This window comes from Vibrio sp. 970, from assembly GCF_033339075.1.
In genome coordinates this window covers 1-48,912 of record NZ_JAWOTW010000025.1, presented here as the reverse complement: position 1 = coordinate 48,912, position 48,912 = coordinate 1, and the positions used below count along the sequence as shown (strand labels likewise).

The 48,912-nt window shown below is 45.9% G+C and carries 46 protein-coding genes; 12 read left to right on the top strand and 34 right to left on the bottom strand.

Annotation, left to right across the window (positions count from 1 at the left end; genetic code table 11):
• Positions 1-231: 231 nt before the first annotated feature.
• The 8 genes from fusA to fkpA form a co-directional block, all read right to left on the bottom strand.
• Entirely contained in the window at positions 232-2,331 is a 2,100-nt protein-coding gene (fusA, locus tag R7Q11_RS23190; RefSeq protein ID WP_005382794.1) for an elongation factor G, read from the bottom strand.
• A 75-nt stretch (positions 2,332-2,406) separates the two neighbouring features.
• Positions 2,407-2,877: a 30S ribosomal protein S7 gene (rpsG, locus tag R7Q11_RS23185; RefSeq protein ID WP_005382796.1), complete on the bottom strand. Its 471-nt coding sequence runs from the start codon at positions 2,875-2,877 to the stop codon at positions 2,407-2,409.
• A gap of 101 nt (positions 2,878-2,978) precedes the next feature.
• Complete coding sequence (gene rpsL / locus R7Q11_RS23180) at positions 2,979-3,353, bottom strand: 30S ribosomal protein S12 (RefSeq protein ID WP_004399892.1); 375 nt, start codon at positions 3,351-3,353, stop codon at positions 2,979-2,981.
• A gap of 177 nt (positions 3,354-3,530) precedes the next feature.
• Complete coding sequence (gene tusB, locus R7Q11_RS23175; RefSeq protein WP_225466750.1) at positions 3,531-3,806, bottom strand: sulfurtransferase complex subunit TusB; 276 nt, start codon at positions 3,804-3,806, stop codon at positions 3,531-3,533.
• A gap of 7 nt (positions 3,807-3,813) precedes the next feature.
• Entirely contained in the window at positions 3,814-4,170 is a 357-nt protein-coding gene (gene tusC / locus R7Q11_RS23170) for a sulfurtransferase complex subunit TusC (protein WP_064354366.1), read from the bottom strand.
• Complete coding sequence (gene tusD / locus R7Q11_RS23165; RefSeq protein ID WP_017633744.1) at positions 4,167-4,562, bottom strand: sulfurtransferase complex subunit TusD; 396 nt, start codon at positions 4,560-4,562, stop codon at positions 4,167-4,169. Before tusD ends, tusC begins: the two co-directional genes overlap by 4 nt.
• Positions 4,559-5,281: a transcriptional regulator gene (locus tag R7Q11_RS23160; RefSeq protein WP_005382804.1), complete on the bottom strand. Its 723-nt coding sequence runs from the start codon at positions 5,279-5,281 to the stop codon at positions 4,559-4,561. Before R7Q11_RS23160 ends, tusD begins: the two co-directional genes overlap by 4 nt.
• A gap of 143 nt (positions 5,282-5,424) precedes the next feature.
• Positions 5,425-6,207, bottom strand: coding sequence for an FKBP-type peptidyl-prolyl cis-trans isomerase (gene fkpA / locus R7Q11_RS23155; protein ID WP_017821751.1), 783 nt, complete (start codon positions 6,205-6,207; stop codon positions 5,425-5,427).
• Positions 6,208-6,335: 128 nt separating this feature from the next.
• Here fkpA and R7Q11_RS23150 point away from each other — a divergent pair, with 128 nt between their 5' ends.
• Together R7Q11_RS23150 and R7Q11_RS23145 are read left to right on the top strand one after the other, a co-directional pair.
• On the top strand, positions 6,336-7,322 hold the full coding sequence (locus R7Q11_RS23150) for a WD40 repeat domain-containing protein (protein WP_225466749.1): 987 nt from the start codon (positions 6,336-6,338) through the stop codon (positions 7,320-7,322).
• Positions 7,319-7,546: a SlyX family protein gene (locus tag R7Q11_RS23145; protein ID WP_005381455.1), complete on the top strand. Its 228-nt coding sequence runs from the start codon at positions 7,319-7,321 to the stop codon at positions 7,544-7,546. Before R7Q11_RS23150 ends, R7Q11_RS23145 begins: the two co-directional genes overlap by 4 nt.
• Positions 7,547-7,629: 83 nt before the next feature.
• Here R7Q11_RS23145 and R7Q11_RS23140 read toward each other — a convergent pair whose 3' ends face one another.
• The 5 genes from R7Q11_RS23140 to kefG all read right to left on the bottom strand — a co-directional run bounded on the left by R7Q11_RS23140 (position 7,630) and on the right by kefG (position 11,955).
• A complete protein-coding gene (locus R7Q11_RS23140; protein WP_031812779.1) occupies positions 7,630-8,571 on the bottom strand; it encodes an isoaspartyl peptidase/L-asparaginase family protein in 942 nt (313 codons plus the stop codon).
• Between the two features lie 132 nt (positions 8,572-8,703).
• Positions 8,704-9,255: a peptidylprolyl isomerase gene (slyD, locus tag R7Q11_RS23135; protein WP_005381451.1), complete on the bottom strand. Its 552-nt coding sequence runs from the start codon at positions 9,253-9,255 to the stop codon at positions 8,704-8,706.
• 92 nt (positions 9,256-9,347) lie between these two features.
• Entirely contained in the window at positions 9,348-9,548 is a 201-nt protein-coding gene (locus R7Q11_RS23130; protein ID WP_005381449.1) for a YheV family putative zinc ribbon protein, read from the bottom strand.
• Positions 9,549-9,581: 33 nt separating this feature from the next.
• Positions 9,582-11,378: a glutathione-regulated potassium-efflux system protein KefB gene (gene kefB / locus R7Q11_RS23125; RefSeq protein ID WP_005382809.1), complete on the bottom strand. Its 1,797-nt coding sequence runs from the start codon at positions 11,376-11,378 to the stop codon at positions 9,582-9,584.
• Positions 11,362-11,955 carry a glutathione-regulated potassium-efflux system ancillary protein KefG gene (gene kefG / locus R7Q11_RS23120; RefSeq protein ID WP_017821749.1) on the bottom strand — a complete coding sequence of 198 codons (594 nt, stop codon included), beginning with the start codon at positions 11,953-11,955 and terminating at the stop codon, positions 11,362-11,364. The genes kefB and kefG overlap by 17 nt, the downstream gene beginning before the upstream one ends.
• A 209-nt stretch (positions 11,956-12,164) precedes the next feature.
• Between kefG and R7Q11_RS23115 the strand changes: the two genes are divergently transcribed.
• The 6 genes from R7Q11_RS23115 to crp all read left to right on the top strand — a co-directional run bounded on the left by R7Q11_RS23115 (position 12,165) and on the right by crp (position 17,778).
• Positions 12,165-14,084, top strand: coding sequence for an ABC transporter ATP-binding protein (locus tag R7Q11_RS23115; RefSeq protein ID WP_053307381.1), 1,920 nt, complete (start codon positions 12,165-12,167; stop codon positions 14,082-14,084).
• Positions 14,081-14,569, top strand: a complete 489-nt coding sequence (locus tag R7Q11_RS23110) for a TIGR02444 family protein (RefSeq protein ID WP_033907158.1) — start codon at positions 14,081-14,083, stop codon at positions 14,567-14,569. The genes R7Q11_RS23115 and R7Q11_RS23110 overlap by 4 nt, the downstream gene beginning before the upstream one ends.
• 87 nt (positions 14,570-14,656) lie before the next feature.
• Complete coding sequence (locus R7Q11_RS23105; protein ID WP_033907159.1) at positions 14,657-15,664, top strand: hydrolase; 1,008 nt, start codon at positions 14,657-14,659, stop codon at positions 15,662-15,664.
• Between the two features lie 33 nt (positions 15,665-15,697).
• Positions 15,698-15,910 (top strand): YheU family protein, encoded by a 213-nt coding sequence (locus tag R7Q11_RS23100; protein WP_005382815.1) that lies wholly within the window; start codon positions 15,698-15,700, stop codon positions 15,908-15,910.
• Positions 15,911-16,035: 125 nt separating this feature from the next.
• Positions 16,036-16,905 carry a phosphoribulokinase gene (locus R7Q11_RS23095; protein WP_005381434.1) on the top strand — a complete coding sequence of 290 codons (870 nt, stop codon included), beginning with the start codon at positions 16,036-16,038 and terminating at the stop codon, positions 16,903-16,905.
• A 240-nt stretch (positions 16,906-17,145) separates the two neighbouring features.
• Positions 17,146-17,778 carry a cAMP-activated global transcriptional regulator CRP gene (gene crp, locus R7Q11_RS23090; RefSeq protein ID WP_005381432.1) on the top strand — a complete coding sequence of 211 codons (633 nt, stop codon included), beginning with the start codon at positions 17,146-17,148 and terminating at the stop codon, positions 17,776-17,778.
• 136 nt (positions 17,779-17,914) lie between these two features.
• Here the strand turns inward: crp and R7Q11_RS23085 are convergent, their stop codons facing one another.
• From R7Q11_RS23085 to R7Q11_RS23060, 6 genes are all read right to left on the bottom strand, one after another.
• Positions 17,915-18,706, bottom strand: a complete 792-nt coding sequence (locus R7Q11_RS23085; RefSeq protein WP_225466748.1) for a DUF1338 domain-containing protein — start codon at positions 18,704-18,706, stop codon at positions 17,915-17,917.
• 248 nt (positions 18,707-18,954) lie between these two features.
• Complete coding sequence (gene astD / locus R7Q11_RS23080) at positions 18,955-20,412, bottom strand: succinylglutamate-semialdehyde dehydrogenase (protein WP_225466747.1); 1,458 nt, start codon at positions 20,410-20,412, stop codon at positions 18,955-18,957.
• Positions 20,413-20,440: 28 nt separating this feature from the next.
• Positions 20,441-21,460, bottom strand: a complete 1,020-nt coding sequence (astA, locus tag R7Q11_RS23075; RefSeq protein WP_005381422.1) for an arginine N-succinyltransferase — start codon at positions 21,458-21,460, stop codon at positions 20,441-20,443.
• 109 nt (positions 21,461-21,569) lie between these two features.
• Positions 21,570-22,781 carry an aspartate aminotransferase family protein gene (locus tag R7Q11_RS23070; RefSeq protein ID WP_005381420.1) on the bottom strand — a complete coding sequence of 404 codons (1,212 nt, stop codon included), beginning with the start codon at positions 22,779-22,781 and terminating at the stop codon, positions 21,570-21,572.
• A gap of 361 nt (positions 22,782-23,142) precedes the next feature.
• Positions 23,143-23,730 (bottom strand): aminodeoxychorismate/anthranilate synthase component II, encoded by a 588-nt coding sequence (locus R7Q11_RS23065; protein WP_033907164.1) that lies wholly within the window; start codon positions 23,728-23,730, stop codon positions 23,143-23,145.
• Between the two features lie 189 nt (positions 23,731-23,919).
• On the bottom strand, positions 23,920-26,874 hold the full coding sequence (locus R7Q11_RS23060; RefSeq protein ID WP_225466746.1) for an ExeM/NucH family extracellular endonuclease: 2,955 nt from the start codon (positions 26,872-26,874) through the stop codon (positions 23,920-23,922).
• A gap of 544 nt (positions 26,875-27,418) precedes the next feature.
• Here R7Q11_RS23060 and R7Q11_RS23055 point away from each other — a divergent pair.
• Entirely contained in the window at positions 27,419-27,793 is a 375-nt protein-coding gene (locus R7Q11_RS23055; RefSeq protein WP_042523632.1) for a hypothetical protein, read from the top strand.
• Positions 27,794-27,850: 57 nt separating this feature from the next.
• Here R7Q11_RS23055 and trpS read toward each other — a convergent pair whose 3' ends face one another.
• The 5 genes from trpS to nsrR form a co-directional block, all read right to left on the bottom strand.
• A complete protein-coding gene (trpS, locus tag R7Q11_RS23050) occupies positions 27,851-28,867 on the bottom strand; it encodes a tryptophan--tRNA ligase (protein WP_042523630.1) in 1,017 nt (338 codons plus the stop codon).
• 116 nt (positions 28,868-28,983) lie between these two features.
• Positions 28,984-29,670, bottom strand: coding sequence for a phosphoglycolate phosphatase (locus tag R7Q11_RS23045; RefSeq protein WP_005382834.1), 687 nt, complete (start codon positions 29,668-29,670; stop codon positions 28,984-28,986).
• Between the two features lie 122 nt (positions 29,671-29,792).
• Positions 29,793-30,536, bottom strand: a complete 744-nt coding sequence (rlmB, locus tag R7Q11_RS23040) for a 23S rRNA (guanosine(2251)-2'-O)-methyltransferase RlmB (protein WP_017633733.1) — start codon at positions 30,534-30,536, stop codon at positions 29,793-29,795.
• Between the two features lie 67 nt (positions 30,537-30,603).
• Positions 30,604-33,111, bottom strand: a complete 2,508-nt coding sequence (gene rnr / locus R7Q11_RS23035; protein ID WP_017821742.1) for a ribonuclease R — start codon at positions 33,109-33,111, stop codon at positions 30,604-30,606.
• A gap of 115 nt (positions 33,112-33,226) precedes the next feature.
• Entirely contained in the window at positions 33,227-33,652 is a 426-nt protein-coding gene (gene nsrR, locus R7Q11_RS23030; RefSeq protein WP_005381392.1) for a nitric oxide-sensing transcriptional repressor NsrR, read from the bottom strand.
• Positions 33,653-33,809: 157 nt separating this feature from the next.
• Here nsrR and hmpA point away from each other — a divergent pair, with 157 nt between their 5' ends.
• On the top strand, positions 33,810-34,994 hold the full coding sequence (gene hmpA / locus R7Q11_RS23025; RefSeq protein WP_065274928.1) for an NO-inducible flavohemoprotein: 1,185 nt from the start codon (positions 33,810-33,812) through the stop codon (positions 34,992-34,994).
• Positions 34,995-35,074: 80 nt separating this feature from the next.
• On the opposite strand, the gene motX is transcribed toward hmpA, so the two are convergent.
• On the bottom strand, positions 35,075-35,710 hold the full coding sequence (gene motX, locus R7Q11_RS23020; protein WP_005381388.1) for a flagellar protein MotX: 636 nt from the start codon (positions 35,708-35,710) through the stop codon (positions 35,075-35,077).
• A 216-nt stretch (positions 35,711-35,926) separates the two neighbouring features.
• Positions 35,927-37,243, bottom strand: coding sequence for an adenylosuccinate synthase (locus tag R7Q11_RS23015; RefSeq protein ID WP_005387946.1), 1,317 nt, complete (start codon positions 37,241-37,243; stop codon positions 35,927-35,929).
• A 172-nt stretch (positions 37,244-37,415) separates the two neighbouring features.
• On the opposite strand from R7Q11_RS23015, the gene R7Q11_RS23010 reads away from it, so the two are divergent.
• Entirely contained in the window at positions 37,416-37,601 is a 186-nt protein-coding gene (locus R7Q11_RS23010; protein ID WP_213969934.1) for a DUF2065 domain-containing protein, read from the top strand.
• Between the two features lie 63 nt (positions 37,602-37,664).
• On the opposite strand, the gene hflC is transcribed toward R7Q11_RS23010, so the two are convergent.
• From hflC to tsaE, 8 genes are all read right to left on the bottom strand, one after another.
• A complete protein-coding gene (hflC, locus tag R7Q11_RS23005) occupies positions 37,665-38,645 on the bottom strand; it encodes a protease modulator HflC (RefSeq protein ID WP_005381382.1) in 981 nt (326 codons plus the stop codon).
• Positions 38,646-38,647: 2 nt separating this feature from the next.
• Positions 38,648-39,853 (bottom strand): FtsH protease activity modulator HflK, encoded by a 1,206-nt coding sequence (hflK, locus tag R7Q11_RS23000; protein ID WP_017633728.1) that lies wholly within the window; start codon positions 39,851-39,853, stop codon positions 38,648-38,650.
• A 45-nt stretch (positions 39,854-39,898) separates the two neighbouring features.
• Positions 39,899-41,188 carry a ribosome rescue GTPase HflX gene (gene hflX / locus R7Q11_RS22995; RefSeq protein WP_005381380.1) on the bottom strand — a complete coding sequence of 430 codons (1,290 nt, stop codon included), beginning with the start codon at positions 41,186-41,188 and terminating at the stop codon, positions 39,899-39,901.
• A 38-nt stretch (positions 41,189-41,226) separates the two neighbouring features.
• Positions 41,227-41,490, bottom strand: coding sequence for an RNA chaperone Hfq (hfq, locus tag R7Q11_RS22990; protein ID WP_005381379.1), 264 nt, complete (start codon positions 41,488-41,490; stop codon positions 41,227-41,229).
• Positions 41,491-41,684: 194 nt separating this feature from the next.
• Positions 41,685-42,617: a tRNA (adenosine(37)-N6)-dimethylallyltransferase MiaA gene (gene miaA, locus R7Q11_RS22985; RefSeq protein WP_005381378.1), complete on the bottom strand. Its 933-nt coding sequence runs from the start codon at positions 42,615-42,617 to the stop codon at positions 41,685-41,687.
• A complete protein-coding gene (gene mutL / locus R7Q11_RS22980; RefSeq protein WP_017633727.1) occupies positions 42,614-44,626 on the bottom strand; it encodes a DNA mismatch repair endonuclease MutL in 2,013 nt (670 codons plus the stop codon). The genes miaA and mutL overlap by 4 nt, the downstream gene beginning before the upstream one ends.
• Positions 44,627-44,644: 18 nt before the next feature.
• Positions 44,645-46,354, bottom strand: coding sequence for an N-acetylmuramoyl-L-alanine amidase (locus R7Q11_RS22975; protein WP_005381374.1), 1,710 nt, complete (start codon positions 46,352-46,354; stop codon positions 44,645-44,647).
• The gene (gene tsaE / locus R7Q11_RS22970) at positions 46,348-46,812 is read right to left on the bottom strand and encodes a tRNA (adenosine(37)-N6)-threonylcarbamoyltransferase complex ATPase subunit type 1 TsaE (RefSeq protein ID WP_005381372.1); all 465 of its coding nucleotides are present in this window, start codon (positions 46,810-46,812) and stop codon (positions 46,348-46,350) included. The genes R7Q11_RS22975 and tsaE overlap by 7 nt, the downstream gene beginning before the upstream one ends.
• 276 nt (positions 46,813-47,088) lie before the next feature.
• Here tsaE and queG point away from each other — a divergent pair, with 276 nt between their 5' ends.
• The gene (queG, locus tag R7Q11_RS22965) at positions 47,089-48,216 is read left to right on the top strand and encodes a tRNA epoxyqueuosine(34) reductase QueG (protein WP_225466745.1); all 1,128 of its coding nucleotides are present in this window, start codon (positions 47,089-47,091) and stop codon (positions 48,214-48,216) included.
• Positions 48,217-48,912 lie beyond the last annotated feature (696 nt).

The window sequence follows — 48,912 nt, the reverse complement described above, 5'->3', positions numbered from 1 at the left end:
TGTTTTACCGTGGTCAACGTGGCCGATAGTACCAACGTTAACGTGCGGTTTCGTACGTTCAAATTTTTCTTTAGACACGATCGTGTTCCTTCCTAGTTATGATTCGTCGTGATCATTATTGATCGACGACGCGCCAGAAATTGTTATTTTATGCGCCAACGCCCGTTAGCGCAATATTTGGACGCCCTGATCTCGCAAAAAGTCGTAAACTTTTTGCAGTTCAATCGTCAATTAGTAACCACGCTCTGCAATAATTTTATCTGCGAAGTTTTTCGGCACTTCAGCGTACTCGTGAAACTCCATAGAGTAAGACGCACGGCCTTGAGTTGCAGAACGTAGATCAGTTGCGTAACCGAACATTTCGGATAGTGGTACTTGAGCACGGATGATCTTAAGACCAGCCACACCTTCGTCCATGCCTTCAATGATACCGCGACGACGGTTTAGGTCACCAACAACGTCACCCATCCAGTCTTCCGGAGTGGTTACTTCGACATTCATCATAGGTTCTAGAATCACAGGTTGTGCTTCTAGTGCACCTTTCTTGAATGCCATCGAGCCAGCGATCTTAAACGCCATCTCGCTTGAGTCTACATCGTGGTAAGAACCATCAAATAGTGTAGCTTTAATATCTAGTACAGGGTAACCCGCTAGAACACCACTATTCATTTGCTCTTCGATACCTTTCGATACCGAGCTGATGTATTCCTTAGGAATCACACCGCCCACGATTTCGTCTACGAATACGAAACCTTCACCAGGCTCAGAAGGCTCAAGTTTGACCCAAACATGACCGTATTGACCACGACCACCTGATTGACGAACAAACTTACCTTCAACTTCCGCTTTACCACGAATGGTTTCACGGTAAGCAACCTGAGGTTTACCAACGTTACAATCAACGCTGAATTCACGCTTCATACGATCAACGATAATGTCTAGGTGAAGTTCACCCATACCTGAGATCAGAGTCTGACCTGATTCGTCGTCCGTTTCCACGCGGAATGATGGATCTTCCGCTGCTAGTTTACCTAGCGCGATAGCCATTTTCTCTTGGTCTGCCTTAGAACGAGGCTCTACAGCAATCTGAATAACTGGTTCAGGGAACTCCATGCGTTCTAGAATCACTTTGTGGTTCTGATCACACAGTGTGTCACCTGTTGTTACGTCTTTCAGACCGATAGCAGCTGCAATATCACCAGCGCGAACTTCTTTCACTTCTTCACGCTTATTCGCATGCATCTGAACGATACGACCGAAACGCTCTTTCTTCTCTTTTACTGAGTTGTAAACAGCGTCACCCGAGTTTACAACACCGGAGTAAACACGCATGAAAGTTAACGTGCCCACGAATGGGTCAGTCGCAATCTTAAACGCTAGCGCAGAGAAAGGTTCGTTGTCGTCAGCATGACGCTCAACTTCATTTTCTCTTTCGTCGACACCTTTAATTGCAGGTACGTCAACTGGCGATGGCAAGAACTCAACTACTGCATCCAGTACCGCTTGAACACCTTTGTTCTTAAACGCACTACCACAAGTAGCCAGTACGATTTCGTTATTTAGTGTGCGAGTACGTAGAGCTTGTTTGAGCTCAGCTTCAGTCAATTCACCTTCTTCAAGGTACTTGTCCATCAGCTCTTCGCTAGCTTCAGCAGCGGATTCAACCATGTGGTTGCGCCACTCTTCAGCAAGTTCAATCATGTCAGCTGGGATGTCTTCGTAAGTAAACGAAGTGCCTTGATCGGCATCATTCCAGTTGATCATTTTCATCTTGATAAGGTCGATGACACCTCTGAACTCATCTTCCGCACCAACGTTCAGCTGGATTGGAACAGGAGTCGCACCAAGACGATTCTTAATTTGGTTCACAACGCGTAGGAAGTCTGCGCCCGCACGGTCCATCTTGTTTACAAATACCAAACGTGGAACGTGGTATTTGTCTGCTTGACGCCATACAGTTTCAGACTGAGGTTCAACACCAGATGAGCCACAGAACACAACCACAGCACCATCAAGTACACGAAGAGAACGCTCTACTTCGATAGTAAAGTCAACGTGTCCAGGGGTATCAATGATGTTTACGCGATGCTCAGGGAACTGTGCTTCCATACCACGCCAGAATGTAGTAGTCGCAGCGGATGTGATAGTGATACCACGCTCCTGCTCCTGCTCCATCCAGTCCATGGTTGCTGCACCATCGTGAACTTCGCCGATTTTGTGAGAAAGGCCAGTGTAGAACAGAATACGCTCAGTTGTGGTTGTTTTTCCTGCATCTACGTGAGCACAGATACCGATATTACGGTAGAGCTCAATAGGAGTTTTACGAGCCACGATTGTATCCTCTTACTAAGGTGTACCTTAGAGTATAGAAAAGTGCTGCGAGAGAACCTCGCAGCACAGAAGGTATTACCAACGGTAATGAGCGAACGCTTTGTTTGCGTCAGCCATGCGGTGAACGTCTTCACGTTTCTTAACCGCAGTACCTTTGTTCTCAGACGCGTCTAGCATTTCAGCAGCTAGGCGTTGAGCCATAGATTTTTCACCACGCTTGCGCGCAGCTTCAACCAACCAACGCATAGCAAGTGCGTTACGGCGAACCGGACGTACTTCTACAGGTACTTGGTAAGTTGAACCACCAACACGGCGAGATTTAACCTCTACCGCTGGGCGAACGTTTTCAAGAGCTTCTTCAAAAATAGCTAAGTGGTCTTTACCAGACTTTTCAGCCATAGCATCTAGTGCAGTGTAAACGATTTTCTCTGCAGTAGATTTTTTACCGTCAACCATTAGGATGTTAACGAATTTTGCCAGCAATTCAGATTTGAATTTTGGATCTGGAAGGATCTTACGCTGACCAATGACGCGACGACGTGGCATGGATTTATCTCCGTTGTCTTCTTCAGGTTTTATCCAAAACTTTTCAGTTTTTTCAAAAAATTAAAAATAATTTAGTGTTTGGCCTTACTTAACGGAATCCATTAAGACTTAGGACGCTTCACACCGTACTTAGAACGACCTTGTTTACGGTCATTTACGCCAGCACAGTCTAGTGCGCCGCGAACAGTGTGGTAACGCACACCTGGAAGGTCTTTAACACGACCACCACGGATTAGAACAACTGAGTGCTCTTGAAGGTTGTGACCTTCACCGCCGATGTACGATGTAACTTCGAAGCCGTTTGTCAGACGTACACGACAAACTTTACGAAGTGCTGAGTTAGGTTTTTTAGGTGTAGTAGTGTAAACACGAGTACATACACCACGTTTTTGTGGGCACGCTTCTAGTGCAGGCACGTTGCTTTTAACAACTTGCTTTGCACGTGGCTTACGTACCAACTGGTTAATAGTTGCCATTAACTAGCTCCTGATTTACTTGAAAGTAAGCTTTGTGAAAAATCTATCCCCAACTGCCAATGCAGTTAGGGACGCAAAATTCTATGCAGCAGTGAGAGGTGTGTCAAGAAATATACGGATCTTTTTTGTTCAATTAGAACAATTCATCCGTAAAGCTTTGTCGACAGCAAATCTTGTTCAATCCCAAGTTAGGGATTTATCCTGTTTTGCTGTTAGTTCAACGAAGCCTGAATAATTCACAATCGTCAGCGATGGACTAATACGACTTGCAATACCGCGAGCTTGCGCATCGCTCTCCAACACAAATACGCTGCGGTTTTTTAGATGGGAAAATGCTTTATGTTGCGAGTTAGCAGCGTACACTGCATCTTCTATAAGTAAGATGTCATCCTGTTCACTGCATAAGGGCATGGCGTCTTCTAGAGCAGAGACTGTTTTTATGATGTGTAACATAACTTCCTCAAAAAGACAGTAGCTTGCCAGCGTGTTGTAACTTATCTTTGAGCTGTTCTGAGCTTAACGCTTGGGCTTCAAGGACTAAATCCGCTTGCGCCAAACCTCGCTGGGTTAACGACTCTGAACACACAAAGACTTGTTCGATGTCGTATAAATCGAAAAGCTTTAACATCGGCGCGTAATCTTTACTCAAAATATTGTTGGGGTCTTGTCCGAGTAGAAGCTGGTATACCCCGTCACCCATGAAAATGACGCTGATATCTTCACAGTAAGCCGACGCGGCTAACAGTGCATCCACACCTTCACGACCAGCTGCACTGCCATGTGGCGCACTACGAAATAGATAAGTTAACTGACTCAAAACTGTACCACTCTGTCTTGGGTTAACATCGCTTCAGCTAGGCTACCTAAGCCTGCTTGTTCAAAACCATCGGCTAGATTGTTCTGAACCAAACCATGTTGATTCGCTTCTTCTTCACTTACAATCCCGCGACGCAAAGCGGCCGCGACACAAGTTTCTAGGCGAACACCATGCTCTTTAGCCAAAGACTGCCACGCCTTATTGAGATCAAATTCATCGTTGGCTGGCACACTCAAAGCAGTACCATTAGTCACACCATCTTGATAAAAGAAGACGCTCACTAGCTGATGGCCTTGCTCTATCAACGCTTTGGCGAACTGATAAGCACTGCGCGCTGACTGGCTGCCATAAACGGGACCATTCACCACTAACGTGTAAGTCAGTTTACTCACCTTTCATCATCCTCGGTTTTACGTTGACGAATGTACAAGTAAACGGTGTGTTTTGAAATATTAAGGCGATCCGCAACACGGTTGATGGCATCTTTAATATCGAAGATACCTTTGTCGTACAACTCCATCACGATCTGGCGATTTTTGGTGTTGTTAGACACGGATTTATCCGCATTGATCTCTTCGATGGTGCGTTCAACAGTTTGGTCCACCAGCTCTTCTACGTCACTAGCAAAGTTGACCGAGGAAGCCGCTTCTTTCGCTTCTTGCGTCGGCATGAAAGACTGAAGAACTTGCGAGAAAGGCGCATCCAAGTTGACGTTGATACACAACAAACCAATCACGCGATTTTCGCCATTACGAATGGCGACAGTAATCGACTTCATCAACACGCCACCTTTTGCACGGGTAAAGTACGAACGTGAGAAGTTGCGCTCCGAGCCTTCGATGTCTTTTAGCATCTTAAGCGCTAAATCAGTGATTGGTGAGCCGACTTGGCGCCCCGTATTTTCACCGTTAGCGATTTTAATTGCAGAGGTATTTAAGTCTTCTAGAGAGTGAAGAACGATTTCACAAAATGGACCTATCAGGCTGGCGATACCATCCACGACCGCCTCATAAGATCTTAAAATGATTTTGTCGTGCTCGGTAAACGGCATCACGTTAACGGATTCCATTTCGAGCAACATCTCCGCGTTTATTGTTTCTGTAGTTGTCATAAGCCTTCGAGCGAAAAATCAACAAATTGGTGTAAGTTTATCAGAAAATTTGAAAAGCAACCTAGCAAACTCACCAACTAGTGACCTAGAACAAAAAAGGCCCGTTAAACGGACCTTTTTCAATAACTTATCGCAGCTTATTGTTATTGCTCTGCGTTGTCGTTCTCAACTTTTAGCAGCTCAACTTCAAATACTAGCGTTGAGTTAGCAGGAATGCTTGGTGTGTCTTGGTCACCGTATGCTAGCTCTGGCGGGATAACGAATTTGAATTTAGAACCCACAGGCATTAGCTGAACACCCTCTGTCCAACCTGGGATTACACGGTTAAGTGGGAACGTTGCAGGTTCACCACGATCGTATGAGCTGTCGAACTGAGTACCGTCGATCAGAGTACCTTTGTAGTGTACTTGAACCGTATCAGTGTCTTTTGGCTTCTCACCTTCAGCTGGTGTCATTACTTGGTATAGAAGACCTGTATCTGTCTTCACTACGCCTTCTTGCTTCTCAAACTCAGCACGGAAATCATCGCCAGCTTTTTTCGCTTCAGCTGCTTTCTCAGCCGCTTGTGCTTGCATCTTTTCTGCAACACGCTTGTCTAGAGATTCTAGTGCTGCACGTGTTTCTTCTTCATTCAATTCAGCATTGCCTTTGAAGACGTCTTCGATACCTTTTAGTACCAAATCTTTGTTAAGATTAATGCCGATTTCGCTTGGCTTGTCGATGCTTGTGCTTAGGTAGTTAGCAAATGAAACACCGATTGCGTATGCCGCTTTGTCGTCGTCGGTTTTAAAGTGAACCGCTTTACCGGTTTCTGCTTGAACTTGTTCTGCTTGAGGTGCGGTTTCTGTTTTAGTTTCTTCTTTCTGACAACCTACCGCTAGCATAACTGTTGCAGCAAGTAGCGACACTTTTAAAACTGATTTCATTAAATTCTCCCAATAATGGCTCTGCCATTGGTTGTTGTGCACAAATCTTCTATGAGACTAGTGAAGACAATCGTTATACCAATATACTAGCTATATGTCTTAAGACACAAACCGGATTATTAGATGTGATGCAAAGAATTTTTCATTTATTCCTATATTTAATTGTCATCACCACGTTAAATGGTTGCTTTTTCGCCGAGCGTGAAGTGCAGCGTTGGCCGATAGAACCTCAAGGTGCGACGAGCTTCGCACTTAGCAGAGATGGACGGTTTGCTCTGCTCTATTCTCAACAACGTCATTTGATGTTGTGGGACCTAGAGCAAAATGAACAACTAGCCAACCTGGGTGAACTCGATGCCGATGCCAATGTGGTTTCCCATATCCGCATATCTGACAATGGTCGCTACGCAATTACAGCAAGCCAAATGAACTTCGCAGTTTGGGACCTAGGCTGGACGCAATCCGAAGGCCTTTGGTCTATTTCTGATGCGCTCATTCGCGACGTTGATATCACCAGTAATGGTGAACAAGTTCTGCTTGGGTTATCCAACGGTAAAGCAATTTATGTCAACTTAGTCACCGGGCGTCGCATGGAGTTCCTTGCGCATCGTGAAAAAGTCAATTCCGTGGCCATTTCTCCTAATGGGCGCTTCGCCCTAACCGGAGGTAATGACTATAAAGCGTATCTGTGGGATACCGAAACCGGACAAGTACTACGAACCTTCGAACATGAACAACGAATTGTTCGCGTGGCCCTGCAAAGAGATGGAAAATTAGCAATGACATCTGATGGCGGAAACCAAGCGATTGTTTGGAATTTAAAAACTGGACAAGAAGTCACACAGTTGAGCAGTTGGTCACGCCAATTAATTTTCTCTACCGCACGATTTTCTGACGACGGGACTCAACTAGTCACAGGAAGCCCTTCTGGCCGTGTGTCGATATGGGATACTCAAACCGGAAAACGAATGAGTGGATTTGAAGTGGAGTCCAAAAAAGACACTCGCCCTCCCCGTGCGGTCGTGTATGATGCAGCCTTTGATTCAAAACAACGCGTAATTACTGCTACTTCAGCAGGTATTGCCCAAGCTTGGCAGTTAGAGAACGGATCATGACAGAAAAAATCATTCAGCAATTGGAAGCACGCATTAATGACTTAGAATGTCAGCTTGCGTTCCAAGAACAGACTATTGAAGATCTGAACGGAGCTTTATCGCAGCAACAACTGCAAATTACCAAGATGCTCGATCAGATGAAATATGTGGTAGGTAAAGTAAAAAATATGGACTCGTCGAATTTAGCCGATCCGTCAGAAGAAACCCCACCACCGCATTATTAAAATGCAGGCTCAAATAGCATAAAGCCCAGAACATGTTCTGGGCTTTGTTGTATTAATTACTTAAGAAGGTACTCAAGAGGAAGCTATTCGTCGGCGTAGATTTTAACGCTCAGCTCGCCTTGCGTATTAATGCCTGCTCGGTACATGCCAGAACTGTTCATCGCAAAGTGCATCTCACCTTTAGCATCAATGGCAATCAAACCGCCCTCTCCGCCCATCTGTTTGAGATCACCTTGGATAATGTGTTCACAAGCCGTATGAATATCTTCTTGTAAGTAACGCATACGTGCTGCAACGTCTTCCGCAACACGTTTACGAATAAAGAACTCGCCGACACCCGTAGTGGAAACTGCCACGACGCCATTTTCGGCCACCGTACCACAACCAATAAGAGCCGAATCTCCGACTCGGTTGTATTTCTTATTCGTCACGCCACCCGTACTGGTGGCAGCGGCTAAGTTGCCTTGTTGATCTAACGCTACCGCACCAACCGTACCGTGCTTACGGTCATCTGGGTAACGAGATTCCGACAAAGCAAACAGTCCTTTCTCACGCATAGACAGCAACTGCTCATAACGGCGATCAGTAAAGAAGTAATCTTGCTCGGTATACTCATGGCCTTGCTCAAAAGCAAACTTCTCTGCGCCCTCACCCACCAACAGCACATGATTGCTGTTTCGCATCACGTCACGAGCGAGCTCAATTGGGTTTCTGATATGACGAACCCCAGCGACCGCGCCTGCTGCAAGGTTTCGCCCATCCATCACAGAAGCGTCCATTTCAACCATTTCGTTGTTGGTCAGCACTGAGCCTTTACCCGCATTAAAGTTAGGAGAGTCTTCCAATACTTTCACTGCCGCTACGACGGCATCTAAGGCTTCACCGCCCGTGTCTAGAATTTGATGTCCCGCTTTTACCGCAGCTTCTAAATCCGCCAAGATGGATTGTTGCAGCTCATCGCTCATCTGTTCACGCAAGATGGTGCCTGCACCGCCATGAATGGCAATCGAGAAAGGTTTCGTCATCGCTTTGTCCAACTGTTATTCCTTGTATGGTTGGCACTACACCTTAGATAAACAAAAAGCGCAAGTTGAAAACTCAACTTGCGCTTTTCAAAACTTTGCTAGATAAAGATTATCTAGTGAAGGAGCTTATGATTAGTGAGAACCACAGCTACCACCGCCACAGCAGCCGCCTTCTTCTTCGTGATCGTGGTCATGATCGTGACCACCACAACAGCCACCACCTTGATGGATGTGACCGTGTTCGATCTCTTCTGCTGTTGCTTCACGTGTAGACATAACTTCTACTTCGAAAGTTAGTGTTTGACCAGCTAACATATGGTTACCGTCAACGACCACTTCGTTGCCGTCAACTTCTGTTACTTCAACAGGGATTGGACCTTGGTCAGTGTCAGCTAGGAAGCGCATGCCCACTTCGATTTGCTCAACGCCTTGGAACACGTCCGCAGGAACGCGCTGTACTAGCGCATCGTTGTGCTCACCGTAAGCTTCTTCAGGAGCTACCGTTACTGAGAACTTGTCGCCAGCCACTTTACCTTCAAGTTCTTTTTCAAGACCTGTGATTAGGTTGTTGTGACCGTGAAGGTAATCTAGAGGTGCTTCTGCTGTTGATTGATCAACAACGACACCGTCTTCCATCATTACTTTGTATGCAAGGCTTGCAACAACGTTCTTTTCAATTTTCATACTAACTCCAGGGAGATTAATTGACTTAACCTGAATGGGGTTAAGTACTGAGATATCTGGGTGTATTATGGGGATCAATTATCGAAGTTCAATTACTCCGGCTTAAAAATTCCGATCATTTCCTGATCTGAGTGTTTATTTTTCTCTACAGATTGTGGTTTACGCTGCTCTGTAAACTCACACTCGACACACTCAACTAATTCGATGTTATTTTCAATCCACCAGCGCAGGGTATCTTGCTGGCTGCAATTTGGGCAGCTAGCGCCGGCAATAAAACGTTTCTTGATTTTCACGCTATTTCCTTAGCTTGAGTCTTGGCTCAAGTACTACTTCCAATGATTAGGTGACTGATGGTCGCTCTCCATTTCACGACCAAATATTTCTTCTAGCTCTTTGCGGGCCTCTTTCGCTCTTTGAGCTAATTTCTTATCTTCATTGTGTTGAGGCAATAAGTCTTTAAGCATAGCATTATCTAACTTGCGAAAATGTGCTTCTGCCCGCTTTGCTTGATAAGGATGCATACCCAGTTCTACGAGCGCTTGGCGACCGAGATCTAGCGCCCCTAAAAATGTTTCACGAGAGTAATTCTCTACACCATGACTCATTAACTGGTAAGCCTCGACACGACTTCTTGCTCGGGCTAACAACTTAAGTTTCGGGAAGTGCACGCGACAAATGTCCACGATGGCCATCACCTCATCAGGTGAATCAGTACAAATAACCAATGCTTCCGCTTTATCAGCGCCAGCAGCCCTCAATAGGTCAATTTGTGTCGCATCGCCATAAAACACTTTGTAACCATACTTACGTAATAGGTGGATTTGGCTGGCATCACTTTCTAATACTGTCACTTTGATTTTATTGGCATACATTAAACGTCCGACGATCTGACCGAAACGTCCAAAGCCTGCAATGATAACGCGTGGTCGGCGATCCACGACTTTCGTGGTCATGCCCTCTTCTTCTTGATTCAGGGTATGAGCAAACCACTTCTTTTGTCCCATCAGCAAAAGAGGAGTCGTCACCATGGATAGACTGACCACCACCAACAGAAACGCCACTTGCTCTTTGGACAAAATGCCCTCTTGGCTCGCCGCGGTAAATATGACAAAGGCAAACTCACCGCCTTGGCTCAAAATTGCAGCCATACGGCTTCTCGCTTTGGCTCCGACACGGGCAGCTCTCGCCAATGCATACAAAACCAAACCCTTAACCACGACCAAAGCCACCACCGCACCGAGAATCTCTAAAGGATGTAATGCCAATAACCCCAAGTTTACCGCCATGCCCACCGCAATAAAGAATAACCCCAACAACAGACCTTTAAATGGCTCGATAGCGATTTCCAACTCATGGCGATACTCACTCTCTGCCAGCAAAACGCCTGCTAAAAAAGTCCCCAATGCCATCGAAAGGCCGAGCTTTTGCATCACGACCGAAATGCCAAGCACGACTAAAAGTGCAGCAACGGTAAAGAGCTCACGAACGCCGCTCATCACGACAAAACGAAATAGCGGACGTAGTAAAAAGTGACCTCCAATCAACAGTGCTACCACACTGCCTAAAATAGTGAAGACATCCAACCAACTTCCACCACTATGCCCGCCTGCTAGCAAGGGCAACATCGCCAGCATCGGGATCACTGCAATATCTTGAAAGAGCAGCACCGCAAAACCAGATTGCCCCGTTTCGGTACCATTAAGCCCTTGCTCTTCAATGACTTTAAGCGCAATCGCCGTCGAGGACAGCGCCAACCCCATCCCGATCACCAAACTCACTTGCATGCTTACGCCAAACATACTGACGACACTACCAATCACGGCGGTCGTGACCACAACCTGCGCACCGCCTAAACCTAAAATCGGCCCTCGCATCTGCCACAATTTTTTAGGGTTTAATTCCAGCCCTATCAAAAACAGTAACAACACAACCCCAAGCTCGGCAAAATGCAAAATGGCATCAACGTCGCTAATTAAGCCAAGCCCCCATGGGCCAATCAACACACCAGCGAGTAAATAACCTAAAACCGAGCCAAGCCCAAGGCGCTGAGCAATCGGCACCGCAATAACCGCAGCCGAAAGAAAGACCACACTGCTTTGAAGAAACTCACTGGTGATCGCCATACTGACCTCCTCGCTCTGCCGCTTGCCAGTTTTCAAGTGGGTTACTCAACCATCCACGGTATAACTCGGCATGTTCGTAGCGTTCAATATCCGAAACATTTCTTGACCAATACAACACCAGAGGTTCAATCCAGTGCATTTGGCATAGGGCTGCCGTCAGTTCAAACGGTTGCAAGATTTGCTCAAGTGGGTATTTGTTGTACCCCTTCGCGCTGAAGGCTTCTTCTTTACCACCTGTTGTAATGACACTACGCCAGTATTTTCCTTCTAGCGCCGCACCTCCGCCAAACGCAAAGCCTTTACCTAACACTCGGTCTAGCCACTCTTTTAATAGGGCTGGACATGAATACATATAAAGTGGGTGGTGAAATACAATCACATCGTGAGCGAGCAACAACTCATGTTCGTAATTCACATCAATAAAGAAATCAGGGTAAACACCGTAAAGATCGTGCACAGTGACGTGATCAAGCGACTGAGCTTTTTTTATCATCACTTGATTGGCAATCGAGTTATGTGGCTCTGGATGAGCATAAATGACCAGAACTTTTGGGAGAATAGACGGTGCAACAGCCAAATGGTCGTCCTTGTGGTTATTTTTATCCGTTATCAAATTGTTATACTTTTTTGTACAGCATAATGCAATTAAAGCGAATCAATCGACTTTTCCGGTCAATACCCCTACTATTCACCGCTAGATATATACCCAAGTGGCTTTAAAAACGATTGAAACCACTTCGCTATGTAACCAAGCAACGCGCACTGCGCAAAGTGAATGAAAACTTTATGATTACCTTCTCTGATATTCAGTTACTGCGTGGCGGTAAACCTCTTTTAGACCAAGCTTCTGCGACTATTCACCCTGGCGATAAAGTCGGTCTTGTGGGCAAAAACGGCTGCGGTAAATCAACGCTGTTTGCCCTACTGAAAGATGAACTGTCAATTGATGCTGGCTCATTTAGCCAACCTCAACATTGGGAGTTGGCCTGGGTCGCACAGGAAACGCCTGCGCTAGAGCGCACTGCACTGGAATACGTCATTGATGGTGATCGCGAGTACCGAGCACTCGAAAAGCAGTTGGCTGAAGCAGAAACACAAGACAACGGAACCCTAGTTGCCGAGATACACGGTAAAATTGAAACCATTGGTGGTTACAGCATTCGCGCTCGCGCGGCAGAACTGCTCGATGGTTTAGGGTTCAGCCAAGAGCAAATGAGTTGGAGTTTGACCCAATTCTCGGGTGGTTGGCGTATGCGTCTTAACTTGGCTCAAGCGCTATTGTGTCGTTCTGATCTACTGCTACTCGACGAACCAACCAACCACTTGGATTTGGATGCGGTAATGTGGTTAGAGCGTTGGCTACAAAACTACCCTGGCACGCTGATTCTGATCTCGCACGACCGAGACTTCCTTGATCCAATTGTTGGTCGCATCATTCACATCGAGAATCAGCAGCTGAACGAATACACGGGTAACTACTCGTCATTCGAAAACCAACGTGCGCAAAAAATGGTGTTACAACAAGCGATGTTTGAAAAGCAACAGAAGCAGATGTCGCACATGCAAAGCTACATCGACCGCTTCCGTTACAAAGCATCAAAAGCACGCCAAGCCCAAAGCCGTATCAAAGCTTTGGAGCGCATGGAAAAAGTACTGCCAGCTCAATTCGATAACCCATTTAGCTTTCAATTCCGTGAGCCAGCTGCGCTGCCAAACCCAATCATGATGATGGATGAAGTATCTGCAGGTTACGGTGACAACCTCATCTTAGAGAAGATCCGCTTGAACTTGGTTCCTGGCAGTCGTATTGGTTTACTCGGCCGTAATGGTGCGGGTAAATCGACCTTAATCAAGCTGCTCTCTGGTGAACTTAACGCGCAAGGTGGTGACCTAACTTACTCACAAGGCGTGAAAATTGGTTACTTCGCTCAGCACCAGTTAGAAACGCTTCATCCTGAAGAAACGCCGCTGCAACACATGATGCAAATCGCACCCGATCAAACCGAACAGCAGCTACGTGATTACCTAGGTAGCTTTGGCTTCCAAGGTGACAAAGCACTAGAAAAAGTTGCGCCGTTTTCTGGTGGCGAAAAAGCCCGTTTGGTATTGGCTTTAATTGTGTGGCAAAAGCCAAACCTGTTGCTACTTGATGAACCGACCAACCACTTAGACTTGGACATGCGCCAAGCATTGACGATGGCACTGCAAACATTCGAAGGTGCGATGGTGATTGTTTCGCACGACCGCTATTTACTGCGCGCTACGACCGATGACTTGTATTTAGTGCATGATAGACAAGTTGCTCCGTTCGACGGTGACTTAAATGACTATTACAAGTGGTTAACCGAACAACAAAGAGCGGAACGCAAAGAAGCACAAGCCGCACAGCCAGCCAAAGATAGCGCCAACAGCGCGGCAGCGAAAAAAGAGCAAAAACGTCGCGATGCAGAGTTTCGAAAACAGACAGCGCCAATTCGCAAAACGCTGACACAACTAGAAAATAAAATGGATAAGTTAGGTGCTGCACTGGCCGAAGCTGAAGAACAATTGGCGGACAACTCACTGTATGCGGCCGAAAATAAAGCTAAACTTAACCAAGTGCTGGCACTTCAAGCTTCTAGTAAGGCTGAGCTCGAAGAAATTGAAATGGAATGGATGTCTGCTCAAGAAACGTTGGAGCAGATGGAGCTAGAGTTTAATCAATGAGTAATCAACACGCTGAATACACACTCACCCTAGAACACCTTTGGCAGTTTAGTCTGCAGTTTTATGGTGTGCGAGAAGTGAAAGAGGCGTGCTTATCATTGCAAAACAACTACCACGGTAACGTGAACCTACTCCTGCTGCTCAGATGGCTCGATGAGCAGCAACTCATTTTCCAAGAAAAAGACTGGCCCTTGGTGCAAGACTGTCTAGGTAGAAGCGAAACTTTACTTCACTCCTTTCGCGACCTTCGTCGCCACCTTAAGTCTCAAGTCAATGACGCTTTGTATCGTGAGACCTTGCAGTTTGAGCTGCAACTAGAAAAGCAGCAACAAGCGGATTTGGTGGACTGCATTAACTCACTTGCACTACTCAAAAATGATGGTGACCCACTGACGTTGAGATACTGTCGTCAACTCGGTGGGGAGCATTTGCAGCAAGCCTTTGCTATTCCGGTGCCAAACATTCAACCACCAAAACGCCCATAAATCTGTAGAATACCTATAATCTTTATAAAGGATTATATTAATAAGTTCTTCAACGGACACCGAAGGACCGCATAAGAGCAGTTAGGTATGACACAATTTTTCGCAGCCGCCGGGATCAAAAACCCGCATCTCCAAACGCTTTTGCCGCGTTTTATTCGCAAAAAAGCGTTATTTACGCCGATTTGGCAAACCCTCGATACATCCGATGGCGACTTTCTCGATCTCGCGTGGAGCGAGGACCCAACCCAAGAGCCTGCACAAAAAAAGCCGATTTTTGTTTTATTTCATGGATTAGAGGGGTGCTTCTATAGCCCTTATGCCAATGGGTTAATGAATGCATTTGCTCAATCTGGATGGCTGTCGGTGATGATGCATTTTCGTGGCTGCAGCGGTAAACCAAACAAAAAAGCACGAGCTTACCACTCGGGTGAAGTGACGGATGCTCGTTACTTCCTAGAGCACCTTGAACAACGTTTTCCTGATAATCCCAAAGTTGCAGTTGGTATTTCTCTTGGCGGTAACATGTTGGCGAATTATTTAGCCCAATATAAAGACCACCCTATTTTGAATGCAGCGACTATTATCTCAGCGCCTTTAGACCTAGCGGCGTGTGCAAACCGTATAGAACAAGGCTTTTCAAAAGTGTATCGCCGTTATCTGCTTTCTTCACTGAAACGTAACGCGTTACAAAAGCATCATCTACTGCATGGCGAGCTTGCGCTGTCCTACAACTCAATAAAACGTGTCACACGATTGTATGAATTCGATGATTTGATTACGGCACCATTGCATGGCTTCAAAGACGCACAAGATTATTACGACCAATGCTCTGGCTTAAGTAAACTACAGCAAATCACGCTACCCACACTGATCATCCATGCCAAAGACGATCCGTTCATGACCGACGATGTGATCCCGAAGTTTGTTCTGCCAGATAACATTGATTACCGTCTCTTTGAACACGGTGGCCATGTTGGCTTCCTGACAGGAACGGCGTTAAAACCTAAGTTTTGGTTGGAGGAAGCGCTGCCCGCGTATTACGAAAGTATCGCCGCAGATTACCTTTCTGCTGTATCCAAGCAACGAACGCAGTAAACTAGCCGCTCATCATAAAAGTTAGAGGTATTTATGATCATTCCATGGCAAGACATTGCGCCGGAAACATTGGAAAACTTAATTCGTGAATTCGTCTTACGCGAAGGAACGGATTACGGAACCGTCGAGGTTTCTTTGCAAGACAAAATTGATCAAGTTAAAGCTCAATTGGAAAAAGGTGAAGCGGTTATCGTGTTCTCTGAGCTACACGAAACCGTCGATATTCAACATAAAACAAAATTTTAGACCCTTCACATTTTACCGTATCCCACTCGATGACAAGGTATTGTTACGTGCTATAGTGGGATATCGACCGTGCAGTAGTAACTCTACTGCACATTACAGGTAAGTAATTTTCGACAAGGTTTGTCATGTCAGCTAAACACCCAATTATTGCGGTTACTGGTTCGTCCGGTGCCGGCACGACCACTACATCTGAAGCCTTCCGTAAAATGTTCAATATGATGAACGTTAAACCCGCATGGGTTGAAGGCGATAGCTTCCATCGCTTTACTCGCCCAGAAATGGACATCGAAATTCGCAAAGCCCGCGAGCAAGGTCGACACATTAGCTACTTTGGCCCACAAGCTAATGACTTCCCGGGACTAGAAGAGTTTTTCCGTAAGTTCGGGCATGATGGCACTGGCAGCGTGCGCCGTTATCTGCACACGTTTGACGAAGCGGTTCCCTACAATCAAATGCCAGGCACGTTTACACCGTGGCAAGACTTACCCGAAAACAGCGACGTGCTGTTTTATGAAGGGTTACATGGTGGCGTGGTGGATGGTGATGTTAATGTTGCTCAACATGTGGATTTCTTAATTGGCATGGTGCCGATTGTGAACTTAGAGTGGATACAAAAATTCGTACGCGACACTCGCGATCGCGGCCATTCGCGTGAAGCGGTAATGGACTCAATCGTGCGATCCATGGACGATTACCTCAACTATATCACTCCTCAGTTTTCTCGTACTCACATCAACTTCCAGCGCGTACCGACCGTTGATACTTCCAACCCACTTAATGCAAAAGGCATCCCTAGTTTGGATGAGAGTTTTGTGGTGATTCGCCTACGCGGTATCAAGAATGTCGACTTCCCATATCTGCTGGCCATGATTGATGGCTCATTCATGTCACGCCACAACACGATTGTCGTACCCGGCGGTAAGATGAGCTTTGCAATGGAGCTCATAGTTCGGCCTATCCTACAACAGCTCATCGAAACAGGGAAAATTGGCTAAAAACCTGCCTGCGAAGATGTTTACTTTTCATACCGTGATCATGTGCACAGTTTTGCTTACAAAATCTCAATCATGGCACGATTAAAATCAAGAAATCGTTTTCGAAAAAGGATACTATTTCTTACCGAAACACAAGAGAGCTTGCAGCATATAAAAAGTGCTCTTATTCTAGTAGGCCTAATTCAGGCTTAGCTAAAATATGGATAGCGCAAGCGTACCCTGCAGAGGAAGTGAGATATTATGGTTCTAGGTAAACCTCAAACCGACCCAACATTAGAGTGGTTTCTTTCACACTGTCATATTCATAAGTACCCTTCAAAGAGCACGCTAATTCACGCGGGCGAAAAGGCAGAAACTTTGTACTACATCGTTAAAGGTTCTGTTGCGGTTCTTATCAAAGACGAAGAAGGTAAGGAGATGATCCTTTCTTACCTAAACCAAGGAGACTTTATTGGTGAACTTGGTCTATTCGAGGAAGACCAAGAGCGCACAGCTTGGGTTCGTGCTAAATCTCCTTGTGAAGTTGCTGAAATTTCTTTCAAGAAGTTCCGTCAGCTTATCCAAGTAAACCCAGACATCCTAATGCGTCTTTCTGCGCAGATGGCTCGTCGTCTTCAAGTAACTAGCCAAAAAGTGGGTGACCTGGCGTTCCTAGACGTAACTGGTCGTATCGCTCAGACGCTTCTGAACCTTGCAAAACAACCAGACGCAATGACTCACCCAGACGGCATGCAAATCAAGATCACTCGTCAAGAAATCGGTCAAATTGTTGGCTGTTCTCGTGAGACAGTAGGTCGTATTTTGAAGATGCTAGAAGAGCAGAACCTAATCTCTGCTCACGGTAAAACCATCGTGGTTTACGGTACTCGTTAATCTCAAACTAGAGTGACACGAACAAAATTATAAAAGCCACCAATGGCAACATTGGTGGCTTTTTATTTGCTCATGACCAAATGAGATAGGGTGCAGCGAACACTAATGAGTAAGCTTAACAGGTTAACCCTAAAACTTAGCCATTCGTACTTTCAAAGATTTTGTCAGCTGAAGCGGCCACGAAACCTGGGTACAAATCACCATTTTCCATCGGATAGCGCTTAGCAAATTCATAAAACCCGCCAGGGATAATTTCAGTGCCTTCGCTAAAACGAACCGCTACTTTATCAGCCATGGTCGATGACTGCTCTAGCAACACCTCAGGAGTGCCCTTCACTTCACCACCATTTTCATTAATGGTAAACCCAGCGGTACGCAGATGATCGTTTACCTGCTTCACTTCTTCATATTCATTGAGTTGGTTAACGCTCACCGTGAAGTGGTTTGCTCCGTAACCATGCGCCGCAAGCCAAGATGCGTACTCACTTTCTTTAGCCAACGTTTGGTAATCAGCAAAGCTTAAATCCCACAAGCGTCCACCATGTAAGAATGCGCTATCGTTCAGCTTGTCAGCATCGACTTGTGCCACCAAATTTTTCACAATCTCTTGTAGCTCAGGCGAGCACTCTTCAACTTTTAGCTCACTAATAAATACTTTAGGTTGCTTCGGATCTGGGTGCTCATAGTGCTTAGCAACCAGCTTTTTGCTTTCGAAAATGTAATCACCACACGCCTTGTAACCAATAGCTACAAATGGCTTAGCTAGAGTTTCAATACCAAGAGGCGCGATATTGAAGGTACGTAAAGCTATATGATCATTCATCAGAGGCTCATCTTCTTGAAGCAGCTGATGCACTTTAGCAGCCGAAGGGCAAAGACGTTGAATGTAATCTTGCCATAGCGATTCAAATAACACATCGGGCGTCATAACGACTCCTTGTTACGAGATGTAGAGTTTAAAGGTAAGCGGAAGTTGGCTGCTCGTTCACAACAAAAGTTGTCCAGAATAATGAACGAGCAACCATCAACCTGTGACGGTAAATGCCAGTCAGTCAACACGCTTTTCCGAGTCTTTGCTCACTTTTCGTGTTCTGCCAACGATCACTACAACCCATACCTAAATGATGCGCCGGCAAGGTGAGCCGCAATGCATAGTTGCGACTCTATTATTAAAACTTATAGCGCTACACCTGGACTCAATGTTGCAGGCAAGACAGTCTCTTGACCTTCCATTGATGCCATTGGGTACGCACAGTAATCTGCTGCGTAGTAAGCGCTTGGGCGCAAGTTACCCGACGCCCCCGGACCACCAAATGGCGCATCACCGCTTGCCCCAGTAAGCTGGCGGTTACGGTTCACGATTCCTGCACGAATGTGGTCAACGAAGTATTCCCATTCTTGGTCGTCGGTTGAAACCAAACCAGCAGATAAGCCAAAGCGCGTATCGTTTGCTAGCGCCACGGCTTTGTCTAATCCTTCGTAGCGCACCACTTGCAGAAGTGGGCCGAAGTACTCTTCATCTGGTAACTCAGCAATGTTCGTTACATCAATGATGCCTGGAGAAACAAACGCCGCCTCTCCTGCTTTCGCTTCAATCAAGCTTTCACCGCCAAGAGACTGTAGATTAGCTTGTGCATCAAGAATAAACTTGGCTGCCGCGACCGAAATTTGCGGTCCCATAAATGGCGCAGGTTCTGCAAATGGTTGGTCTACGCGAATATTGCGTGTCGCTTCAACGAGTTTGGTGATAAGCGCATCGCCTTTTTCACCCAATGGCACATACAAACGACGAGCACACGTACAACGCTGCCCAGCACTGATAAACGCTGACTGGATGATGGTGTAAACCGTGGCATCCAAATCACCATATTTATCAGAGATCACCATCGGGTTATTACCACCCATTTCTAGTGCGAGCATCTTGCCCGGTTGACCCGCAAATTGACGGTGTAATACATGCCCCGTATTTGCGCTACCCGTAAACAGTACGCCATCGATGCCTTTTGCGTCAGCTAGGGCGATACCAGTTTCTTTCGCGCCTTGAACAAGGTTAATCACGCCTTTCGGCAGACCGGCTTCTTCCCATAACTTCATTGCCAATTCACCCGTCCATGGCGTTTGCTCAGACGGTTTGAAGACTACCGTGTTACCAGCCAGTAGCGCAGGCACAATGTGACCATTTGGTAGGTGGCCTGGGAAGTTGTAAGGACCAAACACCGCCATCACGCCCAATGGGCGGTGGCGCAATACGATTTGGTTGCCTGCTGCTTCACGGCTCGCCTCACCAGTACGGTCATGATAAGCGCGAATCGAAATGGCAATTTTACCTGCCATGGCTGCTGCTTCAGTGCGCGTTTCCCAAATCGGCTTACCAGTTTCTTTGGCAATCACTTCGGCGATGTTTTCGCTGTTCTCTTTTACTTTCTCCGCAAAAGCCAACACGATTGCCTCACGCTCTGAAAATGGACGCTTTTTCCAGTCAATAAACGCTTCACGCGCTGCAGATACCGCCTGGTTCACCTGCTCTGCCGTTGCACCTTTGCCTTGCCAGATCACTTCTTGGTTGTACGGCGACAGAGACGTAAATGCTTCACCCTGACCTTGTACCCATTCACCTGCAATCCAATGTGTCATTGTTTCTATCCTTAAATTCTGTCGTCTGTTACTGCGGAAGAAGGCGAACGAAATCCCCTTCTTCAACCGAAAGTGCATCCGCAACGTCTGGTGCAATCATCACGCTTTGTGTTTCTGCGTCATACGCCGCTTTAGTGACTGTCGCACGGAAGTTCTCGAAAGATGAATTACACATCAAGAAGTCTTGTGTGCTGGAATGTTCAGAGATTTTGACTTGCGCACGGAATGAATGACGTACCGACTCAATATTACGCAGATCACACTCAACCGTTGGGCCACCATCGAAGATGTCGACGTAGCCTCGGTTGGTAAAACCTTCACGCTCAAGCAGCTTCAGCGCTGGACGCGTGTTGTCATGTACTTGACCAATCACGGCTTGCGCTTCTGGGCTGAGCAGGTTGATGTAAATAGGCAGTTTCGGCATCAAGTCGGCGATAAAGCCTTTCTTGCCGATACCTGTCAGGTAATCTGCAAGCGTGAAATCGATAGAGAAGAAATGCTCTTGAAGCCATTGCCAGAATGGTGAATTACCCTCGTCGTCTGAAACGCCACGCATCTCCGCAAAGATCGTTTCAGAGAAGCGCTCTGGGTGCTCTGCCATCATTAGGAAACGACACTTCGACATTAGACGACCATTCAGACCTTGGCGGAATTTCTCACGCAAGAACAAGGTACAAATTTCGCTGTTACCCGTGTAGTTATTACCAAAAGTAAGCAGTTTAACGACGTTGTTAACGCCAAGCTTTGGCGACGAGTGCACGACTTTACTAATGTGATATGAGTAAAATGGGACATCCCAGCCGATAGATGCTTCGATTCCGGTGGTACCCGCAACCTCACCCGTTTCAGAGTCAAAGCCAACCATCAGGTAGCCTTCATCGCCTGGTTCTGCCACATCTGGCTTACCAAAGCTGTACTCTGAATGTTTGATTCGATTGGTTAACAGTTCTTCGTTAACCGGTAGAGATGTAAATCCGTGACCAGACTCCACCGCACAAGTGTGCAGTGCGTCGTAATCCGACATCGCGATAGGGCGAACTACTAGCATCAATACTCCCTCCAGATGCAAGAAGATCCTAACTATATTGTAGGAACAATTCCCCCATCAGAGATCCTTGACGGGGGTGTCTGCGTTGACGTTTAAACTGATATCGCGCTTAAACTAAAGTCGCGATCGCTTTATCCAGTTTCGCCAAGCCTTCTTCAATTTCTTGTTGTGTGATAACGAGTGATGGTGTGAAACGTACGACATTGGCACCCGCAACCAATACCATGAGACCTTGTTTACCTGCAGCAACCAGCACGTCACGCGCACGGCCTTGCCATTCTTCATTTAGTGCAGCGCCAAGTAATAGGCCTTGACCGCGCACTTCTGAGAAGATGTTGTACTTCGCGTTGATCTTCTCTAGACCTTCACGGAACATTGCTTCGCGTTCTAGCACACCAGCCAACACCTCTGGCTTAGTAACTTCATTTACAACCGCTTCTGCAACCGCACACGCTAGTGGGTTACCGCCATATGTAGAACCGTGAGTGCCCACTTTCATGTGCTCTGCCAATTTTGCTGTCGTTAGCATTGCACCGATCGGGAAACCGCCACCAAGTGATTTCGCAGTACTTAGAATATCTGGCGTGATACCTAAACCTTGGTAAGCGTAGAAGTTACCTGTTCGGCCATTACCAGTTTGCACTTCATCGAAGATCAGTAAGGCGTTGTGTTTGTCACACAGCTCGCGAACCGCTTGAGCGAACTCAGGCGTTGGTGGCACGATGCCGCCTTCACCTTGTAGTGGCTCCATCATGACCGCACAAGTACGATCAGACATGTGTGCTTGTAAAGCTTCGATATCGTTGTAAGGAAGGTGTGTCACGTCGCCTGGCTTAGGACCGAAGCCGTCAGAGTATGCAGCTTGGCCACCAACCGTTACGGTAAAGAATGTACGACCGTGGAAACCTTGTTTGAATGCAATGATTTCAGACTTCTCAGTGCCATGAACGTCTGCTGCATAACGACGTGCCAGCTTCAAAGCGGCTTCGTTTGCTTCTGCGCCAGAGTTAGCAAAGAACACACGCTCAGCAAAACTCACTTCTGTTAGCTTTTTCGCCAGACGAAGGGCTGGTTCGTTCGTCATAACGTTACTTAAGTGCCAAAGCTTGTTAGCTTGCTCTGTTAGTGCGTTTACCATTACTGGATGACAATGGCCAAGACAGCTCACTGCAATACCACCAGCAAAGTCGATGTATTCATTACCTTCCTGATCCCAAACACGTGAACCTTCACCTTTAACAGGGATCATTTCCATCGGGTTATAGCAAGGTACCATTACCTCATCGAATAAACCGCGCTCTACTTTAATTTCCGTTGTCATTGCACATTCCTTCTTGATACCGCATGCGTAGCAGATAAGCGAATTTAACCGGCTCTCTTTGCCAGCAAATAATGTTTTGCATTTAAGCTATTGCGGCATTGTATTTACATTTAATTAACCATTTCAATAGTGATTTATTCTTTTCGTTCTCGAAAGCAACTTCCATTAATCACTGCTTATGACTATTTATGCATCAAGAAAGTAAAATAGAGAAGTGATTTTTTATAAATGTTATGTAATACAGGGGATAGAAGGTTTAAAAAGACATGAATAGACAAAGAGACTCGAGAGAACCGCATAGTTTTGCAATCCGCTCACCTCAGCAAAAAGATGAATGATTTGTTAAGAAAAGTGATCGCGATCAGATCGCTTTGCGCGCTAAAAAGTTCGCAAGCAACTCGTGACCTTGCTCAGTTTTGATTGATTCTGGGTGGAACTGCACCGCATCAATTGGCAAGGTTTTATGTTGGTAACCCATTATTTCATCCATGCTTCCGTCAGGCAGTTCTGTCCATGCAGTCAGTTCAAACACGTCGGGTAAAGTACCGTTTTTCACCACAAGAGAGTGATAACGAGTTACCGTGAGTGGGTTATTCAGATTTTTAAACACACTACGACCGTTATGACGAATCGGTGAGGTCTTACCGTGCATCACTTGTCGTGCACGTACCACTTCGCCCCCAAACACTTGCGCTATCGCTTGATGGCCAAGGCAAACACCCAATATTGGAAGCTTACCAGCGAAGTGTTCTATCGCTTTCAGTGAAATACCTGCTTCGTTCGGCGTACATGGCCCTGGCGAGATCACCAAATGAGTTGGGTTGATCGCCTCAATGCCTTGGATATCGATTTCATCGTTACGCACCACCTTTACGTCTGCACCAAGCTCGCAGAAGTATTGGTAAAGGTTGTAGGTAAAAGAGTCGTAGTTATCGATGATCAACAACATAAAGGGTCGGTTGCTCCAATCCGTTTTGGCAATGCTTACGTAGTGAATCGCCACGTTCGTGACAATCAAGGGCGGTATTTTGCTATACCAAGCAAGAAAGGCAAGTTTTTGCTGAATAAAAAGGCCAGCATAGGCTGGCCTTTGGTCTTTACAGCTATTTAGGAACTGTTTGTCAGAAAGTAAATTCGCTTAGCGGCGACGACGGAATAAGCCGAGACCTAGCAGCGCAAATAGCGCGCCAAAACCAAACGAACCACCATCTGAATCCTTCGACCCTTCTGTTCCAGTTTCAGTTTGCGTCATTGAAACATCACGAACAGAGCTAAACTTCACGATATTACCTGTCGAGTCAGTCACTTTCTCTTCTAACTGATAATTACCTTGCTCTGGCGTTTGTTCAAACTCAATATTCACACTACGCGCATCAATATCAGCTTGAACTAAGGTTTGGCTAGCCGAGTAAGCTTTCGTATCGCTACTTGCCGCAGCCGCTTGTGTGGATGGCGTTAAGTTCACCGTAACAATATCACCTACAACCGCCGTTGGTGGTAAACGGACATCGACGGCTAAGTTGTCACCTGCTTTCGGTAAATCGATGTCATCATCTGGTAAATCAATCGCGATGATCACTGGATCGTGGTCAGAGGCAGAGAACGCATCTTTGTACTTCGGCATATCACCTGTGTACTTGCTGCTGTATTCGAACAAGTTACTCTCTAGTGAGTTGATGTGCCAATCTTCAATTGCTACCACTTTTTGCGCTAGGCTACTGCTTGCCAATGCGTGGTCCAAATTACCCAGCTCGCCCGAATAGATGTAAGAAAACGTATCAGTGCCGTGCAGCAACGTATTTAAGTTGTGCAGACCGTAACCTTTTTCAATTTTGGTCTTCTCTACTTGAAGTTCACCATCACCAATGGTTGTGTAAGCAGCAGTATAAATGTCACGGCCGTATTTCTCTTTCGAGTAATCAGTCAGTGTCAGAAGTGGGTCTTCCATGCCATACGCATTGAGGTCGCCCATGAGCAATACATCGCCTTTCACCTCTTTCAACGCTTCACCCACTGCGTGCGCAGCAGAAACGCGGAAGTTGTTACAGTTGCCTTGCAGATCCGCTGGCTCAGAATCTTCTACACCAGCAATCCACTCTTCAATACACTCAGAGCCTTTCGACTTAAAGTGGTTTACGACAATAGACAAATCTTCACCCGTCTCTTTCACCGTAAAGGTCTGAAGTAGACTGTGTCGTTGGTACTTATCGTAAGCAGGGTTACTTTCTGTGCCCTCTTTACGAGTAATTGTGTTTTCTGCAATGTGCTGCTCTGGCGTGATGATCACTTTTGCAGCGTCTTTTGGCGTTACTGCGTTAGCACGATATAAAATCGCCACCATGATCGCATCACTGCCAAAGTATTCGTCTTGGTATTTGTCTTGCTCTTCGATTTCGACATACGTGTAATGATCTTCAGCGTCATCAATCTCAGCATTTAGGGCATCAACTAAGTTTTGGATAGCACTGCCATCACCAAAGCCATTGTTCTCGACTTCCATCAAACCAATGATGTCAGCGTCCATCTTGTTCATCGCCGCAACGATTTTCGCTTGTTGGATCAGGAACTCGTCTAGGTTAGTCGCACCACGGTTTTGTCCGGTTGGGTTTTCATGACCACTGTCAGCCACGGAGTTGAAGTAGTTCAGTACGTTGAAGCTTGCAATACGCAAATCTGATTCCGCAATCGCTGGGGCATCTTTACGAGCCACATCGAAGCCTTCACCTGAAGTCACAAAGTTGGTGTTATCGACTTCATTGGTCGCAATCAGACGGTATTCGTTGTAGCTGTAAGCCACGACACCCTGTAGACCTTCTACTCGAGAACCAAGGCGAATGTGCTGCTCTGAAGAGCCATCTTGGTCTGCATCTTTTGCAAAATCTGGGTAGTAAGGGATTTGGCCGTTTGGTGCTTTGCCATCAGATTCTAGGTATACGCGGTTCGCTGCGTTGTCTTTTGCTAGCTCAAAGGCTGCATCGCTCTCTGCTGCGTGCAATTGAGTCGGCTTAAACAATGGCGCTTCATGAGACAACATCATGTTGTTACGACGTGAATCGTAGTCGTAAGAGAAGTTGCGAGTTACAAACAAGTCACTTGCCGAAGTTAGTTCAACTTGCATACCTTCATGACGCTCTAGCGCATCACGTAGTGTTTCACCTTCTTTGATAACAAGATCGGTAACTCGAGGAATATCCGATGTGCCTGTTTTCACATAGCTGTTAGCATCAGAAGCAAGCTGAGTATTGCTGTAATACTCTTGAACTTTACCTTTCACACAAACAACGTCACCAGCTTTCAGCGCCGTGTCTGCCGCGTCAGTATGAATGAACAAGCCTTCTGAGGTCTTGTCGTTGTTGTCGCTTTCTAATGCTTGTAGGTAGAAACCTTTGGTTAGGCCAGTGGTAACAGCAGTCACGACACCCGTTACGAAATGATCTTCGTCAGTAATGTATGGGTAACCATCAATGAATGGAGACGTATCGCCTTCACCTTGAATATCTTGGATGGTAGTGAAGTTAGGTTGCTGACCGTCGACTTCACAAGCGAATGGTGCTGGTGGCTCAGTCGCATTTAGCTCACCAAGGCCGTCAATGTTGTCTTTCTCAAATGCCGTCCACTGAGATGCATCATAAGTAGCAGAAGGGGTTAGTGCATCACTGTTACGAACTAATGTGGTGTCTTTACCAAAATCTACGTCACCCATCACACCGATGATGTCGTGCACTTCACCATCTTTAAGCAGTGCGATCGGGTCGTCACCGTTAAAGTTCGCAACGCTTTTATCTGTGATATCCGAGACAGCTTTGATGGTATCGCTCGCGTCACCATGCGCCAGTACATACACTTGGTGAGCTTGTAGCGTCACTTGGCTAAGGTCGAATGTGCTACCCCAAGTACCACCACCGTTTGATGATTTCGCCAACTCGTAGCCAGTGAGTGTCACCGCAGTATCACCCGTATTAGCGATCTCTACCGCTTTATTATAAGCGCCGCCTTCTACGTATTGGGAAATAATAATCTCTGCGTTCGCGTTTGCACTAAGTGCACTGGCGATGGTTAATGCGAGTATTGAGGGTTTGATTAACGTGTCCATTGTCATACCTGATATTTATGTAAATGCAAACTTAGCTCTGGTTAGAGCCTGCCATTTGCGTCTACTATCAGGTTTATTTATGAAATAAATAAGAATGAGTAATTAAAGCCGTGAAATGAATCACATGTGAATATAAGAAAATATGCCAGAGCATCCCATTCAAACATTTTTTGTAATAAATACAGAGCGCTATTGATAAACAAGTCAGAATTTAGATTGATTACTCAGTTTACTTTTTCACTTCATGTTAAGGAGTAGAAAATACATCACTTGTTGAGTAGCTTATTAACCCAACCGTTCCTGTTACAAATAAAAAATATAATTAGTCACTAATTTAGAATGCTTTAATTTTCACTTGTATCACTGTTCAAGCCCAAGAATCTATTACTCGCTTCGCTCTCTCTTTTACAGGCCCCTCATACTTCAAAGTTTTCATGATTTATTCAATAACTTTTCATTACTCACTAGCCAAAAACATACACAAAAGATATAACACCTGCGCGAGACAATAAGATCTCATTAGCTGTAAACCCAGGAACGACAAATGAAAAAAATTCAACGCAGTGTGCTAGCTCTCTCCCTACTTAGCTTAATAGCGGGGTGTCAGTTGACCGCCAGTGAGCCACTTCAACCTACCGCGAATCAAGACATCATCGAATCAGCCAAAAATGAACTGGATGGTATTGAAGAGCTAGAAGTCAGTGACGAGGGTGTTATTACCTTTACTCAGCGTCTAAGAACGCCAGGAACCTACTGGATTCCAGCGAGAATTAAAGAACTGAGCTACGATATATCATGCGTACAGCTTAGTTACTTCATTGATAGAGGCATGGTTGTGAAGTCTGCCTTTCTAGGGGCTCGAGGACGTGTTGAATATTACGACATGGAACGCTGTATGAAAGACACGCCATTTCAATAATACAGGCATAAAAAAGCTCCACCAAAGTGGAGCTTTTTCGTATTTGTTCTTAGCCGACTATGGGCGAGCTACAAAACCTACTGCTTCGTATGCTTTCTTAAGCGTTTCAGCCGCACGTGCCGATGCTTTCTCAGCGCCTTGCTTCATCACTTCGTTCATGTAAGCGCGGTCAGCACGGATACGGTGGTATTCAGCTTGAATAGGCTCAAGCATAGTAACTAGAGCTTCACCAACATCTTTCTTAAATGGGCCATACATTTCTACGCCTTGGTATTTCGCTTCAATCTCTTCAAAGCTCATACCTGTTGCCGCAGAGTACAGACCCATTAGGTTAGAGATACCTGCCTTGTTGTCCCAATCGTGAGCGATACGAGGTGGCGTTTCTGTGTCAGTTTGCGCTTTGTTGATCTTCTTAAGGATCGACTTAGGCTCTTCCAGCAGCGTGATAACGTTCTTACGGTTGTCATCAGATTTAGACATCTTCTTCGTTGCGTCTTGAAGGCTCATTACACGCGCATTTACTGTCGGAATGTAAGGCTCTGGAACTTGGAAGATTGGCTGCTCTGGCGAGTAAATATTGTTGAAACGCGTTGCGATATCGCGCGCTAATTCTAGATGTTGCTTCTGGTCACTGCCTACAGGTACTTGGTGTGCACCGTAAAGCAAAATGTCAGCCGCCATCAACACCGGGTAGTCAAATAGACCGACGTTTACGTCATTCGCGTAACGTGCCGATTTGTCTTTAAACTGAGTCATACGGCTCAGCTCACCCATTTGAGTGTAGCAGTTAAGAAGCCAACCTAATTGAGCATGCTCTGGTACATGTGACTGAACAAATAGCGTGCTCTTCTTCGGGTCAACACCAACTGCCAGACAAATTGCCAGTGCGTCTAGAGTTGCTTCATGCAGCGCTTTAGGGTCCTGACGAACCGTAATCGCGTGAAGGTCTACCACACAATATTGGCAATCATAATCGTCTTGCATCTGCTGCCATTGACGTAGAGCACCCAAGTAGTTACCGATACTTAGTTCACCTGAAGGTTGAACACCACTCAATACAATGGGTTTGCTCATTAGAATGATTCCTTTGACTTCTTAATCTAATTAAATGAAAAAAACCGTGCAGTAATAGGTGCACGGTTTACTCAGTGTACTCATTAACGAGTATTTTGGAAGCTCTTTTGTAGCCGTTATGCAGAAACCGCTACAACGTCCAATAATTCTGCCAAACTGTCAGCGACGAAATCTGGATTTGATGCTGAAATAGGTTCACCGTGGTTGTAACCATATGTCAGACCAAATGAGGCACAGCCTGCATTCTTTGCTGCGAGAATGTCGTTTTTCGAGTCGCCAACCATCAGCATTTCACTTGGTTGGATTTGGTGCTTTTCCATTAGCCAGTTCAATGCTACTGGGTTTGGTTTTTTCTCTGGGAATGCATCACCGCCAAGGACATCAACGAAGTATTTTGCGATGTCGTGCTTTTCCAAAACGTCAGGCACAAACTTTGAAGGTTTGTTGGTCACCAGCGCCATAACAAAGCCCGCTTTGTGCAGCTCTGCTAGTGTCTCTTTTACCGTTGGGTAAAGATGACTTAGCTTGTGACCGCTTTGCTCGTAGTAATCATCAAACAATACACGCGCTTTAGCACGAAGCTCTTCACTCAGCTCTGGGTTGATGGTCAGGCTTTGGCTTAATGAGCGACCAATAAGCACGTCTGCGCCGTTACCCACGTAATCACGAACTTGTTCTTCTGAAACCGATGGAAAGCCAAGCGCCTGTACTGCTTGGTCTGCCGCGACAGCTAGATCTGGCACGCTATCAAGCAAAGTGCCATCTAGATCGAAGGCGATGAATTTAATGTCTTGTTGAGTCATAACTTCCCTGAGGATTTTTATTTATAAATCGGTGAAAACGACAAAGGATGGCACCCCATCCTTTGTTTTTATCATTATGTCTGACTTTGCAGTAACTGTTTGTTTATTAACTTGTTTAGCAATTACTTTGCAGCAATACGCTGACGAACTGCCTCAAACAAACAGATGCCGGATGCCACAGATACGTTCAAGCTTGAAACGCTACCAGCCATTGGGATCTTAATCAAATCGTCGCAGGTTTCACGAGTCAGACGACGCATACCGTCACCTTCTGCCCCCATTACGATAGCAAGGGGTCCAGTCAGTTTTGCTTGGTAGATGTCGTGCGTTGCTTCGCCCGCCGTACCAACAAACCAGATACCTTGCTCTTGCAGTGTACGCATAGTACGAGCCAAGTTAGTCACTCGGATCAATGGCACGACTTCAGCTGCACCACAAGCCACTTTGCTTACGGTTGCGTTCATCGGTGCAGAACGATCTTTCGGTACGATGATCGCCGCAGCACCTGCCGCATCTGCGTTACGTAAACACGCACCAAGATTGTGTGGATCGGTCACGCCGTCTAACACTAATAGCAGTGGTGATTCGTGCTGCGCCAGGATGTCATCTATATCGTTCTCATTCAGCTGCTTCGCTGGTTTCACACGAGCGATGATGCCTTGGTGATTTGCACCGCGCGCTTTGTCATCCAAGGTTTTACGTGTCATCTGCTGAATAGAAACGCCACAAACCTGAAGATCATTTAGGATTGGCATTAGGCGATCATCTTGACGACCTTTTAAAACGTACGCCTCGATAAAACGCTCTGGTTCGCGCTCCAATACCGCCTTCACTGCGTGAATGCCGTAGATAAATTCGTTACTCATTGTTTAACCTGTTGTTCTGGTCGTATTGCCTGCGCCAACCGAGTTTGAACTAAGTTGGCGCTTCAACCTACTGCGCTTCTTTTTTAGTGCGCTTGGTTTTCTTCGGCTTACTGTGCGGCTTCTTTTTACGTGCTTTTTTCACTTTAGGCTTCTCGTTGCCTTCGGCGTCACCACGTTTTGGGCCATTACGCTTACTCGTTGCACCCGTTTCTTCTGGGCGTTTAGTTGGCTCTATCGCAGGAACTGCACGAGCCGCGCCACCTTCTTTCGATGAAGAGCGAGTCGCAGCGCGTTTTTTATCTTTCGCTTTGCGTTTTGCTTCCGCTGCGCGTTTCTTCGCAGTCTTACCTTCGCCGCGTAGCTTACGACTTGTTTCGACCAATTCAAAGTCAATTTGCTTATCATCGAGGTTAACAGCCAGTACTTTTACTTTTACTGCATCACCTAAGCGGTAGATGTTACCGAAACTTTCACCAATAAGTCGTTGACCAATCGGGTCAAATTGATAGTAGTCGTTCGCAAGGGTAGAAATATGTACCAAACCATCGATGTGCAAATCCGTTAAACGTACAAAGAAGCCAAAGCTAGTGACATTAGCAATAACACCGTCTAGTTCGTCACCGACGTGGTCTTGCATATATTCACACTTCAGCCAATCCGCAACATCACGTGTTGCATCATCAGCACGGCGCTCTGTCATCGAACATTGTTCGCCGTAAAAATCCATGTCGTCAAACGAGTAATGATAGCCACCTGTTGGTGTCCAGCGATCTTGATTACGACCTTCTTCTTTAGCAATCAGATACTTGATTGCACGGTGAAGTAACAAGTCAGGGTAACGACGAATTGGCGACGTAAAGTGCGCATAGCGTTTCAATGCCAACCCAAAGTGCCCCGCGTTATCTGCGTTGTATACCGCTTGCTTCATTGAGCGTAGCAGCATGGTCTGAATCAACTCTTGATCTTGACGCCCGGAGATTTGACGTGCGAGATCAGCATAGTCCGTTGGTGAAGGCTCTAAACCACCTTTTAGCTCAAGACCAAGTTCACTTAAGAAGTCACGGAAACCTTGCAGGCGTAATTCACCTGGAGATTCGTGGATACGATAAAGCGCGGGCTCTTTCGCTTTTTCTACCAGCGATGCCGAAGCAATGTTGGCTAAAATCATACATTCTTCGATGATCTTATGCGCGTCATTACGAATTACTGGCTCAATACTTTCGATTTTACGTTCCGCATTGAAAATAAATTTGGTTTCAACGGTTTCAAATTCGATTGCACCGCGTTGATCTCGTGCTTCTTTCAGCACTTTGTACATCTTGTGCAACTCTTCTAGATGAGAAACAAGCGGCTGGTAGCGCTCACGTAGTTCTTCATCCCCTTCTAGAATCGCGCTCACTTTGCTATATGTGAGACGAGCGTGCGAGTTCATCACCGCCTCGTAATGCTTGTAACCAGACAGCTTACCTGTATCGGAAATGGTCATTTCGCACACCATACACAAGCGATCTACTTGCGGGTTAAGCGAACATAGGCCGTTCGATAGTACTTCTGGCAACATCGGCACAACTTGCGACGGGAAATATACTGAGTTACCACGATTGATCGCTTCTTTGTCCAACGCAGAGTCAGGACGAACGTAGTAACTGACGTCAGCAATCGCTACCCATAAACGCCAACCACCTTCTTTGTTCTTTTCACAGTAAACGGCATCATCAAAGTCTCGTGCGTCTTCGCCGTCAATGGTCACTAGTGGCAAATCACGTAGATCCACACGACCAACTTTGGCTTCTTCTGGTACTTCTTCGCCCAAGTTTTCGATTTGTTTATCGACGGCTTCTGGCCACTCGTGAGGAATTTGGTGTGTACGAATCGCAATTTGTGTTTCCATACCTGGTGCCATATTTTCACCAAGGACTTCAACCACTTTACCCATCATGCCGCGTGAGCGTGAGCCACGATCAGTAATTTCAATTACGACTACGTTACCCATGCGTGCACCCGCTTTGTGCTCATTTGGGATCAGGATATCTTGGCTGATACGCGAGTCATCTGGGACAACATAGGAGTATCCATATTCAAGGAAGAAACGACCAACGATTTGATCATTGCGCTCCTCTAGCACACGCACCAAACGTCCTTCACGGCGGCCGCGCTTGCTGTTGTCTGTCGGTTGCACTAAGACAAAATCACCGTGGATGATGTTCTTCATCTGATGGTGCGGTAACAGAATATCATCATCCTTGCCGACGCTGCCTTCTGGACGTACCCAACCATGGCCATCACGATGACCAATCACGTAACCTTTCACCATTTCAAGTTTTTCAGGCAATGCATAGCACTGACGGCGGGTAAACACCAGTTGGCCATCTCGCTCCATCGCACGTAGCCGACGACGCAACCCTTCGTATTGCTCTTCGCCCTCAAGCTTTAGTGCCTCAAACAAGTCGTTACGATTCATTGGAACGCCCGCTTGCTCTAGAAACTCGATGATAAACTCTCGGCTTGGAATTGGATTTTCGTAATTTTTGGATTCACGATCTGCAAAAGGATCGTTTGGAATATTGTCTGACATAGGCACGCCTATCTAGCAAGGAAGGTATATGGCTAGTATATCTGAGTCTCTCGATAAGCTACAGAATTGCTTTGAAAAAAGAATGATCGAGATCGACTCTAGGCATGCAAATGAGTTAAGGACGAGCCAGCAAGATCAAAAGTTCAGAATTGTCACTGAGCAAGGATTCAATCGTGCAATCATCCAACTCCGCCAGAAAGGCACTTTTTGCTTTCGCCAATTTATCTTTGAGGCGGCAAGCAGGGGTAATATGGCAAAAATCCACACCACAGTTGACTAAATCTAACGGCTCTAAATCGCGCACAACACCACCGACTGTGATTTCAGATGCTGGCTTCATCAGCCGGATACCACCGTTTTTTCCGCGCACGGTATGGACATAACCCAACTGTCCTAACCGATTGATAACTTTAACCATATGGTTGCGCGACACACCAAATAAATCCGTCACTTCGGTAATGCTGGTTAACTCATCTTCCGGCAACGAAGCCAAGAAAATTAAGGTTCTCAACGCATAATCAGTGAAACTAGTTAACTGCATATTCTCTCCCAAAGTGCGACTCAATAACCCGCTGGTGATACTAAAACCCCAAACTTGAGCTATCGATAAAAGTGTAAATCTTTTCTTGATCGAAAGATACATTTGAGATACAACTTTAAACATGCATTATAAATACAACTTAAAGTAGGAAGCCCTTATGCTCAGCAATCAAACTATCGAGATCGTCAAAGCGACCGCACCACTCATCGCCGAAACAGGACCAAAACTGACCGCGCACTTTTACGAGCGTATGTTTACTCATAACCCTGAGTTGAAAGATATTTTTAACATGAGTAACCAGCGTAACGGCGATCAGCGTGAAGCATTATTCAACGCTATCTGTGCCTATGCTGCCAATATTGAAAATTTGCCAGCTCTGCTTGGCGCAGTAGAGAAAATTGCGCATAAGCACACGAGCTTTTTGATCACAGAAGATCAGTACCAAATCGTTGGTAAGCATTTACTTGCAACAATCGATGAGCTTTTTAATCCAGGTCAAGAGGTGTTGGATGCTTGGGCTGAGGCTTACGGCGTACTTGCGAATGTATTTATTCAGCGCGAAGAACAAATTTACCAACAAAATGAAGCTTTGGAAGGCGGCTGGCGCGGTCTACGCGAATTTGAATTAGTCGATAAAAAGATTGAGAGCAAACACATTTGCAGCTTTGTGTTCAAGCCAACCGATGGCCAAAAAGTGGCGCCGTATAAACCGGGACAATACCTTGGCATCTACATCAACAGTGACCAGTTAGAAAACCAAGAAATTCGCCAATATAGCCTGTCTTCTGCGGTCCAAGAGAACACCTACCGTATCTCAGTAAAACGTGAAGAAGGCGGAAAAGTGTCGAACTACCTGCACGATAGCCTGAACATTGGCGAAAAAGTGCAGCTTGCAGCCCCTGCCGGTGATTTCTTTATGGATGCCGAACCACAAACACCCGTTGTTCTAATTTCTGCTGGTGTGGGACTTACTCCAACGCTGTCAATGCTAGAAAGTCTCTCAGCACATCAAGCACCTGTAACTTGGGTTCATGCAACCGAAAATGGCCAACAGCATGCTTTCAAGCAACACGTAAACCAACTCGTTGCAGAAAAAGAAAATATGAACGCGCTCGTTTGGTATAACCAACCAACGGCAGAAGACAAGCTAGGTGAAGACTTCCACTTCACGGGCTTTGTCAATCTGTATGAAATTGAAGCTGCATTAAAGCAAGATAACGTGCAGGTATACTTCTGTGGTCCTGTAGGATTTATGCAGCACGTAGCGAAACAGCTATTAGAACTTGGCGTACCAGAAGAGCAATTCCATTACGAATGCTTCGGTCCACACAAAGTGGTTTAAGCGCTACCAACTATCGGGAAAACAACAAAGCCCACGTGACGTGGGCTTTGTTGTATGAAGTTGTTTGCAATATTGAAGCGTTACCAAAAGGTGTCTCGCCGTTTAGCTCGAGCAATAACGTTTTGTGGCATGCGCTGTTCAAGGCCGTTTCTCAATACAGTTATGCGCTTATGCTGCCGCTTATCTGCTGTGACAGAGTTATATAACCAACGATACGCATCTTCGTAATCGAGTGGACTGCCATAATCACGTAAAAGCAACTCGGCCAGATGAATACGCGCGTTTAGGTTTCCCATTGACGCAGCTTCTCGCAAATATGGAATTGCACGTTCTTTATCTTGCTGTACTAAAGTGCCACGCGAATAGTATCGGCCAATCTGCTCTAGTGCAGCTGGTAACCCCTGATGCGCTGCATTTTCGATGTAGTAAAGACCCAGTTCGACATCTTGCTCGACACACACCCCCCAAGCCAACATATCTCCGTATAGAAACTCATAAGCGGGTAAGTTAATTCGAGTCGCACGAGCTACGATATCCTCCACCAGCTGGCAGTTATCAGCGCGCACACGTTGTAAGTGCTTATTTTGCTCAATAAGCTTTATCAGCTCTGCTTCGGTATAGATCGGAACTGGTGCCCCCACATCAGCAACATTAGCTTTCACTGTGGTAGCAACCAAGGTCAACAACAGTGAAGCAGCCACTGTTCGTAACTTCATAAACGTACCCTTAAGGTATCTAAGAAACCAAAGATCGGTGAAGGATCTCCTCTGCTTGATAACCTTATCGGCAAAAAACAGCTAAGCTTTAGACAATTTTTGCCTCTGACTTAGGCTCAGCGGCAAAAGCTTGCCATATGAGAGTCACGCTGTTTTTGTTCAGATACAAAAAAGCCGACCAGAAGGTCGGCTTTTGCAATCTTTAACGGCTATCAATTAAGCTTCGAATGGGTGAACTTTGATGATAGTTTCGTTACGGTCAGGACCCGTAGAGATGATGTCTACTGGAACGCCAGTTAGCTCTTCAATACGCTTGATGTAGTTAAGAGCGGCTTGTGGTAGAGCATCTAGTGACTTAGCACCAAATGTGTTCTCAGACCAACCAGGCATTGTTTCGTAGATTGGCGTTGCTTTTTCGAATGCTTCAGCAGCCATCGGAGAAACTTCTAGCACAGAGCCATCTTCCATCTTGTAACCAGTACAGATTTTTAACTCTTCTAGACCATCTAGTACGTCTAGTTTAGTTAGACAGAAACCAGATACAGAGTTGATTTGGATTGCACGACGCATAGCAACAGCATCGAACCAACCTGTACGACGTAGACGACCAGTTGTCGCACCGAACTCGTGGCCAACTTCACCTAAGTGCTTACCAATTGGATCTTGCTTATCTAAACCGTCGTATAGTTCAGTCGGGAATGGACCAGCACCAACGCGAGTACAGTACGCTTTTGCGATACCCAAGATGTAACCGATGTGACGAGGACCAAAACCAGAACCTGCAGCAACACCACCAGCAGTCGTGTTAGAAGACGTTACGTACGGGTAAGTACCGTGGTCGATATCAAGTAGTGTACCTTGTGCACCTTCGAACATGATCTTGTCGCCGCGCTTACGTGCTGCGTCTAGTTCGTCAGTTACGTCGATAACCATTGACGTTAGTAGTTCAGCGTAGCCTTTAGCTTGCTCAAGTACTTCTTCGTAGCTTACTGGTTCCGCTTTGTAGAAGTTAACTAGTTGGAAGTTATGGAACTCCATGACTTCTTTTAGCTTCTCTGCGAAAGTCGCCATATCGAATAGGTCGCCAACGCGTAGACCGCGACGAGCAACTTTATCTTCGTATGCTGGACCGATACCACGACCAGTAGTACCGATAGCTTTTTTACCGCGAGCGATTTCGCGAGCTTGGTCCATTGCAACGTGGTAAGGAAGAATTAGCGGACATGCTTCAGAAATGAAAAGACGCTCGCGTACTGGAATACCGCGCTCTTCAAGAGGCTTCATTTCTTTAAGTAGAGCTTCAGGTGATAGTACAACACCGTTACCGATAACACATTTTACGTTATCGCGAAGGATACCTGATGGAATTAAGTGAAGAACGGTTTTTTCACCGTCAATTACGAGAGTGTGACCTGCGTTGTGACCGCCTTGGTAGCGTACCACGTATTTTGCATCTTCAGTTAAAAGGTCTACGATTTTACCTTTACCTTCGTCACCCCATTGGGTGCCTAGAACGACTACGTTATTTCCCATCTTTCCAAGTCTGATTGCTAGTTAAAAATGGATTCTAGCACCGAATCACGCTTCTTGCAGTCATTTTTTGTTCACAGAGTTGCTACCAGAATGTCATCTTGCCGCTTTGTTCATTTTGAAATCAGCATATCACTGATAGTATTTAGCTTTCTCTATTCGACTGGAAAGCGCTATGTCTGAATCCATATGGTTGGCGATTGGGTTCGTCTTGATCGTGGAAGGCATTGGGCCACTGATTGCTCCTAACGGTTGGCGGAATATGGTGGCTCAATTAAGTGAACAACCCAACAATCAGCTACGACGCATCGGTGGCTGCCTAGTAGTTGCTGGAGCCGTAATCGCTATCATGATGAGCTAGCACTTAGCATCAGATACAAAAAAGGCTCCCTAAGGAGCCTTTTATTTCAATGAGACGCGGAGATTATTTCTCCATGCTGCCCTTCGACTGGTTCATGTATTGGAAGAACTCACTCTTCGGATCAAGCACCAGAATATCGCTCTTAGAGCTGAAGGACTTCTCATACGCACGTAGCGAGCGTAGGAAGCTAAAGAACTCAGGGTCTTTGTTGTACGCTTCAGCATAAATCTTCGCAGCCTCAGCATCCGCTTCACCTCGTGTCACACGCGCAGTTTTATCAGCTTCAGCTAGAATAGTTGCTACTTCTAGTTCTGCTTGAGCACGAATAACTTCCGCCTTTTCACGACCTTGAGAACGGTGCTTACGAGCAACGGACTCACGCTCCGCACGCATACGACGGTAGATAGACTCACTGATTTCATCAGGCAGGTTGATTTTCTTCATTCGGAAATCAACGACACGAACACCCAAGTCTTTCATTGCGCTTTCACGCGTGTCTTTCAATACTTCAGACATGATTAGGTCGCGTTCACCATCAATCTCAAGCGCCTCACGAGCCGCTTCAGTTGCGACAACATCGGCACTTGCGTCTTCTGGTAGCACATCATCGTTACGTGGACCAGATACGATCTGTTTGATTTCACGAGCACCGATTTCAGAACGAAGCACGTCCGTCACTTTACGCTCAAGTAGTGCCTCTGCCGTTAGCGAGTTACCACCGCCTGTCGCGAGGTAGTAGCGACCAAAATCTTCAATACGCCACTTCACGTAGGTATCAATGATAACGTCTTTTTTCTCAGACGTTACGAAACGGTCTGCACGACCATCCATTGTTTGGATACGTGCATCAAGTTGTTTCACACGGTCAAACAAAGGCATCTTGAAATGCAGACCAGGCTCGTAAATTCGAGTGATGTCGTTATTGTCTTTCAAGACACGACCAAATCGAACCACTATACCGCGCTCACCTTCAGGAATCACAAACAAAGACATCAACATTAATGCCAGTGCGATTACCAGTACAGGGATCATTAACTTACGCATTCTTAGTATCTCCCTTGACGTGAACCTGTTGAACGAGACTGCGTGTTCGAAGTGTCTTCTTGTGTACGATCAGACTCAAGTTGAATTTGATCATAAGTTGAAGATGACTTCGATTTACGTTTGGTATCTGCTTTGCCCTCTTGTCCCGCCAACTTATCGATTGGAAGGTAAAGAAGATTGCCGCTTGATTCCGAGTCAATCAACACTTTCGAAGTGCTTGAGTACACCTCTTCCATTGCGTCAATGTACAGACGATCACGCGTTACACCAGGCGCTGCTTGGTATTCTGGTAGTAGTTTTTCGAACTGTGCTACCTGACCAAGAGCCTCGTTAGTGACACGCTCATTGTAACCTTGTGCTTCTTTCTTCAAACGCTCTGCACGACCCGTTGCCTTAGGCAAGATTTCGTTCTTGTATGCTTCAGCTTCACGAATGAAACGCTCTTCATCCTCACGTGCTGCGATTGCATCATCAAACGCATCTTTCACTTGCTCTGGTGGACGAGCAGACTGGAAGTTCACATCAACAAGTACCAGACCCATATCATAGCTATCAATGATTTGGTTCAGTGTTTCTTGCGTAGTTTGACGAATTTGCTGACGACCACTGGTTAGAATGCTATCCATCAATGAGTCACCAATTACTGCACGTAGTGCAGAATCCGTTGCTTGACGCAAGCTGTCGTCTGCATTGGTTACACGGTACAAGTATTTGTATGGGTCAGTCACTCGGTACTGAACATCCATCGCAACTGTTACAACGTTTTCATCTTTGGTCAGCATTAGACCAGATGCACGTAGTGAACGAATCGCTTGTACGTTTACCGCTTCGTACTCATCAATAAAGCGAGGACGCCAGTTAAGACCTGGGTCTACGATACGATCGTATTTACCTAAACGCAGTACAACACCACGCTCTGCTTCACCGATGGTGTAAAAACCAGCGAAGAACCAAACTGCAACAGCAATCAGAGCAATCACGCCAAAGCCAATTGCACTACCACCACCGCCGCCGATTGGAGAACCACCGCCGCCTTTTTTACCAAACTTGCCGCCCAGCTTTTGACTCAGTTTGTTGAACACTTCATCTAAATCTGGCGGACCTTGATCTCGGCCACCAGGACGCTGGCCACCACGATTATTATTACCCCAAGGGTCATTATCGCGGCCATTGTTGCCGTTGTTATTTCCAGGCTCATTCCACGCCATTAGAAAGCTCCATCATTTGATATGACGTTATACTGTAGCAGTCCTTTAAGTGACTATAAAGCCAGTCAAAACTGCCCCTTCTCTTTTTTCAAGTCTAGACCAATCTACTTGCTGCATTCGAATATCGATCAACAAGTTACCATCCTGGTCATATTCCTCACGTTGAATACACTTCATTTGGAAGAAGGTACTACGGAATCGTCCTTGATACTGTGGAGGAATTCGCAACTGATGCTCGACCATTTGTGACGCCAGACGTTCCGTCAGAGCCTCAAACAGGACATCAATGCCCAACCCATCCATTGCTGAAACCCAAACTGCGCGAGGTACGCCTTCCTCGTCTCGTTCTATACGTGGTTTCTGCGAATCTAGATTGTCGATTTTGTTCATGACAACCAGAGTCGGCACTTCATGCGCGTCGATCTCTTCTAGTACTTCATGAACAGCTTGAATATTCTCACGAAAACGCTCATCACTGGCATCAACAACATGTAACAAAATGTCAGCTTCTTGCGTTTCCTGCAAGGTTGCCTTGAAGGCCGCAACCAAGTCGTGTGGCAAATGTCGAATAAAACCAACCGTGTCTGCCAAGATGGCAGGACCAACATCTGCTAACTCTATCTTACGTAAAGTCGGGTCCAAAGTAGCAAATAACTGATCAGCCGCGTACACGCCAGCTTCTGTAATACGGTTGAAGAGTGTCGACTTACCCGCGTTGGTGTAACCCACAAGTGAAACCGTTGGGATTTCAGCTCGATTTCGGGCGCGGCGCCCTTGTTCACGCTGCTTCGCTACTTTGTCTAAGCGTCGCAGGATGGCTTTGATTCTGTCACGCAATAAGCGACGGTCGGTTTCCAGCTGGGTTTCACCCGGGCCACGTAAACCGATACCACCTTTCTGCCTTTCAAGGTGTGTCCAACCACGAATCAAACGAGTAGAGATATGACGAAGTTGAGCCAGCTCTACCTGTAGCTTACCTTCGTGTGTTCGAGCTCGTTGAGCAAAGATATCGAGAATAAGACCAGTGCGGTCGAGAACTCGACATTGGCACAGTGCTTCGAGGTTACGTTCTTGGGCAGGAGAGAGGGCGTGATTAAAAATCACAATTTCGGCACCAGTTGATTGTACCGCTGTAGCAATCTCTTGGGCCTTACCCTCTCCGACATAGTATTTCGGGTGTGGGGATTGACGACTACCAGTTACCACTTGTAGCGCCTCTACCCCAGCAGAAGAAACCAGCATTTCGAACTCAGCCAGATCTTCCCATTCACCTTCTTGCGTGAAGTTGATATGAACAAGTACGGCTCGCTCACCGGATTCATAACGGTCAAACAAGCAATCAACTCCTTATTTTAAAAATACTCGATGAAGAATTAATCTTCAGATTTCTCTTGTGGACGCTCACCTTGTGGACGTTCACCGCTGTGATGGCTCACTGGACGAGCCGGCACAACTGTTGAGATCGCGTGCTTGTACACCATTTGGTTAACAGTATTCTTCAGCAGGATCACAAATTGATCGAATGATTCGATCTGACCTTGTAGTTTAATACCATTCACAAGGTAGATAGATACCGGGATACGCTCACGACGTAGCGCGTTTAGAAATGGGTCTTGTAGAGATTGCCCCTTAGCCATTTTTATTTTCCTTATTTAATTTGTAGTTGTAATTATTTAGCTAGTGGTGCAATGCAAAAGATACGGCTTTTGCATCTGAGCTAAACGAATCAAAAATGCACTCTAAGTAATTAGCAGCATAGTATAAAAACCGCCAACAACAGATCCTTTGAGAGTGCGTTCACGCAAAAACGATCACATTATACACAGCTATGTCAATCAGATGCTATTGCTTCCGACATCGTTTCTAATGCCTGTTCAATGTTCTCGCTATCCAACCAAGTTAAATCATCCCAGCTGCGTAACCAGGTGATTTGACGCTTGGCCAATTGACGAGTCGCGCATACGCCACGAAATACCGCTTCGTCACGTGTACACTCCCCATCTAAATACTCCCACATCTGTCGGTAACCGACGCATCGTATGGAAGGAAGATCGGGGTGAAGATCTTTTCGCGAATGTAACGCTTTCATTTCTTCTTCAAAGCCCGCTTCCATCATCTTCTCGAAACGGAGTTCAATCCGACGGTGAAGTTCTGCCCTATCCTTGGGAGCTATTGCAAACTGCTTGACTCGGTATGGTAGGCTTTCACCTTTCGTTTGAGTCAATTCAGTCAAAGTTTTACCTGAAATGCGAAAAACTTCCAATGCCCGAGATAAACGTTGGGGATCATTGGGATGGATTCTCGCAGCTGACACAGGATCAACCTCTTTGAGTTCATCGTGCAACACTGACCAACCTTTAGTCAATGCCTCTTGTTCAATTTGCTGACGAATTTCAGGATTTGCAGCAGGAAGTGGTGATAAACCTTCAAGTAACGCCTTGTAATACAGCATTGTTCCACCCACAAGAAGTGGAATTTTTCCTTCTGCAACAATATCATCCATCGCTTTCAATGCATCTCGACGAAAGTCGGCGACAGAGTAAGATTCACTTGGATCCAAAATATCTATCAAGCGATGAGGCGCCAAACTTAACTCTTTTTCATCCGGTTTCGCCGTACCGATATCCATCCCTTTGTAGATCAAAGCAGAATCAACACTGATGATCTCAATCGGAAATTTTTGACGAAGACGAATCGCCAGCTCAGTTTTGCCTGATGCAGTTGGCCCCATTAAAAATAGCGCCAAAGGTAGTTTATCTGTCATGGTTTTAATTTGGCTATCGTGGCAGAGAAATCAACAGCGGATACGAATTTTGTATCTTCTAATGGCAATTGACCATGTCTTAGCTGTTCAAGTTCCGCAATAATTTGAATGGCTTCAGAAAAAGTATAGTGACTCTTCACTGTCGTGACCTGTAATGCGAGCCAATCTATCAACTCAGACAGCATCTGAGCCGCTGCTATACCTTCGTTCACACAAGATTGCGCGTAAGATAACAGATCTGGTACTAAATTTTGTAAGTTTTGTTGACGCAGCGGAGCTGGGACGCCCATCACCATTAAGGCGTGCTCGTTTCTCGCTTTCAATTGAATACCAAGCAATGCCAAATCTTGTTGATAATCTTGGGCCAGTCTCACTAATTCGGCCTCTAACTTAATAGATAGAGGAACAAGCAGAGGTTGTGCCTTGAGTGCACCATCGCTTGGAGAAAGCTGGCCTTTTACACGATAAAATTCTGCTCTAGGTAACGAGACTAACGCCGCCCCACTGTCACTGCTCATCAAAACAAATTGTTCATCGACCACCATCAGCGCTTTGCCCAATGCAGTAATCGATGGCATTGATGTGTGCGAAGTTATCGTTTGGGGCGCTATTGGAGTGACTGCCTGAGCCTCAAACTCTGGCGTTTTCAACAGCTCGTGATAAGCGCGTACTTCTTGTTTAGTTGGCGCTGGTTCTACGTGGCGCTCTTTACTGTGACTTGGCTTTGGTGCAGGTTTGGATTCCACCCAATCATTACGTTTGAATGACTCCACTACGCGCGCCTCTCGCACGGAGGTTTCACTAGGACCGCTATTACGAGGCTTCACTTCATAATCACTGCGTCCAGGATAAGCCGGTGTACTCTCTATCGCTTGATAAACCCGCTCTGGTACTGGTGAAGATGCTGGCTCTTGTACATTTTCAGGCTCTGGCGAATGCTCAATCTCTTCGGACTCAGTCGGTTCCACGCGATGAAATGCCGATTCATTCACCTGTGGTTTATCAATCACGGCGCTTTGCGCAAGTGCATCCGTCAAAGCTTGATAGATGAAATCATGCACCAAACGAGCTTGGTGGAAACGCACTTCATGCTTAGCAGGGTGAACATTCACATCTACTTGGTGCGGATCTAGCTCAATAAAGAGCACATACGCAGCAAACTGATCTGGCTTTAAGCTCATTTCATAGCTTTGACGAATCGCGTGATTGATTAATTTGTCACGCATCATTCGGCCATTCACATAGCAATATTGTAAATCGCTTTGCTGCCTTGCTCCCTCTGGCGTGGTAATCCACCCATGTAGCTTTAACCCTTGATGCTCAAGCTCGATTCTGAGCATATGCCGCACAAACGCATTACCGCAGACAGCAGCAATACGCTTTTCGGTTTGAAGCTGATTTTTCGCCGCGCGATATTGACGGATGATCTTGCCGTTATGACGCACATTGATGGTGACATCAAAGCGACTTAACGCAATACGTTTCAATAACTCATCAATATGAGCAAATTCGGTTTTCTCCGTACGAAGAAACTTGCGACGCGCTGGAGTATTAAAAAATAAGTCCAACACCTCAACAGTCGTGCCAATCGGGTGCGCTGCTGGCTTAAGCTTCACCTGCATATCACGCCCTTCGGAGTAGGCACTCCAGGCTTCTTCTTGTGCCGCAGGACGCGACGTGAGCGTCAAACGCGAGACTGAGCTAATACTGGCTAACGCTTCACCGCGAAAACCTAGACTCATAATGGCTTCGAGATCATCTAAGGTATGTATCTTAGATGTCGCATGACGACTGAGCGCTAAGCCAAGTTCATCTTTCGCGATACCTTTTCCGTTATCACGAACACGAATCAGCTTTGCGCCTCCTTTCTCGATATCGATATCGATTCGAGTTGCGCCAGAATCAAGACTATTTTCAACCAGTTCTTTAATCACAGAAGCAGGTCTTTCGACCACTTCCCCTGCGGCGATTTGGTTTGCAAGTCTGGCTGGCAAAATTTTAATCGTCATAATGAGTTAGAAGCTCACCTACTTGTTTGGAATGATCAGGACTTGCCCAACCGCTAGCTGATCAGAGCGTAAGTTATTCGCTTTACGAATGCTCGATACGCTAACGCCGTATTTGGACGCTATTTTGCCAAGGAACTCACCCCGAGAAACCTTGTGCTTACGAATCGGTTTATCTTTTACCGCGACCGTTATCTTCAACTTTTGCCCTACCCACAAGGTATCTGACTTCAAGTTATTCTCTCGGCGGATATCTGAAACCTTCACTTTATAGTGATTCGCAATCTTACCTAAGAACTCACCAGACTTAACCTTGTGCGTAATGGTTTCTGTCTCAACAGTAATCGGTTTACTTGGCACTTTAATCGTACCAGCAGAAGGAATGTTGAGCTTCTGACCAATTGCCAAGCCTGTCGACTTCAAGTTGTTTGCCGACATCAGCGCTTTAGAGCTAAGCCCATATTTGTTCGCGATCACCGATAATGACTCGCCACGCTTTACAATATGTACCATTGGCTTCGCTGAAGGCGAGAACACCGTACCCTCTGGTGGGTTATCTTTTAAGTACTTGACGACCGCCTTAGTGATAGCCTGAGCTAACTTATCTTGGTGCGCTCGTTGAAACAGTAAACGCTCTTCTGTTGGGTTAGAAATAAAGCCCGTTTCCACTAGCACAGACGGAATCTGTGGAGAGCGTAAAACCGCAAGGCTGGTGTTGATCGGTTTGGTGTTATGCAGGTGCGCAACACGTCCCATCTCACCTAGGATTTCTGTTGCCAGCTTATAGCCTTCTTTTTGTGAATGACTAAACTGCAAGTCCAACAAAGTTTGGTTCACGTTACGATCTTTTGTCTTCGTGAAGAACGCATTACCCGAGCCGCCCAATAACTCAGACTGTTTCTCATGGTTCTCGACCCAACGAGCAATTTCGGTATTTGCACGACGAGTATTTAGTACGAAGACCGATCCACCGCGAGGCTTCGGTGAAGTAAACGCATCTGCGTGAATGGAAATCAGCAAGTGCGCATCATTTTCACGAGCAATCGCGACACGACGGTTTAAGTTTACAAAATAATCTCCCGTACGAGTCATGCGCGTTTTAATACCAGGAGTCGCATCGAGCTGAGCAGCAATTTTTCTTGAGATACTCAATACCGCATCTTTCTCGTACTTACGACGTGAAGGGCCAATAGAGCCAGGGTCTTCCCCACCGTGACCAGGGTCGATAACAATTAACACTTCTTGAGCTCGTTGAACTGAACTCATGTCTTTGCTGGCCGCCGCTGGCTTACTCGGTTTAGAGGTCGATGCCTTCTTACCGTGCGGTAAATCAATCACCAAGCGGTGACCATACTGCCCACCTGGTGTTGGGCTTAATTTAAATAATTCCGCTTGAACGCTCTTTTTTAGTTCAAACACCAAACGATAAGTGCCCTTCTCTGGAGGCGAGCTTTTTCGTACCAGTTTTAAAACAGGGCTATCCGTAACAGTAACAGGCAGTTTGGCCTGCATCGTCGTGCTTTTTAAATCCACGACAAGGCGATCCGGCCCTGATAAAGAGAAATAGGAATAGTCAGCTTCCGAGCCTAAATCGATGACAACACGCGTTTCATCAGGTGAAGGCCAAACTCGAAAACTCTTAACGACGTTAGCAAATGCTAAATTGGGGATGAGAAGGAGAAAAGTGGCGACAAACGTCGCCACTACTCTAAAATTTGAAAAACTCAACATAGCTCCAATCGACTGAGTAACTGCACACCATAATCATTATTAGCTGTTAGTTCGGCTACACGTTGCTCACCTTGGTAGCGAATGTTTACATCAAGATCCGGTTGTGGCAGTAAGCCATGCCCTTTTTCAGGCCATTCAACCAAGCAAATCGCATCGTCTGTGAAATAGTCTCGAATCCCCATAAACTCAAGCTCTTCAGGATCCGCAAGACGATAAAGGTCGAAGTGATATACTTGCCACTGATCCAACTGGTACGGTTCGACTAGAGTATAAGTTGGACTTTTCACGTTACCTTGATGACCAAGAGCACGGACAAAACCACGACTAAAGGTTGTTTTACCTGCACCCAAATCACCATGCAGATAAATTGTGGTTTGCTGGGAACAAAGCTGAGCCAGAGCGGTGCCTAGTGCAACCGTTTCATGCTCATCTTTTAAATTGAATTGTTTCGTGCTCATTGATGCTTCTCTAACTAATGATCGTTGACTATATAAAAATCAAAAGAACAGGAATAGTAAACCGTGTTGGTTTTGAGAGACAAGCTTTCAAATGTCATATGTGCGAAAAAAGTATCCAATAAACGGTATCTTAATCATCTTAGTATCGACCTAGATTTAGAATATATGCAAATGACTTCAATAAGCAGTATTCACAACATCAAAAACGTACCTAACTGGGTAGCACCAAAGCCAGAGATCCGTTAAGATCCGCCCCCCTTTATTCCGGTGGTTAACATGAACTACGAACAACTCGCACAACAAATCAAAGTTTGGGGAAAAGAACTCGGCTTCCAAAAAGTTGGGATCTGCGACGTTGATCTGAGTGAACATGAAGCAGCACTACAAAAATGGCTTGATGCAGGCTATCACGGCTCAATGGATTGGATGGCTCGTCACGGTATGATGCGTGCTAGACCCCATGAGCTACTCCCGGGAACCGTTCGTGTTATCAGCGTCCGGATGGACTATCTGCCACCAGAGGCTCAATTCGCTTCGAACCTCGCGAATCAAAGTCATGCCTATATTAGCCGCTACGCACTAGGGCGCGATTATCACAAGCTCGTCAGAAAGCAGCTAAATAAGCTCGGCAAACTTATTGAACAAGAGGTTGGTCAATATGGTTACCGACCTTTCGTTGATTCCGCACCAATATTAGAGCGACCTCTCGCCCAAAAAGCGGGCTTAGGTTGGACCGGGAAACATTCCCTGATTTTAGATCAAGACTGTGGATCGTGGTTCTTTTTAGGTGAACTACTTATCGACTTACCACTACCCGTAGATGAGCCAAGCGTTGATCAGTGCGGTAAATGCAAAGCATGCATTACATCATGCCCAACACAAGCCATCGTTGAAGACAAAGTTGTCGATGCCAGGCGTTGTATCTCTTATCTCACCATCGAGTTCGATGGCGTGATTCCTGAAGAGTTTCGAAAGCCAATGGGTAACCGCATTTATGGTTGTGACGACTGTCAATTGGTTTGCCCATGGAACCGCTACGCCGACATAACGGAGCAAGATGATTTCCACCGTCGTGACAGTTTCAAAAACCCTGACCTCGTCGACATGTTTAACTGGGATGAAGCGACTTTTCTAAAAAATATGGAAGGCTCCGCTATCCGTCGTATTGGTCATATACAGTGGCTACGTAACATCGCTGTCGCACTTGGTAATGCAGAATATAGTCAGCGAATCATAGATGCGCTGGAAAGTCGGCAAGGTGAAAATAAATTACTTGATGAGCACATTAAATGGGCTTTGACAGAGCAACTGAATCAACTCCCCACTGAGAGTAATTCATCTATAGAGACGAAAAAGCAACGCTTAATAAGGATAGTCGAGAAGGGACTGCCGAGAGACGCATAGAGCGTAGTCTATATGCAAGAGATTGAAAGTACTTTTGCATGTTCAATTCATGACCTTGTTCTCAATTTTGTAATGTGGAAAAAAATTTGAGATTCAAGAAAAACAAGCTAGCAGAAAAAAGTTAAACACAGCTCGGAGAAATGACTAGGATCAAAAAAATACCAGTTAATGATCGTATTTTAACGTACTCGATCCGACAAAAAACTTATTTTTTCTTTATATAACAAATATTTAATTGATATTTCTTTGTTGTTTCAACTTCACTTTAGAGAAAAGATCTTTCTTCCCCATCATAAAAAGTCAAGCTAAAAACACTTTATCAACCAACTTATCCACAGAACGACGTATGTGGATAACTCTGTTAATTAAAGTAGATAAAACACGCGAAGCCTCATCATACTTGTACGTCAGCCGATTCATATCGTGTTTTAAACACAAACGAAATCGTCCGACATCATATGATGCGGATAAAAGTTTAGCTTTTGGGGATTCATGCTTCGCAGCATTATGAAAAGAGCGATGTGATTGGTTGCGAGAAGCAGGCGTTGAATCAAGCGGCGCATCCGTAGACGACTTAACAATTGTATACTAAATAAGTACTCAATCTATCGTCTTGTATTTGGTTGCGGGGGCCGGATTTGAACCGACGACCTTCGGGTTATGAGCCCGACGAGCTACCAAGCTGCTCCACCCCGC

Bases quoted from the DNA above. Each gene is read 5' to 3' on its own strand.
- rpsG (WP_005382796.1), bottom strand. From the start codon at position 2,877: ATGCCACGTCGTCGCGTCATTGGTCAGCGTAAGATCCTTCCAGATCCA.
- rpsL (WP_004399892.1), bottom strand. From the start codon at position 3,353: ATGGCAACTATTAACCAGTTGGTACGTAAGCCACGTGCAAAGCAAGTT.
- tusB (WP_225466750.1), bottom strand. From the start codon at position 3,806: ATGTTACACATCATAAAAACAGTCTCTGCTCTAGAAGACGCCATGCCC.
- R7Q11_RS23160 (WP_005382804.1), bottom strand. From the start codon at position 5,281: ATGACAACTACAGAAACAATAAACGCGGAGATGTTGCTCGAAATGGAA.
- fkpA (WP_017821751.1), bottom strand. From the start codon at position 6,207: ATGAAATCAGTTTTAAAAGTGTCGCTACTTGCTGCAACAGTTATGCTA.
- R7Q11_RS23150 (WP_225466749.1), top strand. From the start codon at position 6,336: ATGCAAAGAATTTTTCATTTATTCCTATATTTAATTGTCATCACCACG.
- R7Q11_RS23145 (WP_005381455.1), top strand. From the start codon at position 7,319: ATGACAGAAAAAATCATTCAGCAATTGGAAGCACGCATTAATGACTTA.
- R7Q11_RS23140 (WP_031812779.1), bottom strand. From the start codon at position 8,571: ATGACGAAACCTTTCTCGATTGCCATTCATGGCGGTGCAGGCACCATC.
- slyD (WP_005381451.1), bottom strand. From the start codon at position 9,255: ATGAAAATTGAAAAGAACGTTGTTGCAAGCCTTGCATACAAAGTAATG.
- kefB (WP_005382809.1), bottom strand. From the start codon at position 11,378: ATGGCGATCACCAGTGAGTTTCTTCAAAGCAGTGTGGTCTTTCTTTCG.
- R7Q11_RS23115 (WP_053307381.1), top strand. From the start codon at position 12,165: ATGATTACCTTCTCTGATATTCAGTTACTGCGTGGCGGTAAACCTCTT.
- R7Q11_RS23110 (WP_033907158.1), top strand. From the start codon at position 14,081: ATGAGTAATCAACACGCTGAATACACACTCACCCTAGAACACCTTTGG.
- R7Q11_RS23105 (WP_033907159.1), top strand. From the start codon at position 14,657: ATGACACAATTTTTCGCAGCCGCCGGGATCAAAAACCCGCATCTCCAA.
- R7Q11_RS23100 (WP_005382815.1), top strand. From the start codon at position 15,698: ATGATCATTCCATGGCAAGACATTGCGCCGGAAACATTGGAAAACTTA.
- R7Q11_RS23095 (WP_005381434.1), top strand. From the start codon at position 16,036: ATGTCAGCTAAACACCCAATTATTGCGGTTACTGGTTCGTCCGGTGCC.
- crp (WP_005381432.1), top strand. From the start codon at position 17,146: ATGGTTCTAGGTAAACCTCAAACCGACCCAACATTAGAGTGGTTTCTT.
- R7Q11_RS23085 (WP_225466748.1), bottom strand. From the start codon at position 18,706: ATGACGCCCGATGTGTTATTTGAATCGCTATGGCAAGATTACATTCAA.
- astD (WP_225466747.1), bottom strand. From the start codon at position 20,412: ATGACACATTGGATTGCAGGTGAATGGGTACAAGGTCAGGGTGAAGCA.
- astA (WP_005381422.1), bottom strand. From the start codon at position 21,460: ATGCTAGTAGTTCGCCCTATCGCGATGTCGGATTACGACGCACTGCAC.
- R7Q11_RS23070 (WP_005381420.1), bottom strand. From the start codon at position 22,781: ATGACAACGGAAATTAAAGTAGAGCGCGGTTTATTCGATGAGGTAATG.
- R7Q11_RS23065 (WP_033907164.1), bottom strand. From the start codon at position 23,730: ATGTTGTTGATCATCGATAACTACGACTCTTTTACCTACAACCTTTAC.
- R7Q11_RS23060 (WP_225466746.1), bottom strand. From the start codon at position 26,874: ATGGACACGTTAATCAAACCCTCAATACTCGCATTAACCATCGCCAGT.
- R7Q11_RS23055 (WP_042523632.1), top strand. From the start codon at position 27,419: ATGAAAAAAATTCAACGCAGTGTGCTAGCTCTCTCCCTACTTAGCTTA.
- trpS (WP_042523630.1), bottom strand. From the start codon at position 28,867: ATGAGCAAACCCATTGTATTGAGTGGTGTTCAACCTTCAGGTGAACTA.
- R7Q11_RS23045 (WP_005382834.1), bottom strand. From the start codon at position 29,670: ATGACTCAACAAGACATTAAATTCATCGCCTTCGATCTAGATGGCACT.
- rlmB (WP_017633733.1), bottom strand. From the start codon at position 30,536: ATGAGTAACGAATTTATCTACGGCATTCACGCAGTGAAGGCGGTATTG.
- rnr (WP_017821742.1), bottom strand. From the start codon at position 33,111: ATGTCAGACAATATTCCAAACGATCCTTTTGCAGATCGTGAATCCAAA.
- nsrR (WP_005381392.1), bottom strand. From the start codon at position 33,652: ATGCAGTTAACTAGTTTCACTGATTATGCGTTGAGAACCTTAATTTTC.
- hmpA (WP_065274928.1), top strand. From the start codon at position 33,810: ATGCTCAGCAATCAAACTATCGAGATCGTCAAAGCGACCGCACCACTC.
- motX (WP_005381388.1), bottom strand. From the start codon at position 35,710: ATGAAGTTACGAACAGTGGCTGCTTCACTGTTGTTGACCTTGGTTGCT.
- R7Q11_RS23015 (WP_005387946.1), bottom strand. From the start codon at position 37,243: ATGGGAAATAACGTAGTCGTTCTAGGCACCCAATGGGGTGACGAAGGT.
- R7Q11_RS23010 (WP_213969934.1), top strand. From the start codon at position 37,416: ATGTCTGAATCCATATGGTTGGCGATTGGGTTCGTCTTGATCGTGGAA.
- hflC (WP_005381382.1), bottom strand. From the start codon at position 38,645: ATGCGTAAGTTAATGATCCCTGTACTGGTAATCGCACTGGCATTAATG.
- hflK (WP_017633728.1), bottom strand. From the start codon at position 39,853: ATGGCGTGGAATGAGCCTGGAAATAACAACGGCAACAATGGCCGCGAT.
- hfq (WP_005381379.1), bottom strand. From the start codon at position 41,490: ATGGCTAAGGGGCAATCTCTACAAGACCCATTTCTAAACGCGCTACGT.
- miaA (WP_005381378.1), bottom strand. From the start codon at position 42,617: ATGACAGATAAACTACCTTTGGCGCTATTTTTAATGGGGCCAACTGCA.
- mutL (WP_017633727.1), bottom strand. From the start codon at position 44,626: ATGACGATTAAAATTTTGCCAGCCAGACTTGCAAACCAAATCGCCGCA.
- R7Q11_RS22975 (WP_005381374.1), bottom strand. From the start codon at position 46,354: ATGTTGAGTTTTTCAAATTTTAGAGTAGTGGCGACGTTTGTCGCCACT.
- tsaE (WP_005381372.1), bottom strand. From the start codon at position 46,812: ATGAGCACGAAACAATTCAATTTAAAAGATGAGCATGAAACGGTTGCA.
- queG (WP_225466745.1), top strand. From the start codon at position 47,089: ATGAACTACGAACAACTCGCACAACAAATCAAAGTTTGGGGAAAAGAA.